Annotated in this window: 53 protein-coding genes and 1 tRNA gene (1 of these 54 only partly in view); 24 read left to right on the top strand and 30 right to left on the bottom strand. The window is 64.7% G+C overall.

Going from position 1 to position 56,442, the window contains the following annotated elements; translation table 11 throughout:
- Together feoB and AKN83_RS36905 are read right to left on the bottom strand one after the other, a co-directional pair.
- A protein-coding gene (feoB, locus tag AKN83_RS36910) for a ferrous iron transporter B (protein WP_063695712.1) crosses the window boundary here: on the bottom strand, positions 1-1,470 show its 5' portion. The gene continues 405 nt to the left of window position 1, outside the view; the window shows 1,470 of its 1,875 coding nt (coding positions 1-1,470); it begins with the start codon at positions 1,468-1,470; the stop codon falls past the left edge of the window.
- Positions 1,467-1,754, bottom strand: coding sequence for a FeoA family protein (locus tag AKN83_RS36905; protein WP_050400308.1), 288 nt, complete (start codon positions 1,752-1,754; stop codon positions 1,467-1,469). The genes feoB and AKN83_RS36905 overlap by 4 nt, the downstream gene beginning before the upstream one ends.
- 332 nt (positions 1,755-2,086) lie before the next feature.
- On the opposite strand from AKN83_RS36905, the gene AKN83_RS36900 reads away from it, so the two are divergent.
- From AKN83_RS36900 to AKN83_RS39135, 5 genes are all read left to right on the top strand, one after another.
- Positions 2,087-4,231 carry a hybrid sensor histidine kinase/response regulator gene (locus tag AKN83_RS36900; protein ID WP_050400309.1) on the top strand — a complete coding sequence of 715 codons (2,145 nt, stop codon included), beginning with the start codon at positions 2,087-2,089 and terminating at the stop codon, positions 4,229-4,231.
- 177 nt (positions 4,232-4,408) lie between these two features.
- Entirely contained in the window at positions 4,409-6,472 is a 2,064-nt protein-coding gene (locus AKN83_RS36895; RefSeq protein ID WP_172803673.1) for an ABC transporter ATP-binding protein/permease, read from the top strand.
- Between the two features lie 304 nt (positions 6,473-6,776).
- The gene (locus AKN83_RS36890; protein WP_050400310.1) at positions 6,777-7,160 is read left to right on the top strand and encodes a VOC family protein; all 384 of its coding nucleotides are present in this window, start codon (positions 6,777-6,779) and stop codon (positions 7,158-7,160) included.
- A 117-nt stretch (positions 7,161-7,277) separates the two neighbouring features.
- On the top strand, positions 7,278-7,511 hold the full coding sequence (locus AKN83_RS41600) for a hypothetical protein (RefSeq protein ID WP_083992406.1): 234 nt from the start codon (positions 7,278-7,280) through the stop codon (positions 7,509-7,511).
- 230 nt (positions 7,512-7,741) lie between these two features.
- Positions 7,742-10,015: an OmpA family protein gene (locus AKN83_RS39135; RefSeq protein ID WP_083992405.1), complete on the top strand. Its 2,274-nt coding sequence runs from the start codon at positions 7,742-7,744 to the stop codon at positions 10,013-10,015.
- A 222-nt stretch (positions 10,016-10,237) separates the two neighbouring features.
- Here the strand turns inward: AKN83_RS39135 and AKN83_RS36870 are convergent, their stop codons facing one another.
- Positions 10,238-11,992 (bottom strand): alkaline phosphatase, encoded by a 1,755-nt coding sequence (locus AKN83_RS36870; RefSeq protein ID WP_050404949.1) that lies wholly within the window; start codon positions 11,990-11,992, stop codon positions 10,238-10,240.
- Between the two features lie 108 nt (positions 11,993-12,100).
- Positions 12,101-12,466, bottom strand: a complete 366-nt coding sequence (locus tag AKN83_RS36865) for a hypothetical protein (protein ID WP_050404948.1) — start codon at positions 12,464-12,466, stop codon at positions 12,101-12,103.
- A 95-nt stretch (positions 12,467-12,561) separates the two neighbouring features.
- Here AKN83_RS36865 and AKN83_RS36860 point away from each other — a divergent pair, with 95 nt between their 5' ends.
- Positions 12,562-13,149, top strand: a complete 588-nt coding sequence (locus AKN83_RS36860; protein WP_050404947.1) for a TetR/AcrR family transcriptional regulator — start codon at positions 12,562-12,564, stop codon at positions 13,147-13,149.
- A 133-nt stretch (positions 13,150-13,282) separates the two neighbouring features.
- Here AKN83_RS36860 and argG read toward each other — a convergent pair whose 3' ends face one another.
- The 6 genes from argG to AKN83_RS36830 form a co-directional block, all read right to left on the bottom strand.
- Positions 13,283-14,620, bottom strand: a complete 1,338-nt coding sequence (gene argG, locus AKN83_RS36855) for an argininosuccinate synthase (protein ID WP_050404946.1) — start codon at positions 14,618-14,620, stop codon at positions 13,283-13,285.
- 132 nt (positions 14,621-14,752) lie between these two features.
- Entirely contained in the window at positions 14,753-15,535 is a 783-nt protein-coding gene (locus tag AKN83_RS36850) for a phosphatase PAP2 family protein (RefSeq protein WP_050404945.1), read from the bottom strand.
- A gap of 39 nt (positions 15,536-15,574) precedes the next feature.
- Positions 15,575-16,060 (bottom strand): hypothetical protein, encoded by a 486-nt coding sequence (locus tag AKN83_RS36845; protein ID WP_050404944.1) that lies wholly within the window; start codon positions 16,058-16,060, stop codon positions 15,575-15,577.
- Between the two features lie 117 nt (positions 16,061-16,177).
- Complete coding sequence (gene rlmN / locus AKN83_RS36840; RefSeq protein WP_050404943.1) at positions 16,178-17,392, bottom strand: dual-specificity RNA methyltransferase RlmN; 1,215 nt, start codon at positions 17,390-17,392, stop codon at positions 16,178-16,180.
- Between the two features lie 74 nt (positions 17,393-17,466).
- On the bottom strand, positions 17,467-18,060 hold the full coding sequence (locus tag AKN83_RS36835) for an invasion associated locus B family protein (RefSeq protein ID WP_430641599.1): 594 nt from the start codon (positions 18,058-18,060) through the stop codon (positions 17,467-17,469).
- A 193-nt stretch (positions 18,061-18,253) separates the two neighbouring features.
- The gene (locus AKN83_RS36830) at positions 18,254-19,093 is read right to left on the bottom strand and encodes an SDR family oxidoreductase (protein WP_050404941.1); all 840 of its coding nucleotides are present in this window, start codon (positions 19,091-19,093) and stop codon (positions 18,254-18,256) included.
- 105 nt (positions 19,094-19,198) lie between these two features.
- Here AKN83_RS36830 and AKN83_RS36825 point away from each other — a divergent pair, with 105 nt between their 5' ends.
- Entirely contained in the window at positions 19,199-20,179 is a 981-nt protein-coding gene (locus tag AKN83_RS36825) for an NADPH:quinone oxidoreductase family protein (RefSeq protein WP_050404940.1), read from the top strand.
- Positions 20,180-20,331: 152 nt separating this feature from the next.
- On the opposite strand, the gene AKN83_RS36820 is transcribed toward AKN83_RS36825, so the two are convergent.
- Positions 20,332-20,706 (bottom strand): YkvA family protein, encoded by a 375-nt coding sequence (locus AKN83_RS36820; RefSeq protein WP_050404939.1) that lies wholly within the window; start codon positions 20,704-20,706, stop codon positions 20,332-20,334.
- Positions 20,707-20,801: 95 nt separating this feature from the next.
- Positions 20,802-21,107, bottom strand: coding sequence for a 4a-hydroxytetrahydrobiopterin dehydratase (locus tag AKN83_RS36815; RefSeq protein WP_050404938.1), 306 nt, complete (start codon positions 21,105-21,107; stop codon positions 20,802-20,804).
- Positions 21,108-21,318: 211 nt separating this feature from the next.
- Here AKN83_RS36815 and AKN83_RS36810 point away from each other — a divergent pair, with 211 nt between their 5' ends.
- The 3 genes from AKN83_RS36810 (at position 21,319) to AKN83_RS36800 (ending at position 25,678) form a co-directional block, all read left to right on the top strand.
- Complete coding sequence (locus AKN83_RS36810) at positions 21,319-22,731, top strand: TAXI family TRAP transporter solute-binding subunit (protein WP_244522233.1); 1,413 nt, start codon at positions 21,319-21,321, stop codon at positions 22,729-22,731.
- A 226-nt stretch (positions 22,732-22,957) separates the two neighbouring features.
- Positions 22,958-24,520: an alkaline phosphatase D family protein gene (locus AKN83_RS36805; protein ID WP_050400803.1), complete on the top strand. Its 1,563-nt coding sequence runs from the start codon at positions 22,958-22,960 to the stop codon at positions 24,518-24,520.
- Between the two features lie 147 nt (positions 24,521-24,667).
- On the top strand, positions 24,668-25,678 hold the full coding sequence (locus AKN83_RS36800; protein WP_244522232.1) for an N-acetylmuramoyl-L-alanine amidase family protein: 1,011 nt from the start codon (positions 24,668-24,670) through the stop codon (positions 25,676-25,678).
- A 13-nt stretch (positions 25,679-25,691) separates the two neighbouring features.
- Here AKN83_RS36800 and AKN83_RS36795 read toward each other — a convergent pair whose 3' ends face one another.
- Both AKN83_RS36795 and AKN83_RS36790 read right to left on the bottom strand, forming a co-directional pair.
- A complete protein-coding gene (locus AKN83_RS36795; protein WP_050400802.1) occupies positions 25,692-26,816 on the bottom strand; it encodes a hypothetical protein in 1,125 nt (374 codons plus the stop codon).
- 93 nt (positions 26,817-26,909) lie between these two features.
- Positions 26,910-27,284, bottom strand: a complete 375-nt coding sequence (locus AKN83_RS36790; protein WP_050400801.1) for a response regulator — start codon at positions 27,282-27,284, stop codon at positions 26,910-26,912.
- A gap of 199 nt (positions 27,285-27,483) precedes the next feature.
- Between AKN83_RS36790 and AKN83_RS36785 the strand changes: the two genes are divergently transcribed.
- The 7 genes from AKN83_RS36785 to AKN83_RS36760 all read left to right on the top strand — a co-directional run bounded on the left by AKN83_RS36785 (position 27,484) and on the right by AKN83_RS36760 (position 34,469).
- Positions 27,484-28,248, top strand: coding sequence for a Crp/Fnr family transcriptional regulator (locus tag AKN83_RS36785; RefSeq protein WP_050400800.1), 765 nt, complete (start codon positions 27,484-27,486; stop codon positions 28,246-28,248).
- A gap of 62 nt (positions 28,249-28,310) precedes the next feature.
- Positions 28,311-29,030, top strand: coding sequence for a prolipoprotein diacylglyceryl transferase (locus AKN83_RS36780; RefSeq protein ID WP_050400799.1), 720 nt, complete (start codon positions 28,311-28,313; stop codon positions 29,028-29,030).
- Positions 29,011-30,456 carry a radical SAM protein gene (locus tag AKN83_RS36775; protein ID WP_050400798.1) on the top strand — a complete coding sequence of 482 codons (1,446 nt, stop codon included), beginning with the start codon at positions 29,011-29,013 and terminating at the stop codon, positions 30,454-30,456. Before AKN83_RS36780 ends, AKN83_RS36775 begins: the two co-directional genes overlap by 20 nt.
- Positions 30,453-30,725 carry a hypothetical protein gene (locus AKN83_RS36770; protein ID WP_050400797.1) on the top strand — a complete coding sequence of 91 codons (273 nt, stop codon included), beginning with the start codon at positions 30,453-30,455 and terminating at the stop codon, positions 30,723-30,725. The genes AKN83_RS36775 and AKN83_RS36770 overlap by 4 nt, the downstream gene beginning before the upstream one ends.
- Positions 30,726-30,777: 52 nt before the next feature.
- A complete protein-coding gene (locus AKN83_RS40800) occupies positions 30,778-30,942 on the top strand; it encodes a hypothetical protein (RefSeq protein ID WP_172803672.1) in 165 nt (54 codons plus the stop codon).
- 282 nt (positions 30,943-31,224) lie between these two features.
- Entirely contained in the window at positions 31,225-33,051 is a 1,827-nt protein-coding gene (gene typA / locus AKN83_RS36765) for a translational GTPase TypA (RefSeq protein ID WP_050400796.1), read from the top strand.
- Between the two features lie 170 nt (positions 33,052-33,221).
- A complete protein-coding gene (locus AKN83_RS36760; RefSeq protein ID WP_050400795.1) occupies positions 33,222-34,469 on the top strand; it encodes a flavin monoamine oxidase family protein in 1,248 nt (415 codons plus the stop codon).
- A 98-nt stretch (positions 34,470-34,567) separates the two neighbouring features.
- Here AKN83_RS36760 and AKN83_RS36755 read toward each other — a convergent pair whose 3' ends face one another.
- From AKN83_RS36755 to AKN83_RS36745, 3 genes are read right to left on the bottom strand one after another with little or no spacing between them, the layout of a single operon-like run.
- On the bottom strand, positions 34,568-34,975 hold the full coding sequence (locus AKN83_RS36755) for a thiol-disulfide oxidoreductase DCC family protein (RefSeq protein ID WP_050400794.1): 408 nt from the start codon (positions 34,973-34,975) through the stop codon (positions 34,568-34,570).
- Positions 34,972-36,300 (bottom strand): SDR family oxidoreductase, encoded by a 1,329-nt coding sequence (locus AKN83_RS36750; protein ID WP_050400793.1) that lies wholly within the window; start codon positions 36,298-36,300, stop codon positions 34,972-34,974. Before AKN83_RS36750 ends, AKN83_RS36755 begins: the two co-directional genes overlap by 4 nt.
- A 17-nt stretch (positions 36,301-36,317) precedes the next feature.
- Positions 36,318-36,785 carry a DUF2269 family protein gene (locus AKN83_RS36745; protein WP_050400792.1) on the bottom strand — a complete coding sequence of 156 codons (468 nt, stop codon included), beginning with the start codon at positions 36,783-36,785 and terminating at the stop codon, positions 36,318-36,320.
- A 361-nt stretch (positions 36,786-37,146) separates the two neighbouring features.
- Here AKN83_RS36745 and AKN83_RS36740 point away from each other — a divergent pair, with 361 nt between their 5' ends.
- Together AKN83_RS36740 and ppa are read left to right on the top strand one after the other, a co-directional pair.
- Positions 37,147-37,656 (top strand): GNAT family N-acetyltransferase, encoded by a 510-nt coding sequence (locus AKN83_RS36740; protein ID WP_050400790.1) that lies wholly within the window; start codon positions 37,147-37,149, stop codon positions 37,654-37,656.
- A 165-nt stretch (positions 37,657-37,821) separates the two neighbouring features.
- Positions 37,822-38,352, top strand: coding sequence for an inorganic diphosphatase (ppa, locus tag AKN83_RS36735; RefSeq protein WP_024583161.1), 531 nt, complete (start codon positions 37,822-37,824; stop codon positions 38,350-38,352).
- Positions 38,353-38,486: 134 nt separating this feature from the next.
- Here the strand turns inward: ppa and folD are convergent, their stop codons facing one another.
- The 3 genes from folD to AKN83_RS36720 are packed head-to-tail and all read right to left on the bottom strand — an operon-like array spanning position 38,487 to position 40,015.
- Positions 38,487-39,371, bottom strand: a complete 885-nt coding sequence (gene folD, locus AKN83_RS36730) for a bifunctional methylenetetrahydrofolate dehydrogenase/methenyltetrahydrofolate cyclohydrolase FolD (protein ID WP_050400789.1) — start codon at positions 39,369-39,371, stop codon at positions 38,487-38,489.
- A gap of 1 nt (position 39,372) precedes the next feature.
- The gene (locus AKN83_RS36725) at positions 39,373-39,708 is read right to left on the bottom strand and encodes a DUF167 domain-containing protein (protein WP_050400788.1); all 336 of its coding nucleotides are present in this window, start codon (positions 39,706-39,708) and stop codon (positions 39,373-39,375) included.
- Between the two features lie 16 nt (positions 39,709-39,724).
- Positions 39,725-40,015 carry a YggT family protein gene (locus tag AKN83_RS36720; RefSeq protein ID WP_021078230.1) on the bottom strand — a complete coding sequence of 97 codons (291 nt, stop codon included), beginning with the start codon at positions 40,013-40,015 and terminating at the stop codon, positions 39,725-39,727.
- Between the two features lie 296 nt (positions 40,016-40,311).
- Between AKN83_RS36720 and AKN83_RS36715 the strand changes: the two genes are divergently transcribed.
- A tRNA-Ala gene (locus tag AKN83_RS36715) sits at positions 40,312-40,387 on the top strand.
- 118 nt (positions 40,388-40,505) lie between these two features.
- On the opposite strand, the gene AKN83_RS36710 is transcribed toward AKN83_RS36715, so the two are convergent.
- The 7 genes from AKN83_RS36710 to AKN83_RS36680 all read right to left on the bottom strand — a co-directional run bounded on the left by AKN83_RS36710 (position 40,506) and on the right by AKN83_RS36680 (position 48,368).
- Entirely contained in the window at positions 40,506-41,315 is an 810-nt protein-coding gene (locus AKN83_RS36710) for an enoyl-CoA hydratase (protein WP_050400787.1), read from the bottom strand.
- Between the two features lie 139 nt (positions 41,316-41,454).
- Positions 41,455-42,270, bottom strand: coding sequence for a glutamine amidotransferase (locus tag AKN83_RS36705; RefSeq protein ID WP_050400786.1), 816 nt, complete (start codon positions 42,268-42,270; stop codon positions 41,455-41,457).
- A gap of 151 nt (positions 42,271-42,421) precedes the next feature.
- Entirely contained in the window at positions 42,422-43,201 is a 780-nt protein-coding gene (locus AKN83_RS36700; RefSeq protein ID WP_050400785.1) for an SDR family NAD(P)-dependent oxidoreductase, read from the bottom strand.
- Positions 43,202-43,412: 211 nt separating this feature from the next.
- The gene (locus tag AKN83_RS36695) at positions 43,413-43,916 is read right to left on the bottom strand and encodes a tellurite resistance TerB family protein (RefSeq protein ID WP_050400784.1); all 504 of its coding nucleotides are present in this window, start codon (positions 43,914-43,916) and stop codon (positions 43,413-43,415) included.
- Between the two features lie 170 nt (positions 43,917-44,086).
- Positions 44,087-45,496 (bottom strand): adenylate/guanylate cyclase domain-containing protein, encoded by a 1,410-nt coding sequence (locus AKN83_RS36690; RefSeq protein WP_050400783.1) that lies wholly within the window; start codon positions 45,494-45,496, stop codon positions 44,087-44,089.
- 41 nt (positions 45,497-45,537) lie between these two features.
- Entirely contained in the window at positions 45,538-46,923 is a 1,386-nt protein-coding gene (locus AKN83_RS36685) for a cytochrome P450 (protein WP_050400804.1), read from the bottom strand.
- Positions 46,924-47,006: 83 nt separating this feature from the next.
- A complete protein-coding gene (locus AKN83_RS36680; RefSeq protein ID WP_050400782.1) occupies positions 47,007-48,368 on the bottom strand; it encodes a hydrolase in 1,362 nt (453 codons plus the stop codon).
- Between the two features lie 174 nt (positions 48,369-48,542).
- Between AKN83_RS36680 and AKN83_RS36675 the strand changes: the two genes are divergently transcribed.
- Positions 48,543-50,222 carry an MFS transporter gene (locus AKN83_RS36675; protein ID WP_050400781.1) on the top strand — a complete coding sequence of 560 codons (1,680 nt, stop codon included), beginning with the start codon at positions 48,543-48,545 and terminating at the stop codon, positions 50,220-50,222.
- A gap of 11 nt (positions 50,223-50,233) precedes the next feature.
- On the opposite strand, the gene AKN83_RS36670 is transcribed toward AKN83_RS36675, so the two are convergent.
- Positions 50,234-50,449, bottom strand: coding sequence for a cysteine rich repeat-containing protein (locus AKN83_RS36670; protein WP_050400780.1), 216 nt, complete (start codon positions 50,447-50,449; stop codon positions 50,234-50,236).
- Between the two features lie 112 nt (positions 50,450-50,561).
- On the bottom strand, positions 50,562-50,852 hold the full coding sequence (locus AKN83_RS36665; RefSeq protein WP_050400779.1) for a hypothetical protein: 291 nt from the start codon (positions 50,850-50,852) through the stop codon (positions 50,562-50,564).
- Positions 50,853-51,071: 219 nt separating this feature from the next.
- Here AKN83_RS36665 and AKN83_RS36660 point away from each other — a divergent pair, with 219 nt between their 5' ends.
- The 3 genes from AKN83_RS36660 to AKN83_RS36655 all read left to right on the top strand — a co-directional run bounded on the left by AKN83_RS36660 (position 51,072) and on the right by AKN83_RS36655 (position 56,153).
- Positions 51,072-52,133 (top strand): polysaccharide deacetylase family protein, encoded by a 1,062-nt coding sequence (locus AKN83_RS36660; RefSeq protein WP_050400778.1) that lies wholly within the window; start codon positions 51,072-51,074, stop codon positions 52,131-52,133.
- 857 nt (positions 52,134-52,990) lie between these two features.
- Positions 52,991-54,859 carry a hypothetical protein gene (locus AKN83_RS40320; protein WP_157113753.1) on the top strand — a complete coding sequence of 623 codons (1,869 nt, stop codon included), beginning with the start codon at positions 52,991-52,993 and terminating at the stop codon, positions 54,857-54,859.
- Between the two features lie 160 nt (positions 54,860-55,019).
- On the top strand, positions 55,020-56,153 hold the full coding sequence (locus AKN83_RS36655) for a DegT/DnrJ/EryC1/StrS family aminotransferase (protein WP_083992404.1): 1,134 nt from the start codon (positions 55,020-55,022) through the stop codon (positions 56,151-56,153).
- Between the two features lie 12 nt (positions 56,154-56,165).
- Here the strand turns inward: AKN83_RS36655 and AKN83_RS36650 are convergent.
- Positions 56,166-56,442 (bottom strand): transposase (locus AKN83_RS36650; protein WP_172803671.1); only part of this gene is annotated, 277 nt, incomplete at its 5' end.

Below are 56,442 nucleotides of genomic sequence, written 5' to 3'. Positions count from 1 at the left end.
CTCGGCGCCGGCGGGCGCGGTCGGGAACGAGGCGAGGAACCAGATCAGCACCATCATCGAGAGGATCGTGGTGCCGGCGCGATACAGGAACATCTTGGCGCGATTGAGCACGCCGATCGCGATGCTGCGCAGCCGCGGCACCTTGTAGTCGGGCAATTCCAGCATGAACGGCGCCGGCGCATGGTCGCGCCACAGGAAGAACTTTGCGATCGCCGAGACCGTCAGCGCGCTGGTGATGCCGGCGGCATAGAGGCCGAACATCACGAGCCCCTGCAGATTGACGAAGCCCCACAGCGTGGTCGCCGGAACGAACGCCGAGATGATCAGCGTATAGACCGGAATTCGCGCCGAGCAGGTCATCAGCGGCGCGATCAGGATCGTGGTCAGGCGATCACGCCGGTTGTCGATCACCCGCGTCGCCATGATGCCGGGAATGGCGCAGGCGAAGCTCGACAGCAGCGGAATGAAAGCGCGGCCATGCAGCCCGGCACCGCCCATGATGCGGTCCATCAGGAATGCGGCGCGCGCCATGTAGCCGAAATCTTCCAGCAGCAAGATGAACAGGAAGATGATGATGATCTGCGGCAGGAACACGATGACGCTGCCGACGCCCGAAATCAGGCCGTTCTGCAGGAAGCTCTGCAACAGGCTCCAGCTTTCGGGGAGCAGATCGTGGATCAGCTGCCCGAGCGCGGCGAAGCCGCCCGACAGCAACTCCATCGCCGGCTGCGCCCAGGTGAACACCGCCTGGAACATCACGAACAGGATCACGGCGAGGATTATGAGACCCCAGACCGGATGCAGCACGACCGAATCGATCCGGTTGGTCAGCGTGTCGGGCTTGGTCGGCAGTGTCACCGCTGCGGCAATGATGCGGTCCGCCTCGCGCTGCGCGGCCTTGAGGTCCGCAATCGTCGGCGTCGTCCACTGGCTGGCCGCCGCCTCGTGCGACTTCGCCAGAAATTCGTCAGTCCGCTTCAAGAGCTCGTCGACACCGCCTTTGCGGACCGCGACCGAGGTCACGATCGGCAGGCCGAGCTCCTGCGACATGCGATCGAGATCGATCGTCACGCCGCGGCGCTTCGCGATGTCGATCATGTTGAGCACGAGCATCATCGGCCGGCCGACGCGCTTCAGCTCGAGCACCAGCCGCAAGGTCAGCCGCAGATTGGTGGCGTCGGCGACGCAGAGCACGAGATCGGGCACGGCCTCGCCGTCGAAGCGGCCGAGCACGATGTCGCGGGTGATCTCCTCGTCCGGGCTGCGGCCGCGGAGCGAATAGGTGCCGGGCAGGTCGAGCACCGTCACGCTGCGGCCCTCCGGCGTGACGAATCCGCCGGATTTGCGCTCGACCGTGACGCCGGGATAATTGGCGACCTTCTGGCGGCTGCCGGTCAGGCTGTTGAACAGCGACGTCTTGCCGGTGTTCGGCGCACCGACCAGCGCGAGGCGTAGCGATGCAGTTGTCATTCGACGATCACAGCCATGGCTTCGCTCCGGCGCAGCGCGATCGTGATGTTGTCGACGCGCACCGCGATCGGATCCCGCCGGATGGTGCCTTCATGCAGGATTTCCACGCGTGCGCCCTCGACAAATCCCATCTCCACCAGGCGCTGCTCGAGCTCCTTCGGAGACAGCGATGAACCCGTCACGAGCGCATCGAGCCTGATGATTTTTCCGACAAAACCGCGATCCGCATGTCCGAGCCGGATGTCCTGTAGCTTATCCTGGGAGGAGTTTGGATCGCCTGTCATGCGGCCTGTTTTTCAGCAGCTAGTCATAGGGTCAAGCATTTGCCCGTGAGAGGTTTTAGAACCCCTAAAAACAGCGCCGGGAAGCGTCATCTGGGTCGTTTTTCCGCTTAACGGCCGGCGTGGAGCAACAGGGTCGTGATGACGCCAGGCGGCATCCGCCCTGCGTCGCCCCGGACGCGTGCCGGCTCGCACTTGATCGATCCGGGTTGGCCTCCGGTAACCTTGACCGGCGGCTGCAAGGCGAGGCAGCCGCGGCGCCGGGTGCCGGGACGGGGTTTTGCTTCCTCCGGCGCGACGGTTTGCGTTAAGGTCCGCAAGGATCCGGAGCGCCCGTGCAGACCGCACAACGCAATTCGCTGAGACTGCTGCAATGGATGATGGCCGCATCGCTGGCCCTTCCGCTGGCGCTGTTCGTGTTTGCATCCTCGATGTCCCGGATGTCGACCAGCGAGGCCGCCGACCAGGAGATCCAGCGCACGCTCGACGTCGCCCACGAGCACGCGCTCAAGGTGTTCGAGACCATCGACCGCAGCCTTGCCGAGGTCACCGAGGTCGTCCGCGGCATGGGCGACGCCGAGATCGTCGCGCGCGAGAAGGGCCTGCACGAGCGGCTGCGCCGGCTCGCGGACGCGCTCCCCCAGGTGAAATCGATCTGGGTGTTCGATGCCAACGGCCATGCCCTGGTCAACAGCCTGGTGCAACCGGCCCCCGACATCGATTTCTCCGATCGGGATTACTTCCGCATCCACGCCGAGCGCGACATCGGCACCTATATCGGCGAGGTGCTGACGCCGCGGCCACCGTATCAGGGTGCGCGGTTCTTCAGCGTCGGCCGCCGCCGCAACAACGAGGACGGCAGCTTTGGCGGCGTGGTCCAGGCCTCCGTGCTTCCGGAATATTTCGAGAATTTCTACGCCAAGATCGGCCGCGAGCCCGGCAGCTTCCTGGCGCTGATCCGGACCGATGGCTCGATCCTGGCGCATTTTCCGGTCATCGACCACGACGCCAGGTTCGAGCCGAGCGGCCCGCTCGGGCGACAGATCGTCGCCAATCCCGAAGCCGGCGGCATGACGATCCGTTCGCCGGCCGACGGCATCGAACGGCGCATGCGCTATCAGCGGCTGGCCGAGTACCCGATCTATGTCAGTGCGGGGCTCGAAACCTCGGCGATCCATGCGCGCTGGATATCGACCATGGCGCAGCACCTGATCTTCGGCATACCGGCGACCGCGCTGCTGTTCGGCCTGCTCGTGCTCGCCTATCAGCGAACTGAGCGCATGTTGGAGGAAGCCGACAGGCGCATCGAAGCCGAGGACGCGCTGCGGCATGGTCAGCGGCTGGAGGCGCTCGGACAACTCACCGGCGGCGTCGCGCATGACTTCAACAATCTGCTCACCGTGATCCGCGCGTCGGTCGACATGCTGCGGCGGTCGGACCTGCCGGAGGCGAGGCGGCAGCGCTATATCGATGCGATCTCCAACACCGTGAACCGCGCCGCCAAGCTGACCAACCAGCTGCTTGCGTTCGCGCGCCGCCAAACCCTGAAGCCCGAGGTGTTCGACGTCTGCCAGAATGTCCGCACCCTGAGCGAGATGATCAACACCCTGATCGGCTCGCGGATCGAGATCACGGCGCAGGTGCCGGACGAGACCTGCCTCGTCAACGCCGATGCGGGCCAGTTCGAGACCGCCATCATCAACATGGCGGTGAATGCGCGCGACGCGATGGACGGCGTCGGCCGGCTCACGATCGCGGTCCGCGCCGTGAGCAATCTGCCGGCCGAGGCGATCACGCCGCCGAGCCAGCACGGCCATGTCGCGGTGTCGGTGACCGATACCGGCGTCGGGATCCCGCAGGAGCTGTTCGGCCGCATCTTCGAGCCGTTCTACACCACCAAGGAGGTCGGTCACGGCACCGGCCTTGGCCTGTCGCAGGTGTTTGGCTTCGCCAAGCAATCCGGCGGCGAGGTCACCGTGACCAGCGAAGTCGGCAAGGGCTCGACGTTCACGCTGTATCTCCCGCGTGTCGTCGGCAAGCACAACGCACAATCGCCGCTCACGGAGGACGCGCCGTCGGTCGAGCCGACCAGCGCGTCGGTCCTCATCGTCGAGGACAATGCCGAGGTCGGAAAGTTCGCCGCCGACACGCTGACCCAGCTCGGCTGCACCTGCGTGCTCGTGGAGAACGCCACCCACGCGCTGGAGGAGCTGGCCGTCGAGCCCGACCGGTTCGACCTCGTGTTCACCGATGTCGTGATGCCCGGCATGAGCGGCATCGAGCTTGCCGAGGAGATCCGCCGGCAGCGCCTCGACCTGCCGATCGTGCTTGCTTCCGGCTACAGCCAGGTGCTGTCGCAGCAAGGCAGCGGCGGCTTCGAGCTGCTGCAGAAGCCGTATTCGGCCGAGCAGCTGGCGCGGGTGCTGCACAAGGCCACCCGCTCGCGCCGGCTGAAGCGGGACCAGGCGCCGGCGGGGTGAATGAACCGCGTACGCGTATCGCGCATTCGCTGCCGCGCCTGCGAAAACTTTCGCAGGGATGACACTGGGTTTGCGGCTCAGCCATTGACGGATTTTGCTGGCTTGCCCGTCGGATCATCCCGTCGCATACGCCGGAATTGGCTTGGAACCTTCTGATTTCCCTCGCGTTATCGCGCGATGGGCAAAGCCGAGGCAAAATCCGGATCGTCGAACAGGCCCGCGCCGGCGAAGACCAACGCGCCTCGGAAAGCGGGCGGGACGCGCGGCGATACCGGAGACACCGCTGCCGCACAGGGCAAAGCCGACGACAAATCGGAATTCGTCGAGATCGTCGCCGAAAACGGCGACCATGTCGAACCGCCGCCGCCGGACGTTGTCGAGCCCGACCCCGAACTGTCGCCCGAAGAGGCCGAACAAGCGCGCAAGGACTATCTGCTGACGCGGTTCTGGATCAGCGCGCGCGGCTATTGGAGCCAAGGCGGCGACCGGCTGGCATGGCTGTTCACGATCGGTCTGCTGCTGCTGATCGTCGCCAACGTCGCCGTGCAGTACGGCATCAATGTCTGGAATCGCGCGATCTTCGATGCGATCGAGAAGCGCGACTCGGCCGCGGTGTTCCACCTGACGGCCATCTTCTTTCCGCTTGCGATCGGCAGCGTGCTGCTGGGCGTTGGCCAGGTGTTCGGTCGCATGGGTATTCAGCGGCGCTGGCGCGCCTGGCTGACCAACGCCGTCGTGTCGCGCTGGCTGGCGAACGGCCGCTACTACCAGCTCAATCTGGTCGACGGCGACCACAAGAATCCGGAATACCGCATCGCCGAGGATCTGCGGATCGCAACCGACTCCCCGGTCGACTTCATCGCCGGCGTGACGTCGGCGCTGCTCTCGGCCGTCACCTTCATCGTGGTGCTCTGGACCATCGGCGGCGCGCTGACGGTGACGCTCGGCGGCTCGTCCATCAGTATCCCGGGCTTCCTGGTCATTGCTGCGATCATCTATGCGGCGGTCGCGTCGGGCTCGATCACGGCGATCGGCCGCAGCTTCGTGCAGATCTCCGAGGACAAGAACCAGGCGGAAGCGGAATTCCGCTACATCCTGACCCGCGTGCGCGAGAATGGCGAAAGCATCGCGCTGCTCGGCGGCGAAACCGAGGAGCGCGACGGCATCGACAAGGCGTTCTCGAACGTGTTGCGGCAATGGGCGCGGCTCGCTGGGCAGCACATGCGCACGACGCTGGTATCGCAGGGATCGAATCTCATTGCGCCGGTGGTCCCCTTGCTGCTGTGCGCGCCAAAATTCCTCGATGGCAGCATGTCGCTCGGCCAGGTGATGCAGGCAGCCTCGGCCTTCACCATCGTGCAGACGGCGTTCGGCTGGCTGGTCGACAACTATCCGCGGCTCGCCGACTGGAACGCCTGCGCACGACGCATCGCCTCGCTGATGATGTCGCTTGACGGGCTGGAGCGCGCCGAGACCGGCGACGGCTTCGGCCGCATCGAGCGTGGCGAGACCGAGGGCGATGCCATGCTGAGCCTCAACGACCTTTCCGTCACGCTCGACGACGGCACCGCCGTGGTCGGCGAGACCGAAGTGGTCATTGAGCCGGGCGAGCGGCTGTTGGTCGCCGGCGAATCCGGCACCGGCAAGAGCACGCTGGTGCGCGCCATCGCCGGCTTGTGGCCATGGGGCGGCGGCAGCGTCGGCCTGCACGCGGACCGCCGCCTGTTCATGCTGCCGCAAAAGCCCTACGTGCCCTCGGGCACGCTGCGGCGCGCGGTGGCCTATCCCGGCGCCGCCGAGGACTGGAGCGTCGATGAGATCGGCGACGCCTTGCACAAGGTCGGGCTCGACCATCTCAAGGAGAAGATCGAGGAGGAGGCGCCGTGGGACCAGACGCTGTCCGGTGGCGAGAAGCAGCGGCTCGCCTTTGCGCGGCTGCTGCTGCACAACCCCGACATCGTCGTGCTCGACGAGGCGACTTCCGCGCTCGACGAGAAGAGCCAGGACAACATGATGGAGATGGTGACGACGGAATTGCCGAAGGCGACCATCGTCAGCGTCGCCCATCGCGTCGAGCTCGAGGCATTCCATAGCCGCAAGATCGTGCTGGAGCGCCGCAAGGGCGGCGCGAAGCTGGTCAGCGACGTCGAGCTGATCCCGCGCAAGGGCAAGCGGCGGCTGCTCGGGCGCTTCTTGCGCCAACAGCGAGCCTCGGCCAAGGTGTCGGACAAGGCGGCATAGCGGGCGTTGGCGCTCCCGTCATGACCCGCTATGCATGCGCCGCTTTCGATGGGCCATATGCGATCCCCCGCAACGACATTTCGCCAGGCGTTAGCCCCTTTCGAAGAGGAGGCGAAGCGAGAACGCGGAGGCAATTGCATGACGACGGGATCGTAGCCCGGATGAAGCGCGGTGAAATCCGGGGTCAGACCATCCTCGGCTAGAGCAGCCCGGATTGCGCTTCGCTGCATCCGGGCTACATCTTCATTTCCCCTTTTCAAGGGGAGGTGCGGATGCCAATGCGGCACAGCAAGGGAAGCTCGCAATGATCGACCATATCGGCTTTTCGGTCTCCGACTACGAGCGCGCGAAGGCGTTCTACAAGACGGCGCTGGCGCCGCTCGGTTACGGCCTGATCATGGAAGTGCCTGCTGAAGTTGCGGGGCACGCGCCAGCGGCAGGCTTCGGCGCCGACGGCAAGCCGGATTTCTGGATCGGCGGCGAAGGCGCGCTGAACAAGCCGGTGCATATCGCGATTGCGGCCAAGGACCGCGCCACCGTCGACGCCTTCTACAAGGCCGCGATGGCGGCCGGCGGCCGCAACAACGGCGCGCCCGGCATTCGCGCGCATTATCATCCGAACTATTACGGCGCCTTCGTGCTCGATCCCGACGGCCACAACATCGAAGCGGTCTGCCACACGCCCTGATAACGGGAACGGCGCGGCGCGCGATCCGTTATCGCTTGGAACTTCGATGGAGCGATCGATGCGCGCAATGCGACCTGGCATCAGCGGCCCCGACATCGGCAACAGGGTCTCGATCTGATGCCGATCGAACCACCCGAGATTCCGCCCGCGACGCCGGGCAATCCGAGCGAACCGCCGCCGGGAATTCCGCCCGGCAATCCGCAGCCTGAGGTTCCACCGCCGGTGCGCGAACCCGGCGAGCCGCCGCGACCGGACGAATTGCCCGGCAAGACTCCCGACGAATCACCGGTGCGCGGACCGCCCGGACCATCCGGTCCACCGCCTGCGACAGATCGCCCCGCAGCCCGCTGATTCACGAGCGCGCCTCAGTTCCACATCGATCGCGAGTGTGTCCGAGCGTTTCTTCTGAATGGCCAGTGAACAAAGGCACATGCAACCCGTTATAATGTCGAAATAAACTTCGCCGATGATTCGATGCTCGCCACAATCCGGCCTAACGGCTGGCAATTCATCGTCCTGCCGAATTGTTCGGCTCTCACTTTCTCTCCTGCCCAGACTTTCCGCCCGGGGACTCCAATACCATGACAAAGCTTCGTCTCGTGCTGCTCGCCACGACTGCGCTGACGGTGATGCAATTCGCCGCCTCAGCGTCGCACGCACAAACTTCGCCGCTGGTCGTCGCACAAGCGCAGCCAAAGGAAGAGCTCGGACCCGACGGAAAGCCCAAGCCGCGGCCCGCGCCGGGCGCTCCCGCGCATCCGGCTCCGCCCGCAGCCGCACCGCATCCGCAGGCGCCACCTCCGGCAGCTGCGCCTGCTCATCCGACACCGCCACCTCCGGCGGCCGCGCCGCATCCGACGCCGCCAGCTCCGCCCGCAGCCGCGCCTGCACGCCCCGCTCCGCCTCCGCCGCCCGCGGCCGCGCCCGCACACCCTGCTCCGCCGGCCGCTCCTGCACGGCCCGAACCGCCCGCAGCGCGCCCGGCGCCGCCTCCGCCGGCAGCCGCACCCGTGCGACCCGAGCCACCGGCCGCGAAGCCAGCAACGCCACCGCCGCCGGCTGCACCCGCACGGCCGGAGCCGCCTGCAGCGGCGCCCGCGAAGCCTGCGACGCCACCGCCACCGGCAGCGGCGCCCGCACATCCGACGCCGACCCCGCCGCCGCCTGCCGCAGCACCACAACGCCCGGGTACACCGGCGCCCGGCGCAGGTCCCGCGCATACGCCGCCGACGCCGGCCCCGGGTGCCGCAACACCGGCAGCGCCGGGCACCGCCGCTCCCGCAGCACGCCCCGGCACGCCGCCCGCGGCCGCAACGCCAACACCTGCAGCTCCGTCAACGGCACCGGGCGAACGCCCACGCGGCGAGCGCGGCGAACGGCCTAACGGTGAGCGTCCTGGCGGTGCCAAGCAACCGCCCGGTACACCGCCCACGCCTGCGCCCGGCGCAACACCGACAACGCCTGCGCCTGCCACACCGACGACGCCTCCCGCCGCTGGCGGGCAGCCGCCGGCACGACCTGGCACCCCCGGCGCCCCGCCCGCCGCAACCACGCCGCCGGGCGCCACGCCGGCGCCACCGGCTCCGGGTCAGCAGGGACGTCCAGCCACGCCGCCCGGAACGCCTCCGGCTCCGGGCGCGGCAATGGGCGCTCCCGGCACGACACCGGCTCCGGCTCAGCAGGCACGCCCGGGCGTTGCGCCCGGCGTGTCACCGGCCCAGGGAGCCGCCATGGGCGCGCCCGCGGCACCGACCGTCGTCCCCGGCTCGGCGGCTGCAACGCCTCCGCCCGGCAAGGCGCAATACGCCCCGCCGACGGTTGCACCGGCATTCCGGGCCGCGCCTGCGGTCGCAGCGCCGCTGCCGCCGCCGCCGCGGCATGACAACATTACGCCGCTTGCGATCGGCGCCGCGGTCGGTGCGGGCGTGGTGGCCGGTGCGATCATCGGCGGGAGCATCGCCGACCTGCGCGGCCAGCGGCAGGAGGTCGTCGAAGACGGCCGCACCATCTACACCGAACCGGACCGGGTCATCATTCGCGACCCGAGCGGCCAGGCCTATGTGCGCGGCGACGACGTCTATCGTTTCCGCTATGGCGCGCGTGACATCCGCACCGAAACGATCGGCGGCGAAACCCGCACCATTGTGGTCCGTCCCGATGGCAGCGAGATCATCACGGTGGTCGGTGCCGACGGCCAGATGCTGCGCCGGATCCGCAGGGATCCCGGCGGGCGCGAGCTCGTCATCATCGACAACAGCTATCGCGATCCGCGCGCGGTCGGCGGCTTCTATGTCGACGTGCCGCCGCCGGTGGTCAACATTCCCTACGATCGCTACATCGTCGACGCTCAGGAAGCGTCGCCCGACGTGATCTACGAGACCATGGAGGCACCGCCGGTGCAGCGGATCGATCGGCGCTACTCGCTCGAAGAGATCCGCTACAGCCCCAATGTCCGCATGCAGATGCCGAGCATCGACCTCAACACGATCAACTTCGACTCCGGTTCGTGGACCATCCCGCCGGATCAGGCGGCGAGGTTGCAGGTGATCGCCGACGGTCTCAACCGGGCCATCCAGCGCAATCCGCGCGAGGTGTTCCTGATCGAAGGCCATACGGATGCGACCGGCAACGACACCGACAATCTGTCGCTGTCCGACCGCCGTGCGCAATCCGCCGCCGAGCTGCTGACGCAGCAATTCGGCGTTCCGGCGGAAAACCTGACCTCGCAGGGTTACGGCTCGCAGTACCTGAAGGAGCAGACCGACGGACCGAGCCGCATCAACCGGCGCGTCACCGTTCGCCGCATCACCCCGCTGCTCAACGGCGGCACCGCCTCCGCCGCGCCGCCGCGCTGAGCCGGCGCCACATCACGATACGAAATGGCCGGGAGCGATCCCGGCCATTTCTGTTTGGTCTCCTTCCCCTGAACGGGGGAAGGTCGGGAGGGGGGCCGAGCCGCAGGCGACGCTGCTCACGGAGAGAGCAGATCCCCACCCGCTTTGCTCTGACGAGCAAAGCGACCTCCCCTTTTCAAGGGGAGGTCGGAGAAGCGTCGCCGCTCACGCCAACATCATTTCCTACTTCCCCGCCCCCAGCCCCAGCGCATCGACCATCACGCGAAACACCTCGGTGTTGTCCATCGAACCGTGGACGCGCTCGCTGCCTGGCCCGGTCGCGGTGAGGATGACATCCTCGCCGGAATGCACGCTGGCGCCGATCATCGCCGGCAGATTGCCGAAACGCAGCACAACGCCGGGAACGTCCTTGTACTTGTCGTTGGCCTTGAAGGTGTCGCCCTGATCGCCCTTCACGGTCGGCTCGTTCGGATCGTCGAGCTTCGGACGGAACGTCTCGTAATGGTCCGGCAGACTGGCCGAGAAGATCGCAAGCCGCCTGGAGACATCGACGCGTGACGGATAGCCCTCGGCATCGGGCGCCGGGTAATTCGGAAAGCCGGCCTTGTCGTAGACGCCGACGCGCTCGCGCAGCGGCACGTTGGGTACAGCAGTCATGTCGTCATTGATGGTGCCGACCAGGCTGTTCGGATGGTTGTGGTCGGCAACGACCAGGATCAGCGTGTCGTCGTTGCGCGCCTTGGCCCAGTCCTTTGCCAGCCGGACCGCATTATCGAGCATGATGGTGTCGTAGACCGCGCGCTCCATGTCGAGCAGATGGGCGTATTTGTCGATCAGGCCGGACTCGACCATCAGGAAGAAACCGGCATCGTGCTTCGACAGAACGGTGAGCGCCGCCTGGACTTGCTCGGTCAGGTCGGGCTGCTCGGGAAATTTCCTGACGCCGCCGCCCTTGAGGAACTTGCGGTCGAGCGCGCCGTCCATGTTCCCGGGGGCGAACAGGCCGAGCAGTTGGCGCGTCGCGGGCTTCGCGGCGAGCGCACTCAGCTCGGCTGCGGTGGTCGCGGCCGGATAGCCGGCCTCACGGAAGCGGGCGAGATAATCGACATCGTCCTTGCGCTTCGATCCCGCGGCGGATTGCGGCAGGAAATTCGCGGCGCCGCCGCCCATCAGCACATCCGGCTTCGCATCGAAATACTGCGCGACGATCGCATCATACGCGGCGCGGCGGCGGGTATGCGCGACCATCGCGGCCGGCGTCGCGTCCTCGATTTCGGTGTTGGTGACGATGCCGACGGCGAGGCCGGCCCGCTTGGCAAGACTTGCGATGGTCTCGACCCTGGGGTCGTCGAGCGGATCGGGCGTGCGATCGGCGTAGACGCCGAGCGCATTGACCGCAGCCTTGTGGCCTGTGGCGTAGGCGCTCGCGGCATTCGCCGAGTCGGTGATGATCGAATCGGAGCCTGCGGTCGCGACCAGCGCCATGTGCGGCATGTCGTCGATGGCGAGCTTGCCGCGGCTCTTGCCTTCCGCGATTCCCTTGGAGAGGATTCGCGCGGCGACGCGATGCGCCGGCGACATCCCGTCGCCGATGAACAGGATCACGTTCTTCGCCTTGCGCGGCCCGGTGTCGTAGACCGTCCAGGTCACGTTACGGCTCTGCGTGCCGTCGCTGACCTCGACGGTGACGGGGCCGGGCCGGGCGAGCGAGACATCGCGAAGCAGCAACGCCGACTGATCCTTGCCGGCCTCGCGCGCGATGAACGTACCGCTCTGGCCGAACACCGCAGCATGGTCCGCGCCGTTCAGCGTCACCTTCAGCCGGGCCTGATCGACGAGGCCGGGAAATTCGACCTTGAAGTCGAATTTGGCGCCGACGAGGATCTCGGCGCGATCGATCGGATAGATGGTCTGGGCGAGCGCCGGCGCCGCCGCCACCAGCAGCGTGACGGCCACGCCGGCCAATGACTTGATCATGATCGATGCTCCGTCCCTTGCGCACGATGCGTGCCGGGGCGGAGGCTAGTTGCGGCGGATGACGCCGCAATGAGGCGGCGCCGGGACGTATTGCCGCAAGGACGGGAGTCAGCGCGCCATCTGCTGCGGATCGTAGAAGAAGCGCTCCTCGATCAGCTCCTCGCCGCGCCAGGTCTGCCAGGCGACCTCCTCCATGCTACGGACCTTGCCGTCCTTGCCGGTGAATTCGAATCGCCAGCAGATCGCCGAATGGTCGCCGTCGAGCAGCAGCGGTCCGAGCCGTGTGGTCTTCACGCCGGAGACCGCAGCCAGCACCGCCGCTTCGCGCGCCGCCAGCGCCTCGCGGCCGACGCGCCATTCGCCGTCGTTCTCCTGGGTGCGGGCATCGGCCGTATAGAACTTCCTGATTGCGCCGACATGGTCGTTGGATTCGACCGTGTCCGCGAAGGCTTGCAGCGTTTCGAGGGAAGGCATGGCACTCTCCATTTACCGACTGATGGTCGGTATTTATTGACTGACAGTCGGTAAGTCAACTGGCGCTGCTGCGGAACCTGGGCTAGACATTCATCATGGCAACCCAGGCCGAACGGCGCGAGAAGACCAGAGCCGCGATCGTCAAGGCGGCGCGGCGCATTTTTGGCGAACGCGGCTTTGCGGCGGCAACGATGGACGACATCGCGAGCGGCGCGCGCGTCGCCAAGGGCGCAGTCTATCATCACTTCGCGACCAAGGAGGCGGTGTTCGAGGCCGTGTTCGAGCAGGTCTCGATAGACCTCGTCGCCGATCTCGACCGCATCTCGCGCGCCGAGAACGACCCGCTCGCGGCAATGGCGGCGGGAACGCAGGGTTATTTCGCGGCGTGCTCAAAAGGCCCGATCGGCCAGATCATTTTGCGCGACGGCCCGGCCGTGCTTGGCTGGGAGCGCTGGCGCGAGATCGACGCAAAACATTTCGGCGGCAAATTTCCGCGCGCGCTGGCGGCTGCAATGGATGCCGGCGTGATCGCGCGGCAACCGATCGAACCCCTGTCGCGGCTGCTGCTCGGCGCGGTGACCGAAGCTGCGGTCGCGGTGTCCGCGGGGCCCGATATCGGCAAGACCGGCACGGATTACGCGCGCGCGTTCGGCTCGCTGCTGGATGCGCTCAGGGTGAAGTGAATAGAAGAATCTGTGACCACGCTCTTTCCACCGTCATTGCGAGCGCAGCGAAGCAATCCATCCCTCCACACGCGCGGAAAGATGGATTGCTTCGTCGCTTCGCTCCTCGCAATGACGGCGGTGGCGCCTCGCCTCACTCCTTGTCGTTCTCGAGCTGGAAGATCTGCGAGCCTCCGCCGCTCGAGATCAAGCCGGTCTTGTTGTAGAGGCCGAGCTTGGCACGGGTGTCGGCGATGTCCAGGTTGCGCATCGTCAGCTGGCCGATGCGGTCGGCCGGCGAGAAGGCGGCGTCCTCGACCTTCTCCATGCTGAGCCGCTCCGGCGCATAGGTCAGGTTGGGGCTCTCGGTGTTGAGGATCGAGTAGTCGTTGCCGCGGCGCAGTTCGAGCGTAACCTCGCCGGTGATGGCGCGCGCCACAAAGCGCTGCGCGGTGTCGCGCAGCATCAGGGCCTGCGAATCGAACCAGCGACCCTGATAGAGCAAGCGGCCGAGCCGCAAGCCGCTGATGCGGTACTGCTCGATCGTATCCTCGTTATGGATGCCGGTGACGAGCCGCTCATAGGCGATGTGCAGCAGCGCCATGCCGGGCGCCTCGTAGATGCCGCGGCTCTTGGCCTCGATGATCCGGTTCTCGATCTGGTCGCTCATTCCGAGGCCGTGGCGGCCGCCGACCGCATTGGCCTCCAGGAACAGCGCGACCGGATCGGCGAACGTCTTGCCGTTCAGCGCGACCGGCTGGCCTTCCTCGAAGCGCACCGTGACCTTCTCGGCCTTGACGTCGCAGTCGGCGCGCCAGAACGGGACGCCCATGATCGGATTGACGATGGTGATGCCGCTCGCAAGACTTTCGAGATCCTTGGCCTCATGGGTCGCGCCGAGCAAATTGCTGTCGGTCGAATAGGCTTTCTCAGCGCTCATCTTGTAGGCAAAACCCTGCGCGGTCATGAACGCCGACATCTCGGCGCGACCGCCGAGCTCATCGATGAACTGCTGGTCGAGCCAGGGCTTGTAGATGCGCAGGCTCGGGTTGGTCAGCAGGCCGTAGCGGTAGAAGCGCTCGATGTCGTTGCCCTTATAGGTCGAGCCGTCGCCCCAGATGTTGACGCCGTCCTCCTGCATCGCCGCGACCAGCATCGTGCCGGTCACCGCGCGGCCGAGCGGGGTGGTGTTGAAATAGGTGATGCCACCGGTCGAGATGTGGAACGCGCCGGACTGGATCGCGGCGATGCCCTCATGCACCAGTTGGGTGCGGCAATCGACCAGGCGGGCCTTCTCGGCGCCAAAATCCATCGCCTTGCGCGGGATCGCGTCGTAATCGGCCTCGTCGGGCTGGCCGAGATTGGCGGTATAGGCAAAGACCTTGGCGCCCTTCAGCTTCATCCAGAGCAGCGCCGCTGAGGTGTCGAGCCCGCCCGAGAACGCAATGCCGACTTTCTCGCCGGTGGGCAGGCTTTTCAGAATCGTACTCATGTGACGGTCCAATCGGTCGAAATCGGGATGCTACTGTTTTGAGCATGATCTTTTTCGGAAAACCGGCTTCCACTTTTCCGGATCATGCTCTGGGGCGAATATCAAATTTCCGGAGCCTGGGCACGCCTTTAATCAGGCTTGCGTACCGCCGGGCTCGGCCTTGCCGCCCCGGCGCCAGCGCTGCATCAGCCGGTAGCCGGGCATCGCCAGCCGCGTCAGCGCGGCATCGACCGCCTCGTCGGTCAGCCGGGTCGCGGCCCAGCGGTAGATCAGCGCATAGAACAGCCAGACGGTGAAGAACGACACCAGGCCGGCGATCGCGACGTCGGTGAAGAAATGGCCGCCAAAGGCCATGCGAAGCCCGCTGGTGACGATGCCGAACACGGTCGCCCCGGCAAAAGCCAGCGGCCGCCAGGCGGGCGGCGTCAGCGCCGCCGGCGCATAGGTCCAGAACGCGGTGGCGCCCTCGCCGGAGAAGAACGAACAGTTGCGTGGGCAGCCGCCGCGCGGATCCCACCACGGCTTGAATGGCAGGTCGCCGCCGAACTGCGTCACGAACACCGGCCGCGGCCGGCCCCAATAGTTCTTGAAGGTGAGGTTGGTGAGCACGCCGGCCGAGAGCAGCATCGTGGTGAGCAGGAACACCGCGGCGCGGCCGGACATCAGCATCGGCCGATCCGGCCGGATGAATTTCCAGACGATGGTCACGATCGCCGGCAGCACCAGCGCCCAGGCGATCCACATCGCCGCATCGCGCGCGAACTGCGCCACCGCGTCGAGCTTCACGGGGAAGGTTTTTTCCGCGGCATCGTAGAACAGCGCCGCGAGCTTCAGATCCAGTTCGGGATAGGCCCCAAACAGGATGCCGATGATGAGCGCGAGCGCCAGCGCGATGAAGAGTCCGGTCCGGTTCATGGCGCGCGGTTTAGCCGAGGCGGTGGGGCATGGGAAGCATCACGGCCGCGGCGATTGCGACGGCAAAGGCGGGGGCGGCGATAAGGGGCGCGGCGGCTCGCGCCAGGCGCCGGCGGCGCGGCCGGCGATCAGCCAGTAGACCAGGCCCGCGACGATGCCGGCGCCGGTCATGATCTCCATGTGCCGGCGCACGATGCCGTGAAACTGCATCATGTCGGGATCGAACGGAACCAGGCCGAGATAGCAGGCCGCGCCGACGATCGCGCCGCCGACTGCATAGGCCAGCACGCTCCGGATGAAGAAGGCTTCAGTCAGCAGCACCACGATCAGCGCGGGCAGCAGCGCAAAGCCTGAGATGAAGATGAAGCCGAAGCCGAGCACGACATTGATCGCACTCTGGTCGATCTGCCCGCCGAAATCGCTGATCTCAGGATATAGCACCACGGCGACGACGATGATCCCTGCCACGAAACAGGCCATCAGGAAGCCGAAGGCGACGACGAACAGGCGGCCGATCAGGGCCATGCTACCTCCCCGTCATTGCGAGCGGAGCGAAGCAATCCACTTCGCCACTTGCCGAGACATGGATTGCTTCGTCGCTTCGCTCCTCGCAATGACGAACTGCATCGAGGGCGGCACGTCTCAATCCGTCATCGCCATCGCACGCAGCGCCTGGCGCTCGCGGGCCGAAAGCTTTTCGGTCTCCGACTTGAGCTGGCCGCAGGCGGCGAGGATGTCGCGGCCGCGCGGCGTGCGCACCGGCGAGGAATAGCCGGCATTGAAGATGTATTCGGAGAATTTTTCGATCTGCTCCCAGTCCGAGCATTCATAGGCGGTGCCCGGCCACGGGTTGAATGGGATCAGATTGATCTTGGCCGGAATGCCCTTGAGCAGCTTCACCAGCAGTTTCGCATCGTCGAGCGAATCGTTGACGCCCTTGAGCATCACATATTCGAAGGTGATGCGCCGCGCGTTCGACGCGCCGGGATAGTCGCGGCAAGCCTGCAGCAGTTCCTTGATCGGGTATTTACGGTTCAGCGGCACCAGCTCGTTGCGCAAGTCGTCGCGCACCGCATGCAGCGAGATCGCGAGCATCACACCGATCTCCTCACCGGTACGCTTGATGTTCGGCACCACGCCCGAGGTTGACAGCGTGATGCGGCGGCGAGAGATGCCGATGCCTTCGTTGTCGCCGACGATCAGGAGCGCATCGCGCACTGCTTCAAAATTGTACAGCGGCTCGCCCATCCCCATCATCACGATGTTGGTGACGCGCCGCGTGCCGTCCTCGCGGTCGGCCCAGTCGTTCAACCGGTCGCGCGCCACCATCACCTGGCCGACGATCTCGCCGGCGGTGAGGTTGCGCACCAGCCGCTGCGTGCCGGTGTGGCAGAACGAGCAGTTCAAGGTGCAGCCGACTTGCGAAGAGACGCACAGCGTGCCGCGATCGGTCTCGGGGATGTAGACGCATTCGACCTCGTGCGGCTTCTCCAGATTGTTTCCGCTCGGCAGCCGCAGCAGCCATTTGCGCGTGCCGTCATTGGAGATCTGCTCGGCGACCACCTCGGGACGGTCGACGGTAAAATGCTTCTCGAGCTGGGCGCGCATGTCCTTTGAGACGTTGGTCATCTCGCCGAAGTTCTTGGCGCCGCGGAAATACATCCAGTTCCAGAGCTGCTGGGTGCGCATCTTGCGCTGCGCCGGCTGCACCCCGATCTCGCCGAGGCGGTCGGCGATTTCGGCGCGCGACAGCCCGATCAGCGACGGCTTGGCCGGCGGCACATAGGTCTCGAGCGGAACCTTTTCGACCAGCGCGCTGGCGCCGGACACGGCTGTCGTGGTCACGGTGTCGGTCATGAAACCTCAAATAGGCCTTCCAGCCGGTGCTGGAAAGCCGCCAAATGCCTCAATTTCACGTCTCAGAGTCGGTCTTAACGCCGGCAGTCCTGCCCAAGCCGGTCGAGCGCCTGCGCCAGGCCCTTCAGCGAGAAGCTGTCGATCGTCTCGGTACCCTTGGCCGAGACCGCTTTTACGGTCAGATCGGCCGATTTGCGCATGGCTTCCACCATCCGCTCCTCCTCGGCCGCATTCTTGATCCAGAGGCCGTCGCCCTGGGTATACATCGCATAGGTTCCGCCGCCGACCTGGAGCGTCGATTCCGAGCCCGGCTTCACGGTGTAGCCGATCATGATCGAGACTTCGTTGACGACCTTCTCGGCCGGGCGGGTCGAGATGAAGGCATAGGCCGGATCGCGCGGTCGGTTCGGCGGGTTAGTCTTCGACGACGACGGCTTGGCGAGCGCAAAGCACACCTTCTTGCCGTTCGGCGATGCGGTGTAGGCGCCCCAGGTTCCGAATTGGCCGATCAGCGTCGGCTCAGCACCGCCGGCCGCAGCCGCGGCGGCCGAAGGCGCCGACTTTGCTGCTTCCTTGGCCGCATCCTTCCTGGGTGCAGCCTGCGCTGCCGCGAGGGAGATGATCCCGCACAGGATACAAGCCGCCAGTGATGTCAGAATCTGCCGCACAGCCAACTGGTTCCCCCATCATTGTGACTGCAAGATGGCCCGGCGATTCCCCCTCCGCCGGCTCGGATGGATAACCGGGAAACGCTTTTTTGGGAAGGCAGTTCGACCCGAACGCGCGTGCCGGCCACGGACGCACGCGCATCGTCGCATTTCAGCGCTCGTTGTCGCGCATCAGCCCTTGATCATCCCTCGATCAGCCCTTGGCGCGCGCCGCGCGTTGCTTCTCCCACTGTTCGTCGGTCCATTGCAGCAGGTCTTCGGCGCCGGAACTGCGCAAATGCGCGCCGCCGTCCTGCACCACCATCTCGCCGTTGATGTAGCCGGCCTGATCGGAGATCAGAAAGGTCGCCAGATTGGCGAGCTCCGAATGCTCGCCGGCGCGGCCGAGCGGATTGCGATGCGACCAGCTCTCGCCGCGCCCTTCGGGACGCAACTGTCCGGTGGCACCTGGCGTCGGGAAGGCGCCGGGCGCGATCGCCACGGTGCGGATGCCTTTCGGACCCCACTCGACGGCAAGGCTCTTGGTCATCGCCAGCACCGCTGTCTTGGCCATCGACGACGGCACCGTGAAGGCGCGGCCGGTGATGGTCGAGGTCGAGAGGATCGAGAGCACCACGCCCTTGTGCTTGCCTTCGATCCAGCGGCGGCCGGCGGCGAGCGTGCAGTACATCGTGCCATGCAGCGTCGGTGCGAGGATCGCGTCCGCCGCGCGGAATGACAAATGTTCGCTCTGCGCAATAAAGGTTGCGGCAGCATTGTTGACGAGAACGTCGATCGGCGCGTCCTGCCAGACCTGATCCATCATCGCCTCGACCGCGGCACCGTCACGGATATCGCAACGCGCGGTCGACACCTTGGCCCCGAGCTCGCTGCGGAATTTGCCTGCGGTTTCCTCCAGCAGCGTCTCGCGCCGGCCGCAGATGATCAGCTCGGCACCGAGTTCGGCGAAGCGGGCGCCCATCGCAGCACCAAGGCCGGAGCCGCCGCCGGTGATCAGGATGCGCTTTTTCGCTAGCAGGCCCTTTTCAAACATAGTTTGATCCCTCCGCACTGTATTGTCGCTCCGCCGCAAATCCGGCATGAAGCTTGTAGTCCAAGATCTTGCAGTTCTTTCTGCGTCCGAAACTCAGGTGTGTCCATGAAAGCCATCCTCTGCTCGCAATACTGTCAACCCGACGATCTCGTTCTGGCTGACGTGCCCGATCCGGTGGCCGGCCCGGGCGAAGCCGTGATCGCGATCAAGGCGGCGGCGCTGAATTTCTTCGACATCCTGATGATCCAGGGCAAGTACCAGATCAAGCCGCCGTTCCCATTCTCGCCGGCCGCCGAAGTCGCCGGCGTGATCGAGAGCATCGGTGCCGGCGTCACCGACCTGAAGGTCGGCGACCGCGTCGTTGCGTCATGCGGCCACAACGGCGCGCGCGACAAGATCGCGCTCCCGGCGAATACGATCGTGAAGATTCCCGACAATCTCGATTACGACCGCGCCGCCGGCATCATCATCATCTACGGCACCGCGCTGCATGCGCTGGAAGATCGCGCCAGCCCGAAGCCGGGCGAGACGCTCGCGGTGCTGGGCGCCGCCGGCGGCACCGGCCTTGCCGCGTGCGAGCTCGGCAAACTGATGGGCCTGAAGGTGATTGCCTGCGCGTCGTCGGACGAGAAGCTCGCATTCGCCAAGCAGCACGGCGCCGAGCTGACGCTGAACTACGCCAAGGAAGATCTCAAAGAAGGCCTGCGCAAGCTGACCGATGGCAAGGGCGCCGACATCGTGTTCGATCCGGTCGGCGGCGCCTATGCCGAGGCGGCGCTGCGCTCGACCGCATGGGAAGGCCGCTTCCTGGTGATCGGCTTTGCCGCCGGCGACATTCCGAAGATTCCGCTCAACCTCGCACTGCTGAAGGGTTGCGACATCCGCGGCGTGTTCTGGGGCGCGTGGGCGCGGCAGAATCCGGAGAAGAACCGCAAGAACCTCGAGAAGCTCGTGCAGTGGACCGCGGAAGGCAAGATCTCCTCGCATGTCGACCGGACCTTCTCGCTGTCGCAGACTGCAGAGGCCCTGAAAGTGCTCGCCGGCCGCAAGGCGATGGGCAAGGTGATCCTGCATCCGGGCAGCTGAGGACAAGTCCATCTTCTCCTTCCCCCTGAAAAGGGGGAAGGCCGGGATGGGGGTCCAGCCTCAGGCGATGCTGCAAGCGGAGAGAACAGATCCCCACCCGCTTTGCTCTGACGAGCAAAGCGACCTCCCCTTTTCAAGGGGAGGTTAGAACCTCACTCCACCGACACCCCGCGCTTCAACGCGGCGCGGGCGGCTTCGCGGTGCTCGGGCTTGATGTGGTTTGCCACCATGCGGATCGCGGTTGCGAGCACCGCGGCATCATCGGTGAAGCCGAGCACCGGCAGCATGTCCGGGATGAAATCGAACGGCAGGATGAAATAGACGATCGCGCCGAGCAGCGCGGCCTGCACATGGCGCGGCGTCTGCCGGTCGAAGGCGCAGTAATAGGCGGCCAGCAGATCCTCGGCGAAAGGCAGCCGCGCCACCACTTTCTTGAACTTGATCCAGAAGCGGCGGCGCAGGCTTTCGGGGTCCTGCGCCAACCGGTCGGCAGGCCCGAATCTCACGCCGCTGTCGGTCGACGGCATCGCAAGGTTCCCTCAGTGCCGCGCGACGGATCGGCGGCGGACGATGCGAATCTGGGGATGTCGGCCAACCGGCGCAAGGCTGCGCGGCAGCCGGGTCAACTGACCCCGAGCTGCCTTGCAATCGCGTTCATCGCCTTGGCGAGGTCGATATCGCGCTTGGTCACCCCGCCGACATCGTGGGTCGCCAGCACGACCTCGACCGTCTTGTAGACGTTCTTCCATTCGGGGTGATGATCGCTCTTCTCGGCGACCAAAGCGGCGCGCGCCATGAAGCCGAAGGCCTCGTTGAAGTCCTTGAACACGAAGGTCTTTGCGATCGCCTCGCGCCCGGCCAGCTCCGACCAGCCGGCCAGTTCCCAGAGCGCGGCCTTCCTGGCTTCCGCTGACAGCCTTTCAACCATGGTAACCCTCCCGTTTGGCGCCGACCTTAGCCTAACAACCGGCCTCCGGGGTGGATCCATGCCGAAAATATGGCCGAAATAGCGTCCTATCGCCGCTGGTAACCATGACGCAGATGTAACATCTGTGGCTCCGGGAATTTGCTACAAGTGCCCGATGTGTGCGCGTTGGTAGTTTTGCGAGATTGAGCCCCGACGATTGTTTGCGAGATCGATGACAGACGGCTCCGCCAGCATATCGCCCAAGCCGCTGCGCTCCGCAAAGCGACGGCTGATGTTCGTCTTGATCGCGGGCGCGCTCGCCATCATCGGCGCGACGATCGCCGGTTACTATTTCGCGGTGCGCCCGGTGACGCTGAAGATCGCGGTCGGTCCCGCCAACAGCGACGACGTCAAGGTGGTGCAGGCGCTGGCGCAGGCCTTCAACAACCAGCAGCACACCCAGGTCAAGCTCCGCCCGGTGCAAACCGACGGCGCCAGCGCCAGCGCGCAGACGCTGGCCGATGGCAAGGCCGACCTCGCCATCATCCGCGGCGATCTCGATGTGCCGAAGAATGCGCAGGCGGTCGCAACCTTGCGCAAGAACGTCGTGGTGATGTGGGTGCCGCCCGCAGCCAAGGGCAAGAGCAAGGGCCGCAAGGCTGCAAAGATCACCAAGATCGCACAGCTTGCCGGCCGCAAGATCGGCGTCGTCGGCCGCACGCCGGCCAACGTCAATCTGCTGAAGCTGATCCTGACGCAATACGGCGTCGACCCGATGAAGGTCGAGATCGTGCAGTTCCCGGCCAATGAAGCGGTCGACGCCATCAAGAACCTGAAGGCCGACGCCTATCTCGCCGTGGGGCCGGCCAACAGCAAGCTCACCATCGATGCGATCACGGCGTCGGCCAAGGACGGCGGCGAGCCCACGTTCCTGCCGATCGATGCGTCCGAGGCGATCGCGCAGAACCATCCGGCCTATGAGGCTGCGGAAATTCCCGCCGGCTCGCTCGGCTCGGCGGACCGGCCCGACGACGAGGTGAAGACGATCAGCTTCTCGCACCACATCGTCGCGCGAAAGGGCCTGTCGGACGCCACCGTCGCGGCCTTCACCCGGCAATTGTTCGCGATCCGGCAATCGCTCAAGAACGACTTCCCGCTCGCCGCCAAGATCGAGACGCCAGACACCGACAAGGACGCCACCATCCCGGTGCATCCCGGCGCGGCCGCCTTCGTCGATGGCGAGGAAAAGACCTTCCTCGACCGCTACAGCGATTACATCTGGTGGAGCCTGATGGCGTTCTCGGCGATGGGCTCGGCCGGTGCATGGTTCGCCGGCTATCTCAAGCAGGACGAACGCAACACCAACACCTCGCAGCGCGAGCGCCTGCTGGAGATGCTGAAGACTGCGCGGCAGAGCGATTCGACCGACGAGCTCGACCAGCTGCAGGCGGAAGCCGACGACATCCTGCGCCACACGCTGGACTGCTTCGAGCACGGCGCCATCGAGGAAGGCACGCTGACCGCGTTCAACATCGCGCTCGAGCAGTTCCATAACGCCGTCGCCGACCGCAAGGCGCTGCTGCTCAGCATGCCGCAGAATTTGCAGCGCGCGGCGAGCCAGTTCAGGGCGGCGGGCACGGCGTAGGTCTCCATACTGCACGACTACGCCATCGGCGAACGAACTCTCTCCGTTCCCTCCCCCCTTGCGGGCCCCCGCAAGGGGGGAAGGAGCCTGACGTGCGTGCCCACCTTACGAAGCGCACTGTCTCTGACATCCCGCGCACCACCCCTGTAATCTCACCGTCATGGAATTTTTCTAGGTCTGTCCTCGCCCGCGGCGCATTGTCGCTGTGACCTTAAGGAGGCTCCCCATGACGATCCGGTTCTCGCGAAATCTGACCCGCCGACGCTTTCTCTCGACGGCTGCTGCGGCCGGCGCCGGCGTGATCGCGATGCCCTACCTGTCACGCGCCGCCGATCGCCCGGTGATCACCCATGGCGTGCAGTCCGGCGATGTCGGCGTCGACGGCGGCGTGGTATGGGCGCGTGCGGACCGGCCGTCGCAGATGATGGTCGAGGTCGCGACGACAGATTCGTTCAAGAATGCCCGCGCGCTGCCGCCGATCACGGCGCTGCCGGAGAGCGACTTCACCGCAAAGATGCTGCTGGAGAATCTGCCCTCGGGCCAGGACATCTTCTATCGCGTCCGCTTCCGCGACCTCGCCCATATCGACGTGGTCGGCGAGCCCGTGGTCGGCCGCTTCCGCACCGCGCCGAGCGACCGTCGCGACGTCTCGTTCGTGTGGGGCGGCGACGTCGCCGGCCAAGGCTGGGGTATCAACCCCGATGACGGCGGCATGATCACGTTCGCGGCGATGAAGAAGCACGCCCCGGACTTCTTCCTGCATTCCGGCGACACCATCTACGCCGACGGCGTCATCACCGCCGAGCAGAAGCAGCCCGACGGCAAGATCTGGAAGAACATCACGATCCCGGAGAAGGCCAAGGTCGCCGAGACGCTCGACGAATACCGCGCCGCGCACAAATACAATTTCCTCGACTCCAACCTGCGCGCCTTCAATGCCGAGGTGCCGATCTTCGTGCAGTGGGACGACCACGAGGTGACCAACAACTGGTCGCTGTCGAAGCAGCTGCCGGCGGCCTACAAGGAGCGCGACATCACCGTGCTGGCCGCGCGCGCGGCAAAGGCCTTCCACGAGATGTATCCGATGCGCGAGAGCATCGTCGAGCCGGGCCGGGTCTATCGCACGCTGAGCTACGGCCCGCATCTCGACGTCTTCATGCTCGACGAGCGCAGCTATCGCGGCCCCAACGGTCCCAATCTGCAGGAGACCTACGGACCCGACGCCTATTTCATCGGCCCGGATCAGATGGCCTGGCTGAAGCGCGCGCTGCTCAACTCGCGCGCCACCTGGAAGGTGATCGCCTCCGACATGCCGCTGTCGCTGATCGTCTATGACGATGCGACCAACAAGAAGGGCTCGGAAGCCTTCGCACAGGGCGACGGACCGGCGCGCGGCCGCGAGCTCGAGATCGCCGACATCCTGCGCTTCATCAAGACCGCGGGGATCGTCAACACGGTGTGGCTGACCGCCGACGTGCACTACGCGGCTGCGCACTACTACAACCCGAACAAGGCCCAGTTCCAGGAGTTCGATCCGTTCTGGGAATTCGTCTCCGGCCCGCTGCATGCCGGCACGTTCGGTCCGAATGAGCTCGACAACACGTTTGGCCCCGAGGTGAAGTTCGTCAAGGCGCCGGGCGAAGCCAACCAGAACCTGCCGCCGTCGGCCGGCATGCAGTTCTTCGGCCACGTCAAGATCGACGGCAGGAGCGGGCAGATGACGGTGAGCCTGCGTGACCGCGTCGACGCCGAACTGTGGGCGATCACGCTCGATCCGAAGCCGGTGTAGTCGCGGCCACGACGGAGCCTGGCGCCCCTGTCCTCGACGCCCCTGCCCCGAAAGCAAGGGCGCCGCGATTGACGGGGGATGGACGCGACCTTCCTCTTCCGGTACCGATATCAGAGCCGTTATGCTGGGGGCCCGGAGGGGCGGAGCATGAGGCGCTGCGAATTCTTTCGCGTGCTCGGTGGCGTCGTCGCGAGGTTTCGGCCTCGCCGCTTGATTGTGGTCGCGATCGCGGTGTTCGCGCTGCTGCCGATCAAGGCCGGCGATGCCGGCTGGCTGCCTGATCTCTTCAAGACCTCATCCAAGCAAGCCAAATCGCCCAAGCACGCGAAGTCGGCGCGGCAATCGACAAGGTACGCCAAATTGGCGAAGCACCGCGCGCCATCAAAGCCTCGCGCCACGCGGCTTGCCGCGCTTGGACCGATCGCCCTGCCGCGATCCGCAGCCAAGCCGACCGCGGCCGCATGCGATCCCACAACATTCCGGATCGTGCTGGATGTCGGACATACCGCCGAATCGGAGGGCGCGATCAGCGCGCGCAATGTCGCCGAGTTCGCCTTCAACCGGCGCCTTGCGCAGCTGATCGAGGAAAGGCTGAAGGCCGAAGGCTTTGCCGAAACCAGGCTGCTGCTGACCGAAGGCAAGGCGCGGCCGAGCCTGTTCAGGCGGGTCGCGAGCGCCAACAATCTGCACGCGGATCTGCTGCTGTCGATCCACCACGACTCCGTGCCCAACAAGATGCTCGAGGACTGGGAGTTCGGGGGCAAGAAGAGCCACTACAGCGACCGCTTCAGCGGTTACTCCGTGTTCGTCTCGCGGGAGAATCCGGACTTCAGGACGAGTCTTCGATTCGCCGAACTGGTCGCGAGGGAAATGAAGGCTGGGGGGTTGCGCTATGCCGCGCAATATAGCCTGCCCATCATGGGCAGCAACCAGCACCCGCTGCTGAACAAGGACACCGGCGTCTACAGCTATGACGAGCTGATCGTGCTGCGAAAGAGCGCGATGCCCGCGGTCCTGCTCGAGGCCGGCTCGATCATCAACCGCGACGAAGAGCTCGCAATGGGCTCGCCCGAGCGTCGCAACATCATCGCCGGCGGCGTCGCCTCTGCCGTGAAGGAATTCTGCGATCCGCGCTGGGCGCTGCTCGGCCCGCTTTGACGCCTCGCTGATCTCATTCCCGCTTGCCGGCCTTGAGCTCGGCGAATTTGGCCAGCGCCTGTTCGAACTTGGCGTTGAACAGCCACATCGCGTCGAGGATTTCGCGGAAGGTCGCGGACGTTCGGGCCCGGTCGGCTCGGCCGAAGGCAAAGACGCTGTTGTTTCGCAGATATCCCATGATCCTGGGATCGGAGATCCTGTAACCCGTGAGATTGCCCGACCGGAGCGCGGCCCTGGTCGGCGTCGGAATGATCTGGATCAGCTCGAACAGCTTCATCTGATCGATCGGATTGGGCAGGGCTCGTGCGATCGCCGGGACCTGCGGGAAAATCTCCGCGTGCGCGTTCATCAGGCCGTCGCGCACCGCAGTCCAGTGATTGAACCGGTGATCGAGGTTGGCGGCCCGGGCCTCTTCCCTGTCGTCGCGACGGCTCAGCGCAGGATCCAGCGTCGTGATCGATGGTTTGATCGCGGCCCACTTCCTTCGACCGTTACGATCCTCCGACGGACCGGTCTGCAGGCTGCCCTTGTAGGTGTTCGATCGGGCATTACCGGCATTTTGCTTGCCGTCCGTCTCGGCAAAGAACAGGCCGAGGCTGATCCGGCCGGCGACAGTAGCGTCGGCGGCATCCAGACCCCTGGCGCGCGCAATCACCGTCGCCAGATCGACCACGTCCTCGAACGGCGTCCCGGAGCTCTGTGCGCTTGCAGGCGGCGCCTCCATCACATCGAACAGCTTCCTATACTCATCGAGCAGCGGCTCATTGTCGGCATCGAAATAGGCCGGAGGGATTCCGAATCTGTTGGGTCTTCCAATCCTGGTCGGAAGCGCATCGGTGAGATCCTTGTAGGCGCTCATCATCTCGACCCGCGCAAGGTAAACGGCCTGGCCCGGCAGGTCGGGCAGCGGCTGACGGGAATCGATCTGCGCCCGTCGCTGGCGCAGGATCGAGACGAAGTCCTTCAGGGCATTGTCGTAAGTCTTGAGCGCGGCCGATTGCTCGCTCGTCAGCGTGGCCGGCCCGGCAATCGCGGGAGACACCAAGCTACCGACGACGGTCCAGGCAAGCGGCGGCGCGAGGAGCAGCCCGAGCGAGAGCGCCGCTGCACGCGCAGCGGCGGACGTCCTGATCGCCATGACGGCTTCCCGATGCCTGTGCGTCGCCGAATCCGATAGTCCGGATGGTAGACGACGAACGCGCCGCCGGCGAGGCCGAAGCCTGGCGATCGGTCAGTGCCCATTTCTCAGCGCGGCTTCGAGCGCCTCGCTCGTACACGGCTTGGTCAGCCGCAGCTTGCCGGCGAACGATTCCGGCAGCCTGATATCGGCGCCGTAGCCCGTGACGAACGCGAACGGCACCTTCAATGCATCGAGCCGCTCGGCGATCGCGAAGGTCTTCTCGCCCCGGACGAGACCGACGTCGAGCAGCGCGAAATCCGGCGCGCGCTCGGCGATCAATTCGAGCGCGCGGGCGACATTCGCCGCGGTGCGCACCGTCCGGGCGCCGAAGCCCAGGATGGTGTCCTCGAAATAGAGCGAGATGATCGGATCGTCCTCGACCACGAGGACGTCACCGGGCATGCCGGCATTGGGAGCGGATTCCATGGCACGGTGTCCATTTGCTTCGATGATGGATAAGAGACCGGATCAGTCCGGCCGGATGGCCCGCGACCGGCGCCCGAAAGCACGCCGGCTGTTCCCGAAATGAAACCACCACATCGTGAGCGGCCGCGTCTGTTCACTAGTGCACATAAAATCGGGAACTTTTTAATTATGGTCGGCGTTGGGTCTTCAGGATTTTCCAATGATTGCGAAACGGACCGATTTGGCCGGGACGAACGACCGGCCGTTCAACAACCTGTTGCGCCGGCTGAACGCCGCCGACTACGAGCTGATCGCACCGCACCTTGCGGTGGTCGATGCTGCGGCCGGCGAGCTGCTCTACAATCCCGGCGACGACGTCCAGATCGTGCATTTCCCATGTGGGCCCAGCCTTGCGTCCTACATGGTGGCCAACGAGGACGGCCGCGACGTCGAGACCATCCTGGTCGGCCGCGAGGGCGCGGTCGGCGGCATCGTCAGCCAGGGATTCCTGCCGGCCTTCACCCGCATCACCGTCAAGTTCGGCGGGCCATTCGCGCGGCTGCCGATCAGCAAGCTCGACGCCGCCAAGCTGAAGTCGATCTCGGTGCGCAACATCTTCGCGCGCTACGCCGACTGCATGCTGGCGCAGATCTTCCAGGCGACCGCTTGCAATGCGATCCACTCGATCGAGCAGCGCGCCGCGAAATGGATCATCTCGGCCATGGAGCGCACCGACGGCAACGGTGTGGTGCCGCTGACGCATGAGCAGCTCTCGACCCTGCTCGGCGTCGGCCGCAGCTACACCAGCCGCGTGATCCAGAACTTCAAGGCGGAGGGCGTGCTGGACACGCGCCGCGGCGCGATCGTGATCCGCGACCCAGACAAGCTCAAGCTGCGCTCCTGCCTGTGCAACGACGCGGTGAAGGATCACTTCGAGGAAGTGCTGCGCGGGGTGTATCCAAGCGAAGACAACCCGGCGAACTAGACGGCCGGCCGCAATCGGGAACCCGCTATCGTCCACCGCGAAAATCACGTTACACTCGCCGCATGAGCGGGGCTGGACTTCACGCCATTTTCGACGTTGCAGCATGGTGCGCAGCCGCCATCGCGATGTGGTGGCTATCGCGGGTGCGCGGGCTGCAATTCCCGCGGCAATCCTTCGAGCTGACGTACATCGCCGCGCTGGTGTTCGGCGCCGGCATCGGCGCCTACATCTTCGGCACGCTGAACCTGTGGTTCTCGGGCATGTCCGGCATCGCCCGCTCGGTCGAGGGCGCGCTGGCGGGCGGCATCCTCGCGATCGAGCTCTACAAATGGCGGCACGGCATCTCGCTGCGCACCGGGGCGCGGTTCGCGCTGCCGCTTGCGGTCGGCGTCGCGGTCGGCCGGCTCGGCTGCTATTGCGCGGGGCTCGAGGATTTCACCTATGGCACGCCGACCGCGCTGCCCTGGGGCCATGATTTCGGCGACGGCATCCGGCGCCATCCGGTGCAGCTCTATGAGAGCCTGGCGATGACGGCGTTCGCGATCTTCTATGTCTGGGCCGTGTTGAACCGCAACGCCGCTGTCATCACCAATGGATTCTACCTCGTGCTGTTCTACTACGGCCTGCAGCGCTTCGTGTGGGAGTTCATCAAGCCCTATGGCGCGCTGATCGGCCCGTTCTCGCTGTTCCACCTGCTGTCGCTGTTTGTCATGGTCTATGCCGCCGTCATGCTGACGACGGCGCCGAATGTGAGGGTGAAGCATGAACGCGCCGCTGCGTAAGTCCCGCCCCTACATCTTCTGGGGCCAGACCCAATCATTGTGCGAGACCTGCCTGGCCCTGGTTCCGACCAAGATCCAGATCTCAGGCAACGAGGTCTGGTACGAGAAGCGCTGCAAGCAGCACGGCGTGCAGTCGACCCTGGTCTCGACCGATGCGGCCTATTGGCGGCTGTGCAAGGACTTCATCAAGCCCGGCGACCGGCCGCTCGCCTTCCAGCGCCACACCGAATTCGGCTGTCCCTATGATTGCGGGCTGTGCCCGGACCATGAGCAGCACTCCTGCCTGGCGCTGATCGAGGTCACCGAGCACTGCAACCTGACCTGCCCGGTGTGCTTCGCGGACTCCTCGCCCGCCCGCACCAGCTTCACGCCGCTGGCCAAGATCGAGACAATGCTCGACGCGCTGGTGGCGAGCGAGGGCGAGCCCGACCTCGTGCAGATTTCCGGCGGCGAGCCGACGCTGCATCCGGATTTCTTCGCCATTCTGGATGCGGTGCGCGCCCGCCCGATCCGTCACGTCATGATCAACACCAACGGCCTCAGGATCGCGCGCGAGCCGGACTTCGTGGCCAAGCTCGCCGAAAACAAGCGCGGGCTGGAAGTCTATCTGCAGTTCGATTCGCTCAAGCGCGAGGCGCTGATCAATCTGCGCGGCGCGGACCTACGCAAGATCCGCCAGCAGGCGCTGGAGAATCTCGAGCGCGCGGGCGTCTCGACCACGCTGGTCGCCACCGTCAAGCGCGGCGTCAACGATGCCGAGATCGGCGATATCGTCCGCCACGCGCTGACATGGAAATGCGTGCGCGGCGTCACGCTGCAGCCGGTGCAGGACGCCGGCCGCAACGAGCATTTCAACAAGGACACCGACCGCATCATGCTGTCGGAGATTCGCCAGCGCGTGATCGAGACCGGGGTGTTCGGCGACAAGGACATGATCCCGCTGCCGTGCAATCCCGAGAGCATCTCGATCGGGTACGGCCTGCGCAACGGCGAGAAAGTGCTGCCGCTGACCTCGCTGTTTCAGCAGGAGCAGCTCGTCGCCGTGATGCCGAACACGATCAGCCCGGAGAAATATCCGGTGCTGCGCGAGAAGTTCGTCGATTTGTTCTCGCTGTCGTCGGGACCATCAAACACCTCAGAGCGGGTCTGCGAGTTGCTGTGCTGCCTGCCGAGCTTCGAGGTGCCGGACGGCCTCAGCTACGAGAACGTGTTCCGCGTCACCATCGTGCAGTTTCTCGATCGCTTCAATTTCTGCGTCGGCAACGTCAAGCGGAGCTGCATCCACTTCGTCACCGAGAGCGGTGCGATTATCCCGTTCGACACCTACAACCTGTTCTACCGCGATGGAAAGATCGACGGCATTCGCGCCGCGCTCGCCGGCCAGACCTACCGGGAGACACGGCAGAGCGAGGAGGTGCCGCGATGAGCGACGAGAGCCGGCCCATCAATCCGGACGGATCTCCGCCCTCGCTGCCTTCGCCGCTTCCGCCACGGCGCGGCGGCTGTGCGACCGCGTTCATGGCGCTATTCGGGTTGTTCCTGCTGCTGCCCGGGCTCTGTGCACTCCTGATCGGGGGCAGCACCGTCTTCGATTCGCGCCCCGATCCCTCGCTACTTTCCCTGGCCCTGCTCGGGCTCGCCGTCGGCTTCGCCGGCGTGATGCTGGTCCGCGCCGCGATCAAGGGAAGCTCATGAGCAATCTGGACCAGCCCCCACGAGAACCGAGACTGCCGGCGGCTGCACGATCTTGATGCTGATCGTCGGGGTGCTTCTGCTGGTCCCGGGCGCCCTCTGTGTGGTCCTCAACGTCACCCTGGGCGGCTCCGGCAACCCGCTCACCGGGGTCTCGGTGCTGGTGACGCTTGTTGGGCTTGGGCTGGTCGTGTTCGCGCGTGCGCAGAAGCGAGGCTGAATCACACCCGAAAAGCCCATCAAAACCAGCCTCCGGAGCGAAAATCGGCCCTCAAAACGGCCAATAAACCATTGTTTTTTGACGTTTTCCGACTATATTGCGCCGCAACGCGCAAGGTGCCCGGTCCTCTGACCGGGCTTCCTTTTTGGGGTGATGCGTCCCCGTCAAATTTCTTGGGTATGAGCGTGATCCGGGCCCCTGAGGGGCCACGCGAGCGAGCGGCCGGCCAAACTGGTCCGGCGAGATCGCGCATCTGACCATTGCACGACCAGAAGAAGAGCCATGAACCTTCGCAACGTCGCCATCATCGCCCACGTCGACCACGGCAAGACCACCCTCGTCGACCGCCTGCTGCAGCAATCCGGCACCTTCCGTGAGAACCAGAAGGTCACCGAACGCGCCATGGACTCCAACGACCTGGAGCGTGAGCGCGGCATCACCATCCTGGCCAAGGCGGCCTCGGTGCAGTGGAAGGACATTCGCGTCAACATCGTCGACACCCCCGGCCACGCCGATTTCGGCGGTGAGGTCGAGCGCATCCTCAACATGGTGGACGGCGCGCTGGTGCTGGTCGACGCCGCCGAGGGTCCGCTGCCGCAGACCAAGTTCGTGGTGTCGAAGGCGCTCAAGATCGGCCTCAAGCCGATCGTGGTGATCAACAAGGTCGACCGTCCCGACGCGCGCCCGACCGAAGTGATCAACGAGGTGTTCGACCTGTTCGCAGCGCTCGACGCCAGCGAGGAGCAGCTCGACTTCCCGATCCTGTACGGATCGGCCAAGCAGGGCTGGATGGCGGAGAGCCCGGAGGGCCCGAAGGACCTCGGCATGCAGCCGCTGTTCGACCTGATCGTACGTCATGTCGAGCCGCCGAAGGTCGAGGAAGGTCCGTTCCGCATGATCGGCACCATCCTCGAAGCCAACCCCTATCTCGGCCGCATCATCACCGGCCGCATCTCCTCCGGCTCGATCAAGCCGAACCAGCAGGTCAAGGTGCTGTCCGCCGACGGCAAGCTGATCGAAACCGGCCGCCTGACCAAGATCCTCGCCTTCCGCGGCCTCGAGCGCACCCCGCTGGAAGAGGCCGAGGCCGGCGACATCGTCGCGATCGCGGGCCTCACCAAGGGCACCGTCGCCGACACCTTCTGCGATCCCAGCGTCGAGACGCCGCTGCCGGCCCAGCCGATCGATCCGCCGACGGTGTCGATGTCGTTCATCGTCAACAACTCGCCGCTCGCCGGCACCGAAGGCGACAAGGTGACCTCGCGCATGATCCGCGACCGCCTGATGCGCGAGGCCGAGGGCAACGTCGCGCTGCGCGTCGTCGAGGCCGCCGACAAGGATTCCATGGAAGTCTCCGGCCGCGGCGAATTGCAGCTCGCGATCCTGATCGAGACCATGCGCCGCGAGGGCTTTGAGCTCTCGGTGTCGCGCCCGCGCGTCGTGCTGCAGAAGGACGAGGCCACCGGCGCCTGGCAGGAGCCGATCGAGGAGGTCGTGATCGACGTCGACGAGGAGCATTCCGGCGTCGTCGTGCAGAAGATGAGCGAGCGCAAGGCCGAGATGATCGAGATGCGGCCGTCCGGCGGCAACCGCCTGCGGCTGGTGTTCTACGCGCCGACCCGCGGCCTGATCGGCTACCAGGGCGAACTGCTCACCGATACCCGCGGCACCGCGATCATGAACCGCATCTTCCACGGCTATGCCGCCTACAAGGGCGAGATCCAGGGCCGCCGCAACGGCGTGCTGATCTCCAACGACCAGGGCGAAGCGGTGGCCTATGCGATGTTCAAGCTGGAAGACCGCGGCCCGATGATGATCGAGCCGGGCTGGAAGGTCTACAAAGGCATGATCGTCGGCGAGCACACCCGCGACAACGATCTCGAGATCAACGTGCTGAAGGGCAAGCAGCTCACCAACATCCGCACCACCTCGAAGGACGAAGCGGTGCGCCTGACCCCGCCGATCCGGATGACCTTGGAAAAGGCGCTCGCCTATATCGAGGACGACGAACTCGTCGAGGTGACGCCGAAGTCGATCCGGCTGCGCAAGAAGCATCTCGATCCGAACGACCGCAAGCGCGCCGAAAAGGCCAAGGAAGCGGTGGCGTAAGCCTCATCTGTCGTGCCCCGGCTCGACCGGGGCACCCAGTACGCCGCGGCTGATCGGCTCAATCTCCGCTGTCTCCGGAATACGGGATCACCCGCATGCGCATGCGCGGGTGATGACAGTCATGCATGCGGCGGCTTCAGGCCCGGCGGCGGACGTGCTAGAGCCGGGACATGAGCTCCCTCCCTTCCACGGTCAATGTTGCCATCATCGGCGCCGGCGCCGCCGGCCTCGGCGCCGCGCATGCGCTGAAGGGCAGCGGTCTTTCCGCCATCGTGCTGGAAGCCCGCGACCGTCTTGGCGGCCGCGCGCATACGATCCAGGCCGCGCCCGACGTGGTGTTCGACGTCGGCTGCGGCTGGCTGCACTCGGCCGACCAGAACAGCTTTGTCGGCATCGCCCAGCAGCTCGGCTTCGAGCTCAACAAGGACCTCCCGCCGTGGCGCGAACGGGCCTACGGCGAGGCGTTTCCGCTGGCCGACCGCGATGACTTCACGCTGGCCCTCGACGATTTCTACGATCGAATCGAGCGGGCCGCTCAGCAAGGCAAGGACTCCCCGGCCAATCTGTACCTCGAGCCCGGCAATCGCTGGAACCCGATGATCGATGCGATCTCGACCTATGTGAATGGCTGCGAGCTCGACCAGGTCTCGATCCTCGACGTCGACGCCTATGAGGATACCAACATCAACTGGCGGGTGCGGCGCGGCTATGGCGCGCTGATCGCGGCCTATGGCGCGCAGGTTCCAGTCGCGCTGAACTGCGAGGTCAGGCTGATCGATCACGCAGGCCCGCGCCTGCGCATCGAGACATCGCGCGGCGTGCTGGAGGCGGACAAGGCGATCGTCACCGTGCCGACCAATCTGATCGCCATTGAGGCGATCCGCTTTGTCCCTGCGCTGCCCGACAAGCTCGACGCCGCGCGCGGCCTGCCGCTCGGCCTTGCCGACAAGGTGACGCTGGCGCTCGCCGAGCCCGAGGCGCTGCCAAGGGAAGGCAATCTGCGCGGCGCCACCATGCGCACCGAGATGGGCACCTATCACATCCGCCCGTTCGGCCAGCCCTGCATCGAGGGCTTCTTCGGCGGCCGTTTTGCGCAACAGCTCGAAGATGCCGGCGACGGCGCCATCGCCGCCCACAGCATCGACGAGATCGTCTCCTTCCTCGGCAATGATTTCCGCCGCAAGCTGACGCCGCTCAGCGAATCCCGCTGGGCCCACGACCCGTTCGCCCGCGGCTCCTACTCGCACGCGCTGCCCGGCCACGCCGACAAGCGCGCCGTGCTGGCCGCACCGGTCGACGGCCGGCTGTTCTTCGCCGGCGAGGCGACGTCACCGCATTTCTTCTCGACGGCGCATGGAGCAAGGGACTCGGGGGAGCGGGCGGCGAAGGAAGTGGTGTCGGAGGCGGCGCGCAAGTAGCCGCATCGTCATCGCGAGCGAAGCGAAGCAATCCATCGCGCAGCATAACCGAAGCATGGATTGCTTCGTCGCTTCGCTCCTCGCAATGACGGCGCGGATTACTCCAGCACCCTCGCCCGCATGTCGGCATCCGGCACGAAGCACGTCTCGTACTTCCCGAAGATCTTGTAGCGGTTGCGCGCGATGAGGCTGTAGACCGCATCGCGCAGCGGTTTTGGCACGCCGAACAGCACGCGGGTCCAGCCCCAGCCGGGGAGATGACTCAGCACCGTCAGGGCCGCGTCCGACTTCATCCAGGCGATGCCGCCGTGGACCACGGCGTTGGTGTCGGGGTCATCGGGGTCGATGCCGAAGGTCCTTGCCAGCCGGGTGCCGTAACCGGACTGGATCGGCGTGAAGCGGAAGCGGCGCGTCGTGTCGCGCGCGACGACGAAGCGGACCCAGCGCGAGCAGAAGATGCAGACGCCGTCATAGAGGATCACGTCGTCGTCAGGCCACTTGCTCATCGGTTGTCCAATATCAGCAGCGCGACCAGCATCAACACGATCGCAGGCCCGGTCTTCACCAGCGCGCCGAGCGGCTCGATCCAGAGATCTGGCGTCAGGATCGCAGATCCCGCCATGTAGCCGAGCGAGGCAATGATGCCCGCAACCAGACCGAACGCCGCGGTGCGGCGGAAGGCGATCAGCACACCGATGCTCATGTCCATCAGGCTGGTCAGCACCGTCACCGGCCCGACCAGGGCAGCCGGGAAATGGTGCGCGCTCAGCATGCCGGCGGCGGCGTCATAGGAGATGACCAGCGCGATGAAGCCGGACGCAACCCAGAACAGCACGAGGCTTGCGAAGATCAGCGCCTTGATCAGGAACAGCCGCGCGAACCATTTGTCCTGAATGGTCGCCGGGCGGCCGCCGACGGCCTGCGCGATCGTCTTCGGCACGATGCCGGTCGCTTCGATCCAGCCTGCGGGATCGCCGGTGACGCCGCGGCGCAGTTCGGCAATCGCATTGGAGCGCAGCGGCGGCATCCACCCCAAGCGGCTCGTGAGATCGCCGAGACGGGCGCCGAGATCGATCAGGAACGGCGGCGTCGGAAGTCGAAAATGTTTCGCCGTGCCGAACGACCAACGGAACCGGGCGATGACGCCGCCGAGCGAGATCGGCTGTGGCTGCATCAGATCCCATGTCACCGATCGCACCGCTTCATCAGTGACATCGCGCGCCGCAAGCCAGGCGATGGTGGCGGCGATATCCTCGACCGCGACCGGCTGAAACGGCGTCGCCGCCTCTTCCGCCGGCAGATCGACCGGCAGCGCCGCGAGCGCGCGCAGCATGGCGCTGCCGCCATAGGCCGACGGCGCGATGACAAAACCCGGGCGCAGGATCGCGTAGGCGAGGCCGGACGCCGCGATCAGCCGTTCGGCCTCGCGCTTGGTGGTGCTGAAGGCCGTGCGATCCTCTTCGGCGGTGCCGGGAATCGAAATGTGAACGAGACGGATGGCACGGTGGCTGTCCCTAACAGCCTGCAGCAGCCGCGCCACGAAGTCGCGATGCACCGCGCTTGTGTCGCTGCCCGGACCATCCTGCAGCACGCCGAGGCAGTTCACCACGACATCCACGTCGTGCGTGCGGACAAGCTGCGCCAGCGCGGCGGCATCCATCGACATCACGGGAAGTTCGAGGTCGGCCGCGCTCATCTTTTGCGCAGGCGTGAAATGCCGCGCGATTCCGATCACGTGAAAGCCGCGCGCCCGCAGATCGTCGGTGAGGTAGCGTCCGATCAGGCCGGATGCGCCGAGCACGAGGATGTTGTGTGATACATCGTCACTCATGGGAATAGGATCATGCTTCAAAACGGCTTCGCGATCATCAGCCACAGGATGATCATCACCGATCCGAAGCCGGGAATCCCGAACAGGAACCAGCGGCGAAACAGCACAAAGTAGCGCGGCGGCAGCGGCAGACTTTTTTCGGCGGCCGCCTGCGCGAGGTCGCGCATCTCGATCTGCATGAAGATGACGGGAACCCAGAACACGCCGGCCAGGGCGTAGAGCGCCAGCGAAACCAGCAGCCAGCGCTCGGTCAGGCTTGTCGCCGACAGCATCATCAATAGTCCGCCACTCACCGGCTGCAGCAGCACGGCGCTCAGCGTGAAGATCATGTCCGCGATCACGACGGTCGCCGCCGTGCGCGCGATGAAAGCCGCATCGTGCGTGCGATGCGCCGCCAGCATGAAGACGGCGATCCCGGTCCCGGTGCCGAGGATCACGATGGCGCCGAGCACATGCAGATATTTGATCAGGAAGTAGAGCGTCATTGCAGTCCGCTCGTGATCGAGCCGGTCGCGGTGCGCGCAAATACCGCCGCTGCCATAGGCCGGACGCGCGCGAAATTCCACTGCGGCGGCGCGCTCGACGCACCCCCGTCGCAATTGGATTCATTCGCAAATTCCGACACCGAATCAGCTCCGAACGGCGTTTTCCCGAATTGCGACATTGCCATAGAGAACTCGCGATCGACGCTTTGCACAGGCTAGGATCGGCGATTGGTCGCGCAAGCCGGGCGAGTGTCCTTTTTCGGTACAAGTTTTCATGACACTGATGCAAAAAATCCACAGGTTAACTGATAATTAACGATGGACCTTGAAGGCGGCCCTCCGACTTGCTTTGATTACGTCCATGAGCACAACGCTAATCGAGGTCCGGCCGGCCAAAGCTGCAGACGCAGCCTCGGTGGCGTCTACCCATGACGAAGCCTGGCGCTCGGCGTATCAGGGAATCATCCCCGGCGCCGAACTCGAAAAGCTGATCAATCGACGTGGCCCGCAGTGGTGGGACAGCGCCATCCGCAAGGGCAGCCGCGTCAGCGTGCTGGTGTTCGGCGACCGGATCGCGGGCTACGCCAATTACGGCCGCAACCGCGCCCGCAGCCTGCACTTCGAAGGCGAGATCTACGAGCTCTATCTGCGGCCGGAATTCCAGGGCCTCGGCTTCGGCCGGCGCCTGTTCGCCGCAGCTCGCCGCGACCTGCTGCAGAGCGGCCTGAAGACCATGGTGATCTGGGCGCTCTCCGACAACGAGCCGGCGACCGAGTTCTACCGCGCGCTGGGCGGCCGCATGGTGGCGCGCTCCTCGGAGCGGTTCGGGCCGAAGTCGCTCGACAAGGTCGCTTTCGCCTGGGCCAACTGAAAATCCCGCTTCTCTCGCAGCTGCAGCAAGGCTAAACAGCCTGAGCGTTTGCGCGCGACGGCCAGCCCGGCCCCAAGGCCGGGCCCGGTGCTGTTTTGCGGCCTGGCGGCGCCAACCAAAAAATCACATCGTTCTCAACTTCCAAAAGGCCACGCGGAGCAATCCATGCGTATCGACGCCATATCGATCGGAAAAAACCCGCCCCACGACGTCAACGTCATCATCGAGGTTGCCGTCGGCGGCGAGCCCATCAAGTACGAGATGGACAAGGAGGCCGGCACGCTGGTGGTGGACCGCTTCCTCTACACGCCGATGCGCTATCCCGGAAATTACGGCTTCATCCCGCATACGCTGTCGGGCGACGGCGATCCGTGCGACGTGCTGATCGTCAACACCCGCGCGATCGTGCCGGGCGCCGTGATGAGCGTCCGCGTGGTCGGCGTGCTCTTGATGGAGGACGAGGCCGGCGGTGACGAGAAGATCATCGCGGTGCCGTCGTCGAAGCTGACCCAGCGCTACGACAAGGTGCACAACTACAGCGACCTGCCCGACATCACGCTGCAGCAGATCCAGCACTTCTTCGAGCACTACAAGGATCTCGAGAAGGGCAAGTGGGTGAAGGTGCTGCGCTGGGGCGACGCCGAGGAAGCCCGCAAGCTGATCCTCGAAGGCATCGAGCGGGCGAAGAAGAAGTAGAAGGACCGAGGTCCGTCTGACTCCCCCGTCGTTGCGAGGAGCGTAGCGACGAAGCAATCCATGGTTCCGCGAACGTTGGGCGATGGATTGCTTCGCTTCGCTCGCAATGACGGCCGAGAGATTTTCCCGCTAACTCACACCGCCGGCGCCGGCAGGCCGGCAATCGCACAGGCGGCGCGCAGCGTGTTGACCAACAGGCACGCGACCGTCATCTGCCCGACGCCGCCGGGCACCGGCGTGATCGCGCCGGCGACGCCAAGCGCTTCCTGGAACGCGACGTCGCCGACCAGCTTCGGCTTGCCGCCGTCGACCGGAATGCGGTTGATGCCGACATCGATCACGGTCGCGCCCGGCTTCAGCCAGTCGCCGCGCACCATCTCGGGCTTGCCGACCGCGGCATAGACCAGATCGGCCTGGGCGCAGAGCTTCGGCAGATCGCGCGAGCGCGAATGCGCGATCGTCACCGTCGCATTCTCGTTCAGCAGCAATTGCACCAGGGGACGGCCGACCAGATTGGAGCGGCCGATCACGATCGCATTCATGCCCTCGAGCGAGGCATGCACGCTCTTGGTCAGGATGATGCAGCCGAGCGGCGTGCAGGGCGACAGCGCGGCGAGGCCGCCGGCGAGCCGGCCGGCATTGTTCGGATGCAGGCCGTCGACATCCTTGGCCGGGTCGATCGCGTTGATGATGGTTTCGGTGTGCAGCGTTTTCGGCAACGGCAGCTGCACCAGGATGCCATGCACCTTCGGATCGCGGTTGAGCTGTGCGATCAGCGCCAGCAGATCGGCCTGCGACACGTCCTCCGGCAGCTTGTGCTCGAACGAGGCCATGCCGGCGGCCTGGGTCTGGGTGTGCTTGCTGCGAACATAGACCTCGCTGGCCGGATCATGGCCGACCAGCACGACCGCGAGCCCCGGCGTGAGCGCATGGTCGCGCTTGACGCGGGCGACCTCGTCGGCGACGCGGGCTCTGAGCTCGGCGGCGATGGCTTTTCCGTCGATGATGCGGGCAGTCATGTCAATCCTTCGTTTCCTGGTTCGGCTTGGCCGCCGTCAACTTCCGCAAAGTTTCGCCGAGCCCCTTCGGGTCGCCGTCGACCGCCACCTGCTTCAGCCGCGAGGTGGCTCCGGACAACAGCTTCACCCTGGCCTTGGGCACGCCGAGCGCCTTGGCCAGCAGCTCGGTCACCGCGCGGTTGGCCTCTCCGCCCTCGGCAATGGCACGCACCCGCACTTTCACCACCGAACGGCCGTTGGCCAGCGTCTCGATCCCGTCGATGTCGTCGCGGCCGCCGCGCGGGGTCACGCGCAACGCGATGCTGATGCCCTCGCTGGAGTAACGCCAGGGATCCATCGGCCCTCGCGCAGGATCAGATCACGTTGGGATAGATGTAGTAGGCGATCACCCGCTGGATGAACATGATGATCAGGATCACGATGATCGGCGAGATATCGAGCCCGCCCAGATTCGGCATCACGTTGCGAATCGGCCGCAGCACCGGCTCGGTGATCCGGTACAGGAACTCGGCCACCGCGGAGACGAACTGGTTGCGCGTGTTGACGACGTTGAAAGCCACCAGCCAGGACAGGATGGCGGAGGCGATCAAGAGCCAGACATAGAGGTCGAGGACGATGATGACGATGTCGAGAACAGCGCGCATATGATGGGGGCTCGCGGGTGGGACGACCAAATGAAGCGCAACGAGACCGGACTGGGCCAACAGCGCGCTTCTTGTTGAGCAGGATCTTTTCGGAAAACCGCGACGCACTTTTTGCTGGCGCGGCCCGCCGGGTCCGGATCATGCTCTAAATATCGGTTCATCCCCCCGCAAACAAGGGAAGTTCCCGGCGGGAAAGGCCGAAAACCGTCGTTTCAGCGTTCTTGACTTGGCCTTGGGCGGGACTGTAAATGGCGCCCGACTGACGGCCGGGATACTCAGCAACACCCGGCCGCAATGGGGCCATAGCTCAGCTGGGAGAGCGCGTCGTTCGCAATGACGAGGTCGGCGGTTCGATCCCGCCTGGCTCCACCACGCTTCGCCCTTCGGGCGACGCGTGGCGCAGCCGCGCGAAGCCCGAAGGGCGAAGCGTGGTGTCCGGCGAAGCCCAAAGGGCGGAGACGGACCGGTTCACCACCAGGCTCCCTCCCCCTCACGTACCCGTAAACCTCGGCGGCCGCTTCTCAACAAAACTCGCCACGCCTTCCTTGAAATCATTGCCCTTCAGCGCGATCTGCATCTCGCGGTTGGCATCGATGGTGGCCTCTGCCAGCGTCTGGAACGGCACGTCGTAGACTTGGCGCTTGATCACGGCGATCGCGCTCGGCGAGACGAAATCGGCGAGATCGCGCGCATACGCATAGGTCTCCTCGCGCAGCTTCTCCGGCGAAGCGAGCCGGTTGACGAGGCCGATGCGCAGCGCCTCCGCAGCCGACACGCGCCGTGCCGACATCAAAAGATCGAGCGCATTGGCGTGACCTATGATGCGCGGCAGCATCCAGCTGATGCCGTGCTCGGCGATCAGGCCGCGCCGTGCGAAGGCTGTGGTGAACACCGCGCTGTCGGCCGCGAAGCGCAGATCGCAATACAGCGCGTGGACCAGGCCGATGCCGGCGGTGGCGCCGTTGAGCATCGCGATCACCGGCTTCTTGATCGCAGGGTAATAGGCGTAGCGGGTCTGCCAGTCGGCGCGCCGGTTCATGTCGAACGGAATGCTCTCGCCGCGCCGGACCTCGTTGGGATCGATCCCCTGCAGCGCTTCCATGTCGGCGCCGGCGCAGAAACCGCGCCCCGCGCCGGTCAGCACAATGACGCGAACATTGTCGTCGTTCGCTGCAGTCTCCATCGCGTGGCGCACGTCGCGCTCCATGATCGCGGTCCACGCATTCATGCGGTCGGGGCGGTTGAGCGTGATGGTCGCGATCCGCTCGCTGACCTCATAGAGGATGTGTTGGTAGCTCACGGCGATCTCCCTGTGCTGTGTTTGTTTTGTTGTCTTGTGTTCGCGCGACCACGCGACGGCGCGCGCAGCCTGTACGAGATTAGCACGGAAGCGAAAATGAAAAGCCGTGTCGACTGCGGCGCGAAATTCCGCGCGGCGGCTATTCGGCGGCCTGCAGCATCACCGGCCGCGGCACGCGCGCGATCCAGCCGTCGACGAAATGCTTCAGCCAGGCGCGCTCGGCGGCATCGTGCACGGCACGCTCGGCGAAGTGCAGATGGCCCGGCTGCGCGCCCGGCGAATCCATTCGCGCGCAGCCGCGCGTGGTCCAGCGATGCATCATCGCGTAGGTCACGTCGGGATGGAATTGCAGGCCGAAGGCGTTGCCGATCCGGAACGCCTGCACCGGAAAATCATCGCCTGCCGCGAGCAGGTCCGCGCCGGCGGGCAATTGAAAGCCCTCGCCATGCCAGTGATAGACCCGCGCCGGCCAGTCCGGGCACAACGCGCGGCCCGCCGCCGTCGGCCTGATCGGGTAATAGCCGACCTCGACGCGACCTTGCGGATGCGGCGCGACCTTGGCGCCGAGTTGCCGCGCCAGCATCTGCGCGCCGAGGCAGATGCCGAGGAACGGGCGCTGCTCGCGCAGCGGGACTGAAATCCAGTCAATCTCGCGCCGCACATAGTCGTCGGGATCGTTGGCGCTCATCGGGCCGCCGAAGATCACCGCGCCGGCATGCGCGTCGAGCGTATCGGGCAGCGCGTCGCCGAAACGCGGACGGCGGATGTCGAGGGGGTAGCCGAGCGCGCGCAGGGCATTGCCGATCCGGCCGGGTGTCGACGTCTCCTGGTGCAGCACGACCAGCACCGGCCGCAGCGAAGCCTGATCCCGGATTCGATCCTCGGGCGTGACCGCGGCCGGCCTTCGGCTCACGAAGGGCACCACGACACGGCTCTGGTCAGACCGGAACGACATTGCCTCTGCTTGAAGGTTTGGCCTCTGCTTAAAGTTTCGGCACGTAAGGCACGATCATAGCTAAGTGGTCGTTAACATCGTGTGAGTTTGCGCACACCCGTGCGAAGCAATTCGCGGGCCAGATACAGGCTTAACGGCGATCCGGGGGAAGCTAGCGCTTGCGCAGCTGAAAACCGCCGACCGCGGTCAGGATGAAGGAGCGCGGAAACAGCCGGAGCAGAAACGGCACCAGCTTGATGAAGGCGCCGGGCAGCACGGCGCGCTTGTTGGCCATCAGGCCGCGGTAGGCCTGCCGGGCGACCTCGGCCGGCGCGACGTTGAGGATGGCGGAATCGAAGCCGGGGGCAAAGCCGGCGCGGTCCTGGAATTCGGACGGCACGGGACCCGGGCAAACCACGGTGACGCGCACGCCCTTCGGCGCCAGCTCACACCGCAGCGCCTCGGAAAACGACAGCACATAGGCCTTGCTGGCATAGTACACGGCCATGCCGGGGCCCGGCAGGAATCCGGCGATCGAGCCGAGATTGAGGATGCCGCCGCGGTTGCGGATCAGCTGGTCGGCGAAGCGCAACGTCAGGTCGGTCAGCGCGCGGATATTGAGATTGATAATGTCGAGCTGTTCGGCGCGGTCGCGCTCCACGGCAAGGCCGAACAGGCCGAAACCGGCATTATTGACGAGATATTCGACCTCGACCCCGGCTTCGGTCAGGGCCTGCGCGATCCGGTCGCCCGCATCGGCCTGCTGCAGATCGCAGGGAATCACGATCGGCGCCGCGCCACCCTTGGCGCCGAGCTCGTCGGCGAGCGTTGTCAGGCGATCGGCGCGCCGCGCCACCAGCGCCACGCGGTGACCATTCGATGCAAACACGCGCGCCAGTTCGGTGCCTATGCCCGCCGATGCCCCGGTTATCAGCGTCACACGCTCAGTCACGTTTCAGACTCTTACTGCAAATTCTAGTGAAGTCCCCAGCGGGGCGACGAGAGCATAGGCATGCGGTGTGACGCAAGCCGCGTATGGGCTTGTGGATAGCGGCAGGACGCTGGTTTCGCGACGAAACGACCAATTTTCAGTCGGATCGCTCACAATCGCGGCTGACATTAAAATTTCGTTATCCGCCATGCCGGTAGGGGGCGTCCGCCTGTCAGGCAGCCGTGTCAGCCGTGCCCCAGGGGCCCTTTGGCAGCTCCGCCTGCTTCTCGGCGACCCGGTGCTTGAGATCGATGCGGTCGCGTGAGGAAATGCCGAGCAGATCGGCAGCGCGCCAGACCACATTGTCCTCGAACTCGCTGACCTGGCCGTCGGCATAGACAAGCTCCCACATCATCTCGACGATGCGCAGCCGTCCCTCCTCATTCACCGAGCGCATGATCACGCTGGTAAAGTGATAGAGATCCACCGCCTCGCCCTCGACGCGCATCGCGGAGGCAATCAACCTGTCGGCGGTGCCGGGATCGAGGCGGAAACGGCTCTCGATCAGGCTGTGCAGCTTGAGCTTTTCGGCCGGCGTCGGCTCGCCATCGAGCGACACGACATGCACCAGGAGCGCAGTCGCCGCCAGACGATAATCGCTGTCGTCGAAGCTGCGGTCGGCCTGTGCATCGGGGGAGACGATATCGGCAATGAATTGGCGGAGTCCGTCGAGCATCGCTCTCTCTGTGGGATGAAGCCTGGAAGCTTGATTTGAGCATCGGTCCGGGACACTTCCGGATCATGCGCCGTTGAAATCTATATGGCGTGGAAACAGAGCCGACGCAATCCGCGCGGGTTCCCGCTGCGGCATTACGTTTCAGCAAGCATTACGTGTCGGCAATATGACTACGGTATCTCGTACACCACGAGCTTGTCGGCAATGCCGCGCAGCGCCGCTTCCTTCTGGATCGGCTTGATCGCGGCGCGATCGAGGATGCCGGCGACCTCTGCGGATTCCATGACCGGCTGGGTCAAATGGATTTCCTGCGACGTCGACAGGCTCTGCACCCTGGCTGCGATATTCACGGTCTGTCCGAAGTAATCCTGCCGCTCGTTGAGCGTCACCGCGAGGCACGGCCCCTCATGGATGCCGATCTTGACGACCAGGTCTTCCTTGCCGCGCTCGGTGTTGAGCTGCTTCATCGCGGCCCGCATGCGCAGGCCCGCCGACAATGCATGCTCGGGCCGGATGAAGGTCGCCATCACGGCATCGCCGATCGTCTTCACGACGGCGCCGTGCTCGGAGGCGATGATCTCGAGCAAAGCGTGGAAATGCGCGCGCACCAGATCGAACGCGGCGAGATCGCCAACCCGCTCATAGAGCGCGGTCGAGCCCTTCAGATCGGTGAACAGGAAGGTCAGCGCGGTGATCTTCAGCCGCTGGTCGACGGTGAGGTTGTCGGCCTTGAACACGTCGCGGAAAGTCTGGTTCGACAGCATCCGCTTCGCGGTGAGGATCGGCTTGCGCTTGCCGAGCAATTTGTGCAGCGGATCGCCCGCGATCCACACCGACGGCAGCACGCGGACGTCGGCGTGATTCTCCAGTGCGAGTCGCAGCGGCCCCGGCCGCATCGTCGAGGTGCCGGTCGGCGCATGCGACTTGTTGAACGCGATCGAGAACTGCTGACGCTCGGTGGTCGGCTCGCCCTCGACGGCAAAGAAGTGCGCCGAATGCGTCACCGGCTCGAACACGATGACGAATTGATTGGGCAGATTGAGCGACAGGATCGCCTTTTCGCCGGGCGGCAGTTCGAGCCCCTCCAGCGTGACCTCGTTGATCAGGGTCGACACCGAGCTCTCGTCGAACTCGATCCCTGAACTCCAGAATATCTGCCGGAAATATTCCCAGATCGGCAGCGTGTTGGGATCGTGCGCGGCGATGTGACGGACCCGCGGGCTGACGGTGAAGGCCACCTCGACCAGCTCGTCGACGGAAGCCTCGTAGCCGGCCGCGCACAGCGCGCAATTGTAGTCGTCATGGCGCAGCGACTTCAGCGTGGTGTGGGCGTCGAGGACGCCGCCGCAGCCCGGACACAGCACGTTCCAGCTCATGTCGAACAGGCCGAGCCGGGAGGCATGCAGGAAGCCGGAGATCACCTTCTCCTGGTCGAGCCCGGTACGGCGCGAGAAATCCAGAACGTTGATGCGATTGAGCTCGCGATCGTGGCCATCGGCGATCAGCTGCTGCATGGCGTCGACGACGGCCGGATCGGCCGTCTGCCTGAGGACTGCGAAGTGGGCTTGCGTATCGCTCATGGTGAGCCCCTAAATGAGCATTGAGACACAGCCGCGCAAGGTCAGCGCGGCTTGATCGTGAACACCGGGGAGCGGTTCGGCTGTGTCGTCACCACGCCGATCGGAAGCACCGGCTCGTTGTCCGCCAGCGCGACGCGGAACGCGCCGATGATCTTCGCAAGCGCGAGCGTCGCCTCGACCAGCGCGAAATGCGCGCCGATGCAGACCCGCGCACCGACACCGAACGGCAGATAGGCGAAGCGATCGGGCGGCGCCTCCGTCATGAAACGCTGCGGCACGAACGCGTTAGGATCGCGCCACAGCTTTTCATGCCGGTGCAGCAGCCATGGCGCGATCAGGATTACGTCATGCTTCCTGACCGGACGGCCCGCAATGGTGTCGGGGCCGGCTGCCGCACGCGCGATCAGGAACGCCGGCGGATAAAGCCGCATGGTTTCGTCGACCACCGCGCGGGTGAATTTCAACCGCTCGATGTCGAGCGCGCCTGACGCCGTCACGCTCCTGACTTCTGCCGCCAACTGTTCCTGGGTCTCGGGATCGAGCGCCAGCAGGTAGAGCGCCCAGAACAGCGCGGTCGCGGTCGTCTCATGGCCGGCCAGGATCATGGTCGCGACCTGGTCACCGAGCTGGGCGTCGGAGAAGGCCTGGCCGGTCTCGGGATCGCGCGCGGCACCCATCAGGTCGAACAGGTCGCGGGCCGGCGCGTTGTCATCCTTGCCGGCGGCGCGGCGCTCGGCCATCAGCATGCCGATGAACGCGGTCCAGCGCTTGCGGAAGCGGGCGCGCCGGAAATCCTGGGGGGTCGGCCAGCTCAACGGCAGCACCAAATCCAGCATGTGCGGCCGCGCCAGCGTGTCGCCATACTCCATCACGAAGTCGCGCAGTGCGGCGCCGTGGCGATCCATGCCGAACGAGAACATGGTGCGGCCGGCGATCTCCAACGTCATGCGCTGCATGACCTCGCGCAGATCGACCGGGCCGCCGCTCGCGGCCTTCAGCTTGGCGATGGTCTCGTCGACCGCCGCGATCATGTACGGCACCAGCGTCGTCACCGCGCGCGGCGTGAACGCCGGCGCCAGCGTGCGGCGCTGATGTTTCCACGCGCGGCCCTCGGCGATCAGCAATCCCTCGCCCAGCATCGGACGCAGCACGCGAAGGCCGGCGGGCGTGCGGGTGTAGTTCTCGTAATTGTCGACCAGCACATGGCGGATCGCGTCCGGCGTATTGAGGATGAAGCTCGAGTGGTTGAAGAAGCGGCCCTGGACGATGTCGTCCTCATAGGCGCGCCGGCCCCAGGTCTCGATCGGCGAGTTGCGCATCACCCGCATCCGCTGGAACGCGGTCATGTCGTCGGGCGCGCGCGGCGGCGCCGGCGGGACCAGGGGACGCCGCGTGACCGTGATGTCGTAGACTTCGGCTATGCTCATGGTCCTCGCTTCCTGCCTCACGCAACGGCCGATCCGGCCATGCGATCCCGGCGCCATGAAGGCGCGCGGACCCTGCACCAGACCTAATAAGTCAGCTCGGCGACTGCAATCCGATTCTCCGACGCCGGCGAGGCCCGCATCACGATGCGTTCCCCGTTGAAGATCGCGACCACCGGACGGCCGATATCGGCTGCGGCGAGCCGCAACGTCGTCACCGCATCCGTCGGCACGCCGGATTTGACATCGGCCGGTTCCTTGCCATCGAACAGCACGATATCGCGCGGTAGCCCGAAATAGCCGCGCGGCCGCGACATCAGCACGATGGCGCCCGCACCGGAATCGGCCGGCAACAGCGGCCGCGCCGCGCGCAGATGCACGACCTCGGAGGAGCGCGGAAACGGCGCGCGATAGATATGCGTCGTCACCGCATCCGGCGAGGTCAACACGAATTCGAGCGACCAGGATGGATCGACCTGCGCCGGCCCCCAGCGGCCGTCGGCACCGGTCTGCGAGCTGTGCAGCGGACCACCGAGGCGCTCGCCGGTTTCCGCCGACACGCGATAGATGTCGACAGTGGCGCCCGGCACCGGCCGGTTGGTCGGCACGCCGCCCGGCGTGCCGGTGACGAGGCCGCTCAGCCGCACCGTCGTCTCCGGCACGATCTCGATCCGCGACGGCTCGTGCCCTGCGATGAATTTGTAGATCTCGCGAAAGGCGCGCGGATGATACGCGGTCTCGCGATGGTCCACTGCGCCGAGCACAAGATTGGTCGCGCCTTTGAGCGCCGGACCTTCTGACGTGACATTGGTCGGCGTGCCCGGCTTGCCGATGAAGCGACCGTCGGCCTGCGCGTATTTGTCGAGGCCCTCGCTGCGCAAGGTCAGGAAGGCGGTGCCGGATGTCACCTCGCTGTCGCCGTCGTTCAGCCCGCGCAGGAACGGACCGCGCCCGTTGAACTCGTTGCCGAGCCCGTCGTCCCAGGCATACACACCGTGATTGGGTGTGCCGCACAATACCGCGTGGCTGACGTTGTCGCCGCTCCCGTTCTTGATGGCGTTGCGGATCGCATTGCCGCCGCGCGAATTTCCGACCAGCGCGATGCGCGTGGCACCCGTCTTCTGCTTCAGTTCCTTGATCGCCTCGGCGAGCTCGCGGCGCTGGTCCTCGGTCGAGGAGCGGCCCGCCTGCTCGACCTTGTCGTCCGTGCGCGCCAGCGGATCGGTGAAATTGATCGCGGCCATGCGCTCGCGCGGCACGCCGTTGGATTCCATCCGCCACAGCGTCGTCAGCCAGAGCGCGGCGTGATCGCCGTTGCCGTGTACGAACAGGATCGGCGGGATGTCGCTGGCCGCCGCCGGTTGCGCCAACGCCGGGACGCCGAGCCGGCCCGCCAGCAGCGACAGCGCGCCGGCCCCCTGCAACAATCTCCGCCGCGACAGCGCCATCGGTGCCCTTCCCCAAACCTTCCTCAGGTCTTTCAGTCCGTTAGCTGTGTCCTACCGCCGCCCAGGATGGCGTAATCGCTGGACAGGACACGCATTTCGCGGGCATCAGTGATGCAGCCGGAATCATTCGACAAGCCATTTCAACAAGCCATAGCAGGCCAACCGGAACCGGATATGACCGAACCGCGCGATCGATCCGACAGTATCACTGCGCCACTACGGCATTCAATCTTCAGGCGAATCTGGCTCGCCAGCCTGCTCTCCAATCTCGGCATCCTGATCCAGGGCGTCGGCGCCGCCTGGGCGATGACGCAGATGACCGCGGAGGCGGACAAGGTGGCGCTGGTGCAGACCGCGCTGATGCTGCCTGTCATGCTGATCTCGATGCCGGCCGGCGCCATCGCCGACATGCATGACCGCCGCATCGTCGCGCTGGTGTCGCTGGCGATCGCGCTCTCCGGCGCCACCACGCTGACGGTGCTGGCCTGGCTCAATCTGGTGACGCCGAACATCCTGCTGGCGCTGTGCTTCGTGGTCGGCAGCGGCATGGCGCTGTTCGGTCCGGCCTGGCAATCCTCGGTCAGCGAGCAGGTGCCGTCGGAGACGCTGCCCGCCGCGGTCGCGCTGAACGGCATCAGCTACAACATCGCGCGCAGCTTTGGACCCGCGATCGGCGGCATCGTGGTCGCCTCCGCCGGCGCCGTGGCGGCCTTTGCCGCCAACGCCGTGCTGTATCTGCCGCTGCTCGTCGTGCTGTTCCTGTGGAATCGCGTCAGCGAGCCGTCGCGTTTGCCACGTGAACGATTGAACCGCGCCATCGTCTCCGGCGTGCGCTACATCACCAATTCGCCGTCGATCAAGATCGTGCTGACCCGCACCATGGTGACCGGCATCATCGGCGGCTCGGTCTCGGCGCTGATGCCGCTGGTGGCGCGCGACCTGCTGCATGGCGGCGCCCAGACCTACGGCATCATGCTCGGCGCCTTCGGCATGGGCGCGGTGATCGGCGCGCTCAACATCAGCGAGATCCGCAGCCGGCTCAGCGGCGAAGCCGCGATCCGCGTCTGCGCGTTGACGATGGGCGCGGCAATCGCCGCGGTTGCGGTCAGCAAGCAGCCGGTGCTCACCGCTGCCGCGCTGGTGGTGGCCGGCGCGGTGTGGATGCTGGCGGTCGCACTGTTCAATATCGGCGTGCAGCTGTCGGCGCCGCGCTGGGTCGCCGGCCGCTCGCTGGCCGCCTTCCAGGCCTCGATCGCCGGCGGCATCGCGATCGGAAGCTGGTGCTGGGGCCGCATCACCGACCTCGGCGGCGTCGAGATGGCGCTGTTGATCTCCGCCGGGCTGATGCTGGCATCGCCGCTGCTCGGCATCTGGCTCCGGATGCCGCCGGTCGGCGCGCGCAACGAGGACGCGACCGATATGCTGGCCGATCCCGAGGTGCGGCTGCAACTGACCGGGCGCAGCGGGCCGCTGGTGGTCGAGATCGAATACCGGGTGGCCCAGGACAATGCCCGCGCCTTCCACAATGTGATGCAGGACGTGCAGCTCAGCCGCCAGCGCAACGGCGCCTATGGCTGGTCGATCGCGCGCGACATCGCCGATCCCGAATTGTGGACCGAGCGCTATCACTGTCCGACCTGGCTCGATTTCCTGCGCCAGCGCAACCGCGCCACCCAGATCGAGCGCGAGCTGCATCAGAAAGCGGCCGGCTTCCACATCGGCGCCGAGCCGATTCGCGTGCGCCGGATGCTGGAGCGTCCCTTCGGCTCGGTGCGCTGGAAGGACGAGACCCCGGACCGTGCCGCCAAGGAAGTGATCCCGGTGGTGGCGACCGCGGCGGGCAGCAGCACGTGACGAAGCGCGCGTTACTGCCCGTTGTCGGTGAGCGTCTGCTGGCAGGCCTTGCTGAGGCGGCTGCGATGCTCCTTCAGGCAGGCCAGCACGACCTGATCGCCCTCGCTGAGATGGGCGCGGCAGAACCGCGAGGCGTCGCGCGAGCAGGCATCGCGGCCCTGCTGCTGTGCCGAGGCGGCCGACGTCACCAGAACCAGCGGAACGACGGCGAACAGGAATCGGGTCATCTCTCAAAGCCTCTAAGGAATGCGACGCCGGTTATAGCGCTTTCAGCGCGGCGAAGAAGCTCGAAACGGCGGCGCGAACGGGCCGGTTCCGCCCGATTCGATGCGCTGCAAATCACTCGGCGGCGGCCCTGCGCTGCGCGGCGAGATCGCGGTCCATTACCACGCGGCAGCCGCTGCTCAGCTGGGAGCGATTCCTGACCATGCAGGCGGTGATCCTGGGGATGTTCGGGATCTCCGCGCTGCACAGGCGGAACGCATCGCCCGAGCACATCTGCTGCGCCTCGGCGCTGAACGCAAAGCTCGCGGTCGACGACAGCACGGAAACGCCGGCCGCAAAAGCCAACGCGAGGCCGGTACTGCGAACGCCACACCCAAGAACCTCACTCGTAAAGACGGTGGTCATGATCGGCTCCCATCGGCACCGCAAATGGCGGGCCCGTCGTTTGACGGGTCCGATCCTGCACGGGAGCGCACGGACCGACCGTGATGGTCATCACGTACGCGCAAACCGCACTTTTTCTTCCGCTTCCGGCGCCCTGTTGGGATCGCGTTAAGACCTTGTTGGCATTAATCGCTCGTTACGGCGGTGGCGTATCCTTGGGTTTCGAGAGAGTGTGTAGCGATGCGTAGTGCGTTGGGCCTGATGCTGGCCAGTGTTGTAGCGGCGATCGTGATCGCCGGCGTGTGGTTCTGGACCTCCTCGCCGCGTGCCGACGCGGCTGCTCCGCAGACAACGGCAGCAGCGAAGGCCGAGCCGCTTCCCGCGGCGGCGGCAAAGCAGGCTGCCAAGGACGATGTCGAGACGACGGCCGCGCTGTCGAAGCGCGCCGATGCCACCCAGGCGGCGGCTCCTGCCGCGGCGCCCGCACCGGCCCCGATGCCGGCTCCGGTCGCAGCCGCGCCGAAATGCGCCAATCCCGACGGGCTCGGCGTCAGCCGTACCGTCGTGGTCGACACCACGGGCGGCCCGGGCTTCGGCTTCCTGCAGTACAAGCAGTATGACTTCCTGACCGACCATGAGGTGGTACTGACCTTCGACGACGGTCCGTGGCCGACCACGCCCGCCGTGCTCAAGGCGCTGGCAGACGAGTGCACCAAGGCGGTGTTCTTCCCGATCGGCCTGCACACCACCTATCACCCGGACATCCTCCGGCAGGTCGCCGCCGCCGGCCACACCATCGGCGCCCACACCTGGTCGCATGCGCATCTGGCGAGCAAGAAGATCACCGAGCAGCAGGCCAAGGACGAGATCGAGAAGGGTTTTAGCGCGGTGAAGCTGGCGCTGGGTGCCAACCCCGCCCCGTTCTTCCGCTTCCCGGCGCTAGCGCACACCCCGGCGACCACAGCCTATCTCGGCAGCCGCAACATTGCGATGTTCTCGGTCGACGTCGACTCCAACGACTTCAAGTCGAAGAGTTCGGACGAGGTGATCAACAACGTGATGACCAAGCTCGACAAGGAGCACAAGGGCATCATCCTGATGCACGATCTGCAGAAGCACACCGCGCAGGCGCTGCCGACGCTGCTGCGCAAGCTGAAGGCGGGCGGCTACAAGGTGGTCTGGATGAAGGCCAAGACCCAGATCGAGACGCTGCCCGAATACGACGCGATGATGGCGAAGACCGAGAAGCCGATCGCAACGGGCCGGCCGATCGGCAACGTCGTGCAGACCGTCGCCGAGTAACGCAGCGAACGCATTCAACACGCCCAACGCAAGGCGCCCCCGGATCCGATCCGGGGGCGCCTTCGTTTTCTGATCGCAGCCACCTTCTGCTGGTCCGATACGGCCGGACGACCTTGAAGGCCTATGCGCCTTCCAGAGTGGAACCATTGCGCCCGGCGGCTGCGGCTCCGACCAAAATATCGAAAACAACCCCATGCAAAGTAACCGCCGGGTGCCGGCTGAACAAAGAACAACTGCGCCCAAGAGGGCATCACATTCTGCTGCTAAGCAATTGCAACCAAATAATTTTACTTTGGGCCGGATCAATATGCCAATAGTGCACCAATAAGCTCAACCTGTCGACAAGCCGGAAAGATCGTCGGGATCGCTATCCTAGGCTTGAGTGGTTCACCGGCGGGCGTGATCACGCTACCAATAGGAGTCTCGCGATTCGTTGAGCCGTCGGTGGAGCGTGGTAAATGCCTTTTGTCGCCCAATCGAGAGGAAGCCCATACACACAACGCAAGTTCCGATCGGTTCTGGCAGTATTGTCCAGTCAGTCGAACCAACCTCGATCAAGCCGAACGACAACATAGAGCGGGCGCTCGGTGCGCAGGAGCGCGAACGATACCGCTCAGACCTTCGCACGCTTTCTCCCGACAAGCTTGAGGCGCTCTAAGAGATCGAGTGTGTAGATGCGATGAAGGAAGTTCAACGAGACAAAGGTTCGCGTTTTTTGCCTTGCCTTAGGTGGCTGCCGATTTATCACTACCGGCGAACAAACCAGCTTGCTCTAATGACGTCGACTCCATGAGTAACAATCATTAAAACCCGGCTAAACCAGAAAAATTACCAAACTCCGCCAAGTTCGTGCAATCATGGAGACGCTAATTCATGATCACAGCGGCTTTGGTAAGAATGAGTTTAGACCTACGATTTTCTCGCTTACGATTTTCTTGCAGGCATCCACCATGCTCTCTCGTAGATCCTTTTTAGCGGCCACGCCCATCGCGATTGCAACAGCGCGGTCCTCACCCGCATCAGCGGCGAACGATGTCGCGCCATTGTTAGATCTGAACCTATTCGATCGAAATGCGGCAATCGAGCATGCGCGTTCGTTGAACGGTCAATTGCGCTACTTTTCGCATGAGGTTTTCGGGGACCCCGCGGGCATCATCATTGAAGACGCTTCAACAAACGGCGTGGAGGATGCCGATTATGCACGCTCAGGAGATTACCCGGCGGGCTGGCGGATGCCGTCAGATCTTTTTCCTGTAAACTGCACCGCAAAATTCATTAAACATGCCGAGGGTCGAGGCTCAATTCGTCTGCGGGGTGCTGATGGCGGAGATTTCTACGTAGCGCTTGGATCCACTGAACACTTCCCAGTTAGGCAAGGTGAAACTCTAACCGGGTCAATTTCGGTTCGCCTGGCGGATGGAGACCCCTCAATATTAAAGGGCGTTTCGTTGCTGATTGTAGAAGAAGGCGGCGAAGCTGCTTCAGGGAATCCGGTTTCGGCAATTGCACCGGTTCAACAACTACAGACCGACAGAGATTGGTGGGTGCAGGTTCAAGCAGTGGCGAGGTCAAGCGGCTATGCTACTCTCGCTATAAAGGTCACAACTGCGGCCAAATTTGATATCACGCTCGATTTGAACTTTCCCCAATTGGAGAAGCGACCGTGGCGATCTACATTCTGTGCTGTTTCACGTGCAATCAATGATGTTTCGCTTTCCACATCGATTGATTATCTCTCTCTATCGGAACGCTCCCTAGTTATCACTGCGGATGCTCCGAGGGCCGTGGCGAACGCTACACTGTGGAACGAGTACGGAAATGACGACAACAGTATTCAGATCCAGTTGCGGGAGAGAATTCTTTACGCAAAAGTCGTTTCTAAAGGTACGCCCACCGAGATTCGTCTGGGCGTTATTCCTCCGCTTATGCGGTTTTCGGTCTGTCTGGTTATCGCCGCCGAGGGCATCAGCGCATCGCTAAACGGCAAGCGACCGACGTTTGCCGCGTGCGTCGTACCAAAAGGACTAACGATAGCGAAGCTGGGAAGCGGCGCGAACGGCAGCTGGAATTCGACTATAGGTCAAATCACACTCTTCAAAGGACGTGTCTTCGATGCCGAGATCAAGAGTCGACGCTATCAAGCATTTTATGACGATTTCGATCGAGCGGATAGTCGCTCAATCGGTCGCTCCCCAACGGGTCAAATGATCGAAAGAACCGGAAGCATCGAGACTGCAATAGTCCAACGGAAGTGGGTGGCTGACACTGGTGGACTAGCGCTAACGTTTGCGGGTTATGGCAAAGTCACGTTAGCTAATCCGCCTCGTTACCTTGGCGCCGTTTTGAATTGGACTAAAGGAATCTCTGGCGGAGCCGCTGGCTTAATCGCGGCAACTAACAATCTCTTAGACCCAACGGATGCCTTGCATACGTTGGTTTCAGACCGGGAAGGTATTTTTCAAACGATTGCAAACTCCAAAGTGGAAACGGCACTTACAACTTTCATCTATCCGATCGCAATGAGCCGCGATAACGAGACAGCTTACGGCGTAGCATTTTTGATCAGCTCAAGAGAGGACGCGGTGGTATTTGTCGGCCCCCAAGGCGATTTAGCTCGTCATAAGGACCTGAGCTACGCAAAAAGGCTGGGAAAGACCGCGGTTTTTGAACACTATTGGCATATGAGCCAAGCTCGGCCCGAATTTCACGCAGTGGCTGCGAATTGAATTTGATGGCGTAGTTCCGATCAGCTTCCTTCGACCCAATCTTGGGAGGAAGGCGGCCTATCCGGTTGAACTCACAAATTCCGGCGTGTCTCGCAATGAGGAGGCAGAGGACCCACATGAACATTGGTATGATCGATTGCTCCAAAGCTGTAGTTTTGTGATGCCGGCTCTCACCCCCATTCCTCAGGTTTGCCCTTGGTTAGGGCAGGCTGAAGCTGCGGCTGCGGCTAGCGCGATCACTTCTAACTGGATAACAGAAGGGCCAAACTGCACCCAGTTCTCTGAACGCTTGCGAACTCTGATTGGAGTGCCCTTTGGAGTGTTCGCGCCAAACGGAACATTGGCGTTGTCACTAGCTATGATGGCGATTGGTATCGGTCCAGGTGATGAAGTATTGGTTCCCGACATCACATTTATCGGATCTGCAAATGCAGTGATTCTCCTTGGGGCAACTCCTATTTTCGTCGACGTTGAGCCGGAGACGTTTCAGATTGACTTAACTCACGCTCAGAGCCTGGTAAGCGGCTCTACGCGCGCGATCATGCCTGTACACCTGTACGGAGCCGCGTGCGACATGACATCCATCGTCGCGTTTGCCCGGCATCATAATATCTGTGTCGTCGAGGACGCGGCTCAAGGCATCGGCGTCTCCCACCGCGAGCGACATGTAGGTGGCATTGGCGATGTCGGATGTTTCTCTTTTTTTGCAGACAAGACCATAACAACTGGGGAAGGCGGTTTCGTTGTTTGCAAAGACGAACCGACGTACGACCGCTTACGTTATTTTCGAAACCAGGGCAGATTTACCGCAGGAACTTTTGAGCATCCAGCAATTGGGTATAATTTCCGGATTACCGACGTGCAGGCGGCGATTGGGCTCGTCCAACTGGACAAGCTTGACGAAATCATCCGTCGCAAACGCGCAATTCACGCTTGGTATGAGGCAGATTTGAAGGACATCGATGAGGTTCGGTTACTCGGTCCCGCGCCCCACGGAACGCATGTTCCATTTAGGTGCGTGTTAGTCGCCACTCGTGCGCGTGCTTTGATGGCCCACTTAGAAGCCTGCCAAGTGCAGTCGCGTAGTTTCTTTTATCCAATGCACAAGCAGCCTTGTTTCGCATCGTACTTCGCGGATAAAGATTCATCTCCTTCGTTGCGGGATGCCGACTATCCGAATTCGACCTACGGTTATGAACATGGGCTCTGTTTGCCCGTATATCCCACGTTGCTGCGTGAACAGGTAACGTACATAACCACTGAAATTGCCCGATTTTATCGCAAGGCCGCCTAGAGCATGATTGGTTCATGTTGAAGCGTATCCGGCGTTTGCGATGTAGTTGGCGCATTCCTGGGGCGTGAAGCAGTTGAGTAGAGCGCCGATGCGCATCCAGGTTGCTTCGACGGTTCGCTCGGCAGCTTTTCGGAGCAAGGTCTTGAGCTTGGCGAAGACCTGCTCGATCGGATTGAGATCCGGGCTGTAGGGCGGCAAGAAGAACAACTTTGCGCCGGCGGCGCGGATGGCGCGACGGACGGTCTTGCCTTTGTGACTGCCGAGGTTGTCGATGATGACAATGTCGCCA

This window comes from Bradyrhizobium embrapense, from assembly GCF_001189235.2.
Lineage (GTDB): Bacteria > Pseudomonadota > Alphaproteobacteria > Rhizobiales > Xanthobacteraceae > Bradyrhizobium > Bradyrhizobium embrapense.
Note: the sequence above shows the minus strand (reverse complement) of the source record. Positions and strands in the feature narration are given on the sequence as shown.

What these genes read in the sequence shown, in the direction of transcription:
- AKN83_RS36905 (WP_050400308.1), bottom strand. Translation starts at nt 1,754, where the DNA reads ATGACAGGCGATCCAAACTCCTCCCAGGATAAGCTACAGGACATCCGG.
- AKN83_RS36895 (WP_172803673.1), top strand. Translation starts at nt 4,409, where the DNA reads ATGGGCAAAGCCGAGGCAAAATCCGGATCGTCGAACAGGCCCGCGCCG.
- AKN83_RS36890 (WP_050400310.1), top strand. Translation starts at nt 6,777, where the DNA reads ATGATCGACCATATCGGCTTTTCGGTCTCCGACTACGAGCGCGCGAAG.
- AKN83_RS41600 (WP_083992406.1), top strand. Translation starts at nt 7,278, where the DNA reads ATGCCGATCGAACCACCCGAGATTCCGCCCGCGACGCCGGGCAATCCG.
- AKN83_RS39135 (WP_083992405.1), top strand. Translation starts at nt 7,742, where the DNA reads ATGACAAAGCTTCGTCTCGTGCTGCTCGCCACGACTGCGCTGACGGTG.
- AKN83_RS36870 (WP_050404949.1), bottom strand. Translation starts at nt 11,992, where the DNA reads ATGATCAAGTCATTGGCCGGCGTGGCCGTCACGCTGCTGGTGGCGGCG.
- AKN83_RS36865 (WP_050404948.1), bottom strand. Translation starts at nt 12,466, where the DNA reads ATGCCTTCCCTCGAAACGCTGCAAGCCTTCGCGGACACGGTCGAATCC.
- AKN83_RS36860 (WP_050404947.1), top strand. Translation starts at nt 12,562, where the DNA reads ATGGCAACCCAGGCCGAACGGCGCGAGAAGACCAGAGCCGCGATCGTC.
- argG (WP_050404946.1), bottom strand. Translation starts at nt 14,620, where the DNA reads ATGAGTACGATTCTGAAAAGCCTGCCCACCGGCGAGAAAGTCGGCATT.
- AKN83_RS36850 (WP_050404945.1), bottom strand. Translation starts at nt 15,535, where the DNA reads ATGAACCGGACCGGACTCTTCATCGCGCTGGCGCTCGCGCTCATCATC.
- AKN83_RS36845 (WP_050404944.1), bottom strand. Translation starts at nt 16,060, where the DNA reads ATGGCCCTGATCGGCCGCCTGTTCGTCGTCGCCTTCGGCTTCCTGATG.
- rlmN (WP_050404943.1), bottom strand. Translation starts at nt 17,392, where the DNA reads ATGACCGACACCGTGACCACGACAGCCGTGTCCGGCGCCAGCGCGCTG.
- AKN83_RS36830 (WP_050404941.1), bottom strand. Translation starts at nt 19,093, where the DNA reads ATGTTTGAAAAGGGCCTGCTAGCGAAAAAGCGCATCCTGATCACCGGC.
- AKN83_RS36825 (WP_050404940.1), top strand. Translation starts at nt 19,199, where the DNA reads ATGAAAGCCATCCTCTGCTCGCAATACTGTCAACCCGACGATCTCGTT.
- AKN83_RS36820 (WP_050404939.1), bottom strand. Translation starts at nt 20,706, where the DNA reads ATGCCGTCGACCGACAGCGGCGTGAGATTCGGGCCTGCCGACCGGTTG.
- AKN83_RS36815 (WP_050404938.1), bottom strand. Translation starts at nt 21,107, where the DNA reads ATGGTTGAAAGGCTGTCAGCGGAAGCCAGGAAGGCCGCGCTCTGGGAA.
- AKN83_RS36810 (WP_244522233.1), top strand. Translation starts at nt 21,319, where the DNA reads ATGACAGACGGCTCCGCCAGCATATCGCCCAAGCCGCTGCGCTCCGCA.
- AKN83_RS36805 (WP_050400803.1), top strand. Translation starts at nt 22,958, where the DNA reads ATGACGATCCGGTTCTCGCGAAATCTGACCCGCCGACGCTTTCTCTCG.
- AKN83_RS36800 (WP_244522232.1), top strand. Translation starts at nt 24,668, where the DNA reads ATGAGGCGCTGCGAATTCTTTCGCGTGCTCGGTGGCGTCGTCGCGAGG.
- AKN83_RS36795 (WP_050400802.1), bottom strand. Translation starts at nt 26,816, where the DNA reads ATGGCGATCAGGACGTCCGCCGCTGCGCGTGCAGCGGCGCTCTCGCTC.
- AKN83_RS36790 (WP_050400801.1), bottom strand. Translation starts at nt 27,284, where the DNA reads ATGGAATCCGCTCCCAATGCCGGCATGCCCGGTGACGTCCTCGTGGTC.
- AKN83_RS36785 (WP_050400800.1), top strand. Translation starts at nt 27,484, where the DNA reads ATGATTGCGAAACGGACCGATTTGGCCGGGACGAACGACCGGCCGTTC.
- AKN83_RS36780 (WP_050400799.1), top strand. Translation starts at nt 28,311, where the DNA reads ATGAGCGGGGCTGGACTTCACGCCATTTTCGACGTTGCAGCATGGTGC.
- AKN83_RS36775 (WP_050400798.1), top strand. Translation starts at nt 29,011, where the DNA reads ATGAACGCGCCGCTGCGTAAGTCCCGCCCCTACATCTTCTGGGGCCAG.
- AKN83_RS36770 (WP_050400797.1), top strand. Translation starts at nt 30,453, where the DNA reads ATGAGCGACGAGAGCCGGCCCATCAATCCGGACGGATCTCCGCCCTCG.
- typA (WP_050400796.1), top strand. Translation starts at nt 31,225, where the DNA reads ATGAACCTTCGCAACGTCGCCATCATCGCCCACGTCGACCACGGCAAG.
- AKN83_RS36760 (WP_050400795.1), top strand. Translation starts at nt 33,222, where the DNA reads ATGAGCTCCCTCCCTTCCACGGTCAATGTTGCCATCATCGGCGCCGGC.
- AKN83_RS36755 (WP_050400794.1), bottom strand. Translation starts at nt 34,975, where the DNA reads ATGAGCAAGTGGCCTGACGACGACGTGATCCTCTATGACGGCGTCTGC.
- AKN83_RS36750 (WP_050400793.1), bottom strand. Translation starts at nt 36,300, where the DNA reads ATGAGTGACGATGTATCACACAACATCCTCGTGCTCGGCGCATCCGGC.
- AKN83_RS36745 (WP_050400792.1), bottom strand. Translation starts at nt 36,785, where the DNA reads ATGACGCTCTACTTCCTGATCAAATATCTGCATGTGCTCGGCGCCATC.
- AKN83_RS36740 (WP_050400790.1), top strand. Translation starts at nt 37,147, where the DNA reads ATGAGCACAACGCTAATCGAGGTCCGGCCGGCCAAAGCTGCAGACGCA.
- ppa (WP_024583161.1), top strand. Translation starts at nt 37,822, where the DNA reads ATGCGTATCGACGCCATATCGATCGGAAAAAACCCGCCCCACGACGTC.
- folD (WP_050400789.1), bottom strand. Translation starts at nt 39,371, where the DNA reads ATGACTGCCCGCATCATCGACGGAAAAGCCATCGCCGCCGAGCTCAGA.
- AKN83_RS36725 (WP_050400788.1), bottom strand. Translation starts at nt 39,708, where the DNA reads ATGGATCCCTGGCGTTACTCCAGCGAGGGCATCAGCATCGCGTTGCGC.
- AKN83_RS36720 (WP_021078230.1), bottom strand. Translation starts at nt 40,015, where the DNA reads ATGCGCGCTGTTCTCGACATCGTCATCATCGTCCTCGACCTCTATGTC.
- AKN83_RS36705 (WP_050400786.1), bottom strand. Translation starts at nt 42,270, where the DNA reads ATGTCGTTCCGGTCTGACCAGAGCCGTGTCGTGGTGCCCTTCGTGAGC.
- AKN83_RS36695 (WP_050400784.1), bottom strand. Translation starts at nt 43,916, where the DNA reads ATGCTCGACGGACTCCGCCAATTCATTGCCGATATCGTCTCCCCCGAT.
- AKN83_RS36690 (WP_050400783.1), bottom strand. Translation starts at nt 45,496, where the DNA reads ATGAGCGATACGCAAGCCCACTTCGCAGTCCTCAGGCAGACGGCCGAT.
- AKN83_RS36685 (WP_050400804.1), bottom strand. Translation starts at nt 46,923, where the DNA reads ATGAGCATAGCCGAAGTCTACGACATCACGGTCACGCGGCGTCCCCTG.
- AKN83_RS36680 (WP_050400782.1), bottom strand. Translation starts at nt 48,368, where the DNA reads ATGGCGCTGTCGCGGCGGAGATTGTTGCAGGGGGCCGGCGCGCTGTCG.
- AKN83_RS36675 (WP_050400781.1), top strand. Translation starts at nt 48,543, where the DNA reads ATGACCGAACCGCGCGATCGATCCGACAGTATCACTGCGCCACTACGG.
- AKN83_RS36670 (WP_050400780.1), bottom strand. Translation starts at nt 50,449, where the DNA reads ATGACCCGATTCCTGTTCGCCGTCGTTCCGCTGGTTCTGGTGACGTCG.
- AKN83_RS36665 (WP_050400779.1), bottom strand. Translation starts at nt 50,852, where the DNA reads ATGACCACCGTCTTTACGAGTGAGGTTCTTGGGTGTGGCGTTCGCAGT.
- AKN83_RS36660 (WP_050400778.1), top strand. Translation starts at nt 51,072, where the DNA reads ATGCGTAGTGCGTTGGGCCTGATGCTGGCCAGTGTTGTAGCGGCGATC.
- AKN83_RS40320 (WP_157113753.1), top strand. Translation starts at nt 52,991, where the DNA reads ATGGAGACGCTAATTCATGATCACAGCGGCTTTGGTAAGAATGAGTTT.
- AKN83_RS36655 (WP_083992404.1), top strand. Translation starts at nt 55,020, where the DNA reads ATGCCGGCTCTCACCCCCATTCCTCAGGTTTGCCCTTGGTTAGGGCAG.